Genomic DNA, 41,931 nt, shown 5'->3' on the forward strand with positions numbered 1-41,931 from the left:
GGGCCGGCGTCACCACGACAGCCGAGGTGGTGGGCGTCACTTCGACTGCGCCTTGTCCTGCCGATGTGGCGCGTGCGGTGACCGAACGAGGCCTTACGCGGCTTGTCGAAGTCTATGGATCTTCGGAAACGGCGGGCTTGGCTGTTCGCGAAGATCCCGACTCGGCGTTTCGACTGTTCTCCTATTGGAGACGCGGCTCGGACGATTTCACACTCGACCGCAGGCTTCCCGACGGAGCTGTGGAGACAGTGGCAGCCCCCGATCACCTCGTCTGGTGCAATGAGCGCAACTTTCGGGTCGAGGGGCGGCGGGACCACGCCGTGCAGATCGGTGGCGTCAATGTCCTGCCGGAGCAGGTCCGTCAGCGGCTATGCGAGCATCCGATGGTGAAAGATGCCGTGGTGCGCCTGATGCGTCCTGACGAAGGCGTGCGCCTGAAGGCCTTCATCGTTCCGACCGCACCGAGCCTCGATATCGTCGAGCTCCGGTGCGAGCTAGCGGCCTGGTGTGACGCGAGACTCAGCGTCCCCGAGCGCCCAAAAGCTTTCAACTTTGGTTCGGAAGTTCCAAGGGGCGCCATGGAAAAGCCCGTGGACTGGTCAATCTTCGAAGAGGCGGCATCCAACCCCGCAAGCCCCAGTTTGGACCTCTGAACCTGTGATTACGGGCTACGGTGACGCGGATTACGGTGGATTACGGTGACATGATATCAATTGCATGATTGTAGTTCGGCGCTATCCTCGCGCCACGACGTTCAACCGAGGACGGTACTGATGGCGCGTCGCGCACGCATGATCTTTCCGGGCGTCGCTCACCACGTGACGCAGCGGGGCAACCGCCGCGAGCCGATCTTTTTCGAGGACGGCGATCAGCAGATCTATCTCGACCTGCTGGCTGCGCAGCTCAAGCGCTACGGCGTGGCCTGCTGGGGCTATTGCCTGATGCCCAATCACGTCCACCTGATCCTGACGCCCTCCGACGAGATCGGCCTCGCCCGCGCTGTGGGCGAGGCTCACCGCCGCTACACCGCCTTTGTCGGGGCGCGCGGGCGCTGGACCGGGCATCTGTTCCAGGGGCGGTTCGGCTCCGTGGCGATGGACGAGGCCCATCTGATCGCGGCGTTGCGATATGTCCCCCTCAACCCGGTCAAGGCGGGCCTGGTGGCGCGCGCGCAGGACTGGCCGTGGTCCAGCGCCGCGGCCCACCTCGCCGGGCGCGATACGGCTTACGTCGAGGTGGCGCCGGCCCTCTCGCGGGTCGCCGATTTCGCCGGGCTGATCGCGCCGGCCGATGACATCGATCCCCAATGGACCAGCATCCTGCGGGCCGAACTCATCGGCCGCCCGGTCGGGGCCAAGGCCTGGATCGAGCAGCTGGAACGCCAGTCCGGGCGCGTCCTGTCGCCGCAAAAGCGCGGGCCCAAGCCGAAGGGTGACAAGGCGGGCGCGACGACCTCGCCGTTTGGAGCAGCGGATTAGGCAATTGATATCATGTCACCGAATATCGGGGCGGGGGCGGGGGCGTGGCGATGTTGGCGACGCGCGCGGTCCAAGCCGGGGTTAGTCGGTCGCCGACAGCAGCTCGGTCCGGATGCCCAACTCCCCGGCGGCGGCGGCCAGGCGGTGGTCAAGGGTCACCAGCAGCAAGTCGCCGCGCCGGCAGATGGCGGCGTGCAGGGCGTCCGGCGCGCGGAGTATGAGGTCGAAGCGGCGGACGAAGATATTGGCCAGCCGGATGTCGGAGGCCTGCAGGTCGAGGTCGATGGTGGCCGAGGCGCGCCAGGCGTCGAAGTCGGCGAGGCGGGCCGTGGCGTCAGCCGCTTCCAGCAGGCCGGTGCGAACGAGGCGCGACAAGGCCGAAGCCACCTCGGCGGCGGCGAACTCGCTCACCACCAGGGGCTGGTCGGCCTCGGCGATGAAGCGATCCACAAGCGGGCTTCCCGGCTCCTCGATCAGGATCGGCAGGATCGCGCTGGCGTCTAGATAGGCGCTCACCCTTCGTCGTACAGCTGGCTGAGCAGCTCCACCGAGGTCAGGCCGACGCCGCTGCGCTTCAGCCGGCGCGCCTTCAGCCACGCATAGCTGGTCGTGGAGGCCTTCTGGTCCTCCCGCGCAACTGGACGCAGTTCGGCGACGGCCTTGCCATGCCGGGAGATGATGACCTCCTCGCCCTCCAGGGCGCGGTCGATCAGGCGCGGCAGGCCGTTCTTGGCGTCGGCGACGCTGTAGGTGGTCAAGGGAGGACCTCCGCAATTATGGCTATAAGTGTAGCCATATCGGACCGAAGATCAATGGGGGTCGCGGCGGACGGGCGCGGCCCAAGGTTGCGTCGTTCAGCCCAACCCCAGCCGCACCGGATCGAGCGCCGTGCCCGCCGGGTAGTTGCCGCCCAGCCATTGGCTGCCGAACATCAGCAGGGCGGCAGGGAGGGCGAGCTCGCCGGGCTCGGCCGCCACGGCCCCGAGGTCGAGCTTGGCGGCTTCCAGGCGGTAGGTGCGGGTGGGGTGGTCGGCGACGGTGAGGACGGCGCCGGCGTCGGTGATCTCGAGGATGGGATCGACCATCCAGACCTTGAGCATGCCGCCGTGGGCCTCGAAATGGACGATGCCGGTGAAGGTCCCGCGTCCGGTCAGCTTGCCGGCCTCATCGACGGCCAGGGTGCTGTCGGGGCCGGCTGCGAAGACGAAGCCGCCGTCGGCGGCGGTCTGCGCGCCCTCGCTGGTCTGGGTCTTGCCGCCGGCGCCCTCGACATAGGCCCGGAAGCTTTGCTTCACGCCCCAGCTCAGTGTCGTCACGGCGGCCATGGCGGCTCTCCTCAGTTCGATGACGGGCGGCGGGCGGCGAAGGCCGCCTCGACGCAGGGCATGACCAGCCAGCCGATGCGCTCGCCCACGAAGTCCAGTTCCTTGGCGGTGCTGGAGGACACATGCAGAAACTGAGATTCGCAGATGAAGTGAACCATCAGCACCCGTGGGTCGATACGTTCGGCCACCCCGTGCAGGTTGAACTCGTCGTTGAAGTCGCTGGCCTCGCGCAGGCCGCGCACGACGTGGGTGGCGCCGATCTCGTGGGCGTAGCCGATCAGGCTGCGGTTGGCGTAGTCGCCCACCTCCAGCGCGCCGTCGAACAGGCTGTCGGCGTCGCCGGTGTTGGCGGCCTGCGGCCACAGCTCGGTGACCGAATCCAGGATCAGCCGCCGGCTCTCCTCGACCCCGAAGGTGCGGCCCTTCCTGACATTGGTGCCGATGGCGACGTGAACGGCGTCGAAGGTCTTCAGCGCCTTGCCGATGATGTCCAGATGGCCCCGGGTGACGGGATCGAAGGACCCCGCATAGAGCGCCTTGGTGGCGCCGGACTTACGCATGTGGGGACCTCGAACGCGTGCCTGAGAGGCGGAGAGTTCCGCGATGCGGGTCGATTGCGCAAGCCCCGGCGCGCCGGGCGACTTTCACGTTATGATCAGGCCATGATTCAGCGCCTCCTCACCGCGGCCCTGGCGGCCGCCCTCGTCGCCCTTCCGGCCCAGGCCCAGACGGTGATCATTGTCCGCCACGGTGAGAAGGCCGGTCCGACCGGCGACGTCGATCTGTCGGCCGCGGGCCAGGCGCGGGGCGAGGCCCTGGCCCGGGCGCTCGCCGGCGCCAAGGTCACCCTGGTGCTGGCGACCCCGCTCAAGCGCACCCAGCAGACGGCGGCGGCCACGGCCAAGGCCGCCGGCGTGTCGGTTGCGGCGGTCGGCTTCGAGGGCGGCGACGCGGCCCATGCCCAGCGCGTGGCGGACGCGGCGCGCAAGGCCGGGGCCGAAAACACGGTGCTGATCGTCGGTCATAGCAACACGGTGGCCGATATCGCCCGGGCGCTCGGGGATAGCGCGCCGGTGGCGCCCACCGACTGCGAGTACGACAAGATGACGGTGCTGCGGCTCGAGGGCGCCGGCGCCAAGGCCATCCACGCCCGCTACGGCGCGCCGACCGAAGCCTGCTGAGTGTCGAGCCCCCTGTCCCAACTGCCGCCCGGCGCCTTCGCCAAGGAGGACGACGGGGATGACGCGGCCTTCTACGCCGACGCGCGGCTGAAGACCCATATCGACGACGCGGCCATCGCCGCCCTGACGGGGTTCTACCGGCAGGTGCTGCCGCCGGGCGGGGCGCTGCTGGACCTGATGAGCAGCTGGGTCAGCCACCTGCCGCCCGAGGTCGCCTATGGCGAGGTGATCGGCCACGGCATGAACGCCGACGAACTGGCGGCCAACCCGCGGCTGACGCGGGGGTTCGTGCAGGACCTGAACCGCAGGCCGGAGCTGGACCTGGCTGACGCCAGCCTCGACGCCGCGATGATCTGTGTCGGGGTGCAGTACCTGCAGCAGCCGGTGGCGGTGCTGGCGGAGGTGGCCCGGACCCTGCGCCCCGGCGCGCCGCTGGTGGTAAGCTATTCCAACCGCTGCTTCCCCACCAAGGCGGTGGCGGTGTGGCGGGGCGTCGGTCCCCAGGGGCACGCCCGGCTGATCGAGCTCTATCTGGAAGAAGCGGGGTTCACCGGCGTGGAGGTCCACCGGCTGAAGGACGGCCTCGACAGTGATCCCCTGACCGTCGTCCTGGGGCGGACGGCGATCTAGAGCATGTCAGGCGCAAGTGGGCGCCGGTTCGCCGCCCGGACATGCTCTAGATTCAAGAAGATAGACCCTCTTTTATCCGATCAGGTTGATTCAGCCTGATCCGGAAAGGGTCTAGGCGTCTTCCATCCGCCATTTCTGATTGTCGCCGCCGTTCCAGGGAAAGCCGATGACCGGGGTGTTCTCGTCGGTGCGCCCGTGGTCCACGTCGACCACCTTGTCATGCTCGTTATTGTTGAGAGCGAACCACGGCGCGGGGTCCAGCAGGTCGCCGGTGAAGATCAGAAAGTCCTCGTCCACTTCGCGCTGATAGGTGTCGGGATGCAGCAGGCCGAGGCCGGAGCCCCCCATCCAGATCAGGGCGTGATTGGTGCCCTCGTGGATGAGATGGAAGGCGCCGGGGCCGCGGTCGCGTCGGCGCCAGATCGTCCCGGGGCCCTGGTCGATGCTGCGCAGGACGGGCTTGTAGGTGCCGAAATACTCGTCGGTGACGCTCAGGTACTTGCTGGTGGTGACATAGGGGACGATGCGGCAGCGGTAGTCGGCCATCTGGGCCTCCTGACGTGAGTTGGATCGGACGGGTCAGACGTTTTCCATGCGCCAGACCTGGTTATCCTCAGGCTGGGCGCTGGAGTACCAGGTCCAGGCGATGACATTGGTGCCCGAGGTCGTGCCGCTGTGATCGACGTCGGCCACGTGGCTGTGGTCGTGGTTGTTCAGCGCAAACCAAGGCCAGCGGCCGGCGCCCAGCAGATCGGCCGTGCAGTACTGCTCCCGATCGTCGGGATTGAAGGGGCAGAGGCCCAGCGGATCGCCCTTGCCGCTCCAGAACAGCCCGTAGTTGTCGGTCTCATGCAGCAGGCTGAAGGCGCCGGGGCCGCGGTCGCGACGAATCCAGACCAGGCCGGACTCGTTGAGATTGCGGATCACCGTCTTGGCCCCGTCGCGGCCCAGGGCGAGGTTGGGGTTCAGATAGGAGATGAAACGGACGCGCTGATCGGGTGGCATCGGGGCGGGTCTCCGCGGCACGGTTAAGGTTAGCTCTACCTTTACACTCGCTGTGGTAGCGCCGCACCTGTCGATTTTTGAACGCCCTGAAGATTTTCGCAGGCCGCCGCAGGCCCCGCGCGCCAGCGGTCCCGGACCGTGATCAGGGGGCGGGCGCGGGCCTGGTGAGATCGAAGGCCACGCGGAACAGGCGGCCCGGGCGGGCCAGCTCGTAGGTGAAGACCTCGGGCGTCAGGCCCAGGGACCAGACATTGGTGTTGGAGACCGCGCGGCCAGTGCGGGTGAACAGCGCGATGGAATAGGCGTCGGCGGGGAAGCTCTGGAGATCGGCGGCGCCAGGGCCGGTGGTGTCGCCGCCATATTGCGAGACCTCGTCCTCCGTCCCGTCGGGATGGCGGTGGTCGTGCTTCAGGCGCAGGCGCTCGCCCGGCAGGCGGGTGACGACCCAGGTCCGCGAGCGGTCCTCGCCGACCCGGAAGGGAATGCGGATCTCCTCAGCGGTGCAGGTGGCCACGGTCATGGTCAGCCGGGCCTGGCGCATGGCGGCGTCGGCGACCGGGTCGCCCTCCACCACTGTCCCGGTGAAGGTCTGGCCGCAGAGCTTGGTCAGGCTCGCGAAGAAGGCGTCGGCGGGGGCCTGGGCCTGTGCCGCAACGGGCGCAGCCGCCAGGGCGAGGAGCAGGGCGATGAGCGTGCGGGCGCGCATGTCGAACCTTTCGGGGACGGGGCCTTCAGCCTAGTCCCCGCGCCGGGCGAAGTCCGCCTAGATCACGATGATTTTGGATCGAACCGATCCAAAATCATGAACGTGATCGATGCCTTATGTTTAGAGCGGGATTGACGCGAAAAACCGGTTCCCACTTTTTCGCATCCCGCTCTAGAACTCCTCCCAGCCCTCGGTCTGCGGCTTGCGGGCGGCGCCGCCGCCGCGGCTGACGGTCTTCATGGCCGTGGTCGTCTGGGCGCGCGGGCGTTCGGCCTCGGGGGCGACGCCGGTCTGGAAGCGGCTGATGGAGCCGGCCAGCACATCGGCCTCGTTGCGCAGGGCGTGGCTGGCGGCGGTGCTCTCCTCCACCATGGCGGCGTTCTGCTGGGTGAGCTGGTCCATCTGGTTCACCGCCGTGCTGACCTCGGCCAGGCCCGTGGCCTGCTCCTGGGCGCCGGCGGCCATTTCGGTGACCAGGCTGTCGATGTCGGCCACCTTCTCGATGATCCGCTGCAGGCTCTCGCCGGTCTGGCCCACCAGCTTCACGCCGGTCTCGACCTGGCGTGAGGAGGCGCCGATCAGGGCCTTGATCTCCTTGGCGGCGTCGGCGGAGCGTTGGGCCAGGGCGCGGACCTCGGAGGCCACGACGGCGAAACCCTTGCCGGAGTCGCCGGCCCGCGCGGCCTCGACACCGGCGTTCAGGGCCAGGAGGTTGGTCTGGAAGGCGATCTCGTCGATCACCCCGATGATGGCGCTGATCTCGCGGGCCGAGCCCTCGATGGCGCTCATGGCCTCGACGGCATGGCGCACCACCTCGCCGCTGGTCTGGGCGTCGCCGCGCGCGGCCTGGACCACCTGGGCGCAGGTGATGGCGCCGCTGGCCGAGCGTTGGACGGTGGAGGTGATCTGCTCCAGGGCCGCGGCGGTTTCCTCCAGGCTGGCGGCCTGCTGCTCGGTGCGGCGCGACAGGTGGTCCGTGGCCGCGGTGATCTCGCCCGAGCCGTTGCGGATGCCGCGCACATTGCCCACCACGATGGTCATCGCGTCCTGGAGCTGGGCCATGGCGGCGTTGAAATCGCTCTTCAGCTTGGCGTAGTCCTCGGGGAAGGCCTCGGTGATGCGGTGGGTGAGGTCGCCGCGGCTGAGATAGTCGAGGCCGCCGGCCAGGGACGCCACGACGGTGGCCTGTTCGGCGGCGGCGCGGGCCTTGGCGGCCTCGGTGCGGGCCCGCTCCTCCTCGGCGGCGAGGCGCTGCTCGGCGCTCATGCCCTCGAGGCGCAGCTTCTCGATGCCGGCGTCCTTGAAGATGGCCACGGCCTCGGACATCAGGCCCACCTCGTCGAGGCGGCCCTGGGCAGGGATTTCCACGGTGAAGTCGCCACCGGCCAGCTTGCGCATGGCCCGGGTCATGGCGGTGACGGGACCGGCGATGGCGCGGGTGAGCCACAGCCCGACGGCCACGGCGATCAGCAGGCCCAGGGCCAGGCCGAGGGCCAGGCTGGCATAGGCGTTGCGGGTGGTGGCGGTCTGGGAGGCGGCCAGGCCTTCGAGGTGTTTGGTCTCGCTGTCGAAGATGGCCTCGATGCCATCCTCGGCAGGCGCGATCAGGCCGTCGGCCGCGCCGTCGGGGGAGATCATCTCCACCGCTTGCTGGCGGGTGGCGGGATCGGCGGCCAGGACCTGACCGGCCTCGGCGATCTCGGTATGCCAGCGGTCGGCGGCGGCGCCGATGGCGGTGAGGGTTTCAAGTTCCTTGGGGCTGTCGGAGAGCAGGGGCGCGGCGGCGGCCAGGCGGGCCTTGAAGTTGGCCCGGTGCTTGGCGATGCGCTCGACGTAGTAGGGGTTCGTCGAGAGCAGGAAGCCGCGATAGCTGTTCTCCTGCCGGGCCAGGAAGAACTTGGCCTCATTGAGGATCTGGATGGTCTGGCGGCTCTCGTCGGTCTCGCGACGGGCGGTCTCCAGGGACTGGAAGGAGAGGAAGGTGGCGGCCCCCATCCCGGCCATCGTCAGGGTGACAGCGGCGAAGCCCACGGTGAGCTTGCGGGAAATCTTCAGGTTGTTGAACGACATATCCGAATCCGCCTTGGCGCCAGCGTCAAGCCTGTCGCGCCGCCGGCCACCTCGCGTTTACCTTGAGCGCCTTGACCGAATGGTTACCTGCGGTTGACCCAGGGTCGGCTGCGACAGCGCGCCACAGCCGCTAAGGGGGAATCTTTCTCGGCCGCCCGCGCGCGCAGGCCGCGACAACCCCCTGTGGCCCGCGTGCGCCGTAAGCGGTGATTAACCCTGATCTCCCATCGTCCGCGCGACTCCGGAGACGACAATGACCCGCCTGGCCTTGGTGATGATCGCGCGGGACGAGGCCCACCAGATCACCCGGGCGCTGGACAGCGCCGCGCCCTTCGTCGACCTGATCATCGTGTTGGACACCGGGTCTGTGGACGGCACGCGGGAGCTCGCCCGGGCGCGCGGCGCGCAGGTTCATGAGTTCGCCTGGCGCCACGACTTCGCCGCCGCCCGCAACGCCTCGCTCGACCTGTCGCCGGCCGACTGGAACCTGGTGCTGGACGCCGACGAGTGGATCGAGAGCGGGGGGGAGGCGCTGGCCACCCTGGAGTCCGACGCCATGGGCTGGGTGCGCCGCGACAACCAGCTGGAGGGCGAGGCCATCGCCCAGACCTGGATCCCTCGGGTTCTCCCACGCGGGGTCCGTTATGAAGGCCGTGTCCACGAGCAGCCGGTGGGGCTGGCGCGCGGCGTGCGCCTGCCGGTCCTGCTGGGGCACGATGGGTTCACGGCGCAGAGCCTGGCGCGCAAGGGCGACCGCAACGAGGTCCTGCTGATGGCCGACCTGCAGGACCATCCGCAGGACCCCTATCTCTGGTTCCAGCTGGCCAAGGAGCATCAAGCGCGGGGCCACCCACCGCAGGCGGCCCTGTGCTTCACCGAGGCCCTGAGGCTGGCGCCGGCCGACGCCCCCTGGCGTCACAGCCTGGTGGTGCGGGGGCTGACGGCGCTGAAGGATGCGGGGCGGCTGGAAGAGGCCCAGGCCTTGGCGCAGGCCGAGCGCGGCGCATGGGACGGGTCGCCCGACTTCCATTTCGCGGTGGGGGATCTCTACCTCGACAGCGCCATGGCCGACCCGGCCCGCGCGGTCGACGACCTACTGCCCATCGCCGAGGCCGCCTGGAAGCGCTGCCTGGAGATCGGCGAGCAGCCTCACCTGGACGGGGCGGTGCGCGGGCGCGGCAGCTTCATGGCCGCCCACAACCTGGCGACCCTCTACGAGACCTTTGGCCCGCCCGAGGCGGCGGCGCGCTACCGGGCCTTGGCCGCGAGGCGCTAAAGGACGGCCTTGAGGTCAGTGCGCGCGAAGTCGTCGCCGATGAACAGCAGCGGGCAGTCGCCGGCTTTCGCCAAGGCGTAGGCGAAACAGTCGCCCAGGTTCAGTCCGGCCGGGTGAACCCCCTTGCCCCAGGCGGCGTAGGCGTCCGACACCTGCCGCGCCATGGATTCGGTCACCGGCGCCACGGTGAGGGCGAGACCGGTCACGAGTTTGTCCACCTGGTCGGCCACGCCTCGGCGGCCAGCAACGATCAGGGCCTCCGCGAGGGTGCCGGCGGAGATGCGGACGTCACCCTCGGCCTCCAGGGCCGCGATGCAGGCATCGCTCTCCGGTTCGCCCAGCACGATGACCATGAGGGCCGAGGTATCGACGACGATCATCCGGGGACGCCGTCGTTATCATAGAGGAAGTCCTGGCTGCGGGCGGCGGTGGGGCCCGGCAGGGCCTTGGCCGCGCCATCCCTGCGCACGGCCTCAAGGATCGCGCGGCGAGCCTTGCGGTCAGGCTCGGCGCGGATGGGGGTGAGGCGCGCGGCAGCCTGGCCGTGACGGGTGAGGATCACTTCCTCTCCGGCCTCTGCTCGGCGGACGAGCTCGGTGAGCTGGGCCTTGGCGTCGCTGACGGAGATGCGCATTCGACACCTGACCATTTGATGGTCCATTATAATGGACCATCAAATGGTCCAAAGTCAATGGCCCAAGAAAAAGGCGGCGCCCGCAGGCGCCGCCAAGTTCGTCAGGGCTGGTGAGAGGGGAGGCTCCAGCCCTGGAGCTCAGGTGACCCTTACGGGGTCGGAACTATGGCCGCTTCGGGCTGGGCCGATTCCGGGGTCACTTCGGCCGGAGCCGGATTGACCGGTTCGGCGGCGGCGGTCACCGGCGGGACCACGATGGCGGCCGGAGCCGAGGCCGAGGTCTGGGCCGAGCCGGAATAGGGCTGCGGCGTCGCCGGGATCGTGGCGCTGGCGTCCGTGCCCATTCCTTCCGCACTGAGGGCGGCGGGGGCGGGGCGGGCCCGAGCGACGCGGGTGGGCGTCGCGGCGACCCTGGCGGTGGCCCGGGGTGTCTCAACCGGCGTGGTGACGGCCGGCGCTTCCGGAGCCATGGTGGCCGGGGCGTTCAGGGCTGCGGTCTCGGTAGGGGCCGGGGCCAGCATCGGGGCCGGAGCCTTGGTCTTGGCGGAGCTCGGCGGAGCCGCCTCGTCCCGAGGGGCGCCCAGGAACATCACCCCGACGCCCAGCGCCAGAGCGACGGCGGGAACCGCGGCGTAGACCAGAGGGTTGATCCCACCCTTGGCCTTGCGGCTCTTGGGTTGGGCATAGATCGGGGTCTCCGTGAAGACCGGAGACTGTTGGCCGAGTTGAGTATCGCTGCGCTCGAAGTCGGCGGCGGTGAAAGTCGGCTTGGCGAAGGGGCTATATTCAGCAGTCATTTTCAGACCTCCCGGTGTTGTTCGAGAGGTTAAACGAGAGGCCGGCTCGCACGTTCCGTGATTTGACAAGATAGGCGCGGCTCGCCTGTGTCAAAATCGCAGCAGTTCCCCATGGAGTATGGGGTTGGGGTGATTCATTTTTTCTTCGGAAACTTCAAAACAAATCAGTTTGGCCGACACTATCATTTCCAGATCTCGCCGGAATCTCTCCTATTCGGGTCGCAAACGCGCCATATTTGACGGCTCAGCCAAGATTTTCCGCCAGTTCTCCGATCGAGAGGATGATGCGGTCAGGCTTGATGAGACTGTCCTTGGGCAGGCCTGCGCCCAGGTGGTCATGCCAGATGGCGTGGATGCCCAGGCGCTGGGGGGCGGCCACCTCCCATTCCAGATTGTCGCCGACCATCCAGGTTTCGTGGGGCTCGACGCCGAGCGCGGCCATGGCGTGCAGATAGGCCTGTTCCTCAGGCTTGCCAAAGCCGGCCTCGCCCTCGATCTGGATATGCTCGAAGCGGTGGGTAAGGTCGAACTTCTCGATCTTGGCCCGCTGGACGTCCCCGGCGCCGTTGGTGACCAGGGCCAGCTTCACGCCGCGCCGCTTCAGCTCGTCCACCGCCTCAAGGGCGCCGGGGAAGAAACGGGCCTGTTCCTCGCGATAGGCGTGAAAGCGGGTGGCGAAGGCCGTGGCGATCTCCGGCGTCAGGCCGGCGGCGCGCGGACGCAGGGCCTCGAAGACATCGCCGACCAGTTTCCGCCGCGCCGCGCCTAGCTGGAAGCGCCAGGTCTTGTGGCGTTCGGGATCGGACCAGAAGTCCCGGAAGTGCGCCTCCAGGACCTCGGCGGCCTCGGCCGGTGCGATCGGGGTGAGGGCGGCGGCGAATTCCTCGGCCACTTCGGCCAGCAGCAGCGGACGCTTGCCGAAGGAGAGGAGGGTCTCGTCGAGGTCGAAGAGAATGGCGCGGGGCAGGGCTGTCATGCGCCAAGCCTATCAGACTGCGGGCGTGAGTCGCCGCGGTCCCCAGAGCGGGGATAAGACCCCCTGACCTGCACCCCGACTGAGTCCTTTCCGCCACGGTGAGGCCTGCCTGACGCGGGTGTGACAACCGGCTTCCAAAGCCCCGCTTGACCCGCGGCTCGCGGCCCCGCCAAGGTGGCGCGGACGTCGGAGGGTACGCATGAGTTTTAAGGCCCGGCTCGAACGTGAGTGGCGGTTCGTACGCGGGCTCAACCGCACCCTGAAGCGGGTGAAGACCATTGCGCCCACCTCGCCCAACCTCGTCTGCGACGATCTGCAGGCCGCCGTTGATCAATGGCGCGACCGGCCGGCCCTGACCTTCGAGGGCAAGACCATCAGCTATGGCGAGATGGACGCCATCGCCAACCGCTACGCCCACTGGGCCAAGACCAACAACCTGCGGCGCGGCCAGACGGTGGCGCTGTTCATGCCCAACCGGCTGGAATACTTCCCCATCTGGTACGGGCTGACCAAGGTCGGGGTGATCACCGCCTTGATCAACAACCAGCTCTCGGGCCAGGCGCTCGCCCATTGCCTGAACATCTCCAACGCCGGCCACATCCTCGTCGACGCCGAGACCTCGCCCGCCTTCGAGGAGGCGAAGGGCCTGCTGGACAAGCCCATGCAACAGTGGGTGCTGGGCCACGCGGTGGGCGACCAGCGCGACCTCTCCCAGGCCCTGAAGAGCTGCAGCTCCCTGCCGCCGGACCGTTCGGTGCGCGAGGGGATGACGGCCAGCGACACCGCGCTCTACATCTATACCTCCGGCACGACCGGCCTGCCCAAGGCGGCCAGGATCACCCACGTGCGCGCCCAGCTGTTCATGCGCGGTTTCGCGGGCTCGACGGGGGCGACCGAGAAGGACCGGGTCTATAATCCCCTGCCGCTGTACCACTCCACCGGAGGCCTCTGCGGGCTGGGCGCGGCCCTGCTGAACGGCGGCTCGGTGGTGTTGAAGAAGAAGTTCTCCGCCAGCCACTTCTGGTCCGACGTGGTGGCGCAGGAGGCCACGATGTTCGTCTATATCGGCGAACTTTGCCGCTACCTCGTGAACCAGGCGCCGGGCGACGACGACACGCGCCACAAGCTGCGGCTGGCCTTCGGCAACGGGCTGCGTCCGGACGTCTGGGCGGAGATGAAGTCGCGGTTCAAGATTCCGGAGATCCTGGAGTTCTACGGCTCCACCGAAGGCAATGTTTCGATGTTCAACTTCGATGGCCGTACGGGCGCCATCGGCCGCGCGCCCAGGTGGCTGCGCAACAAGTTCAACATCCGCCTGGTCCAGTACGACGTGGAGGCCGAGGCGCCGATCCGCGGGACCGGCGGCTTCTGCATCGAGGCCGGCGCCGGCCAGGTGGGCGAGTGCATCGGCAAGATCGGCCTGGGCGACGCCCGCAGCGAATATATCGGCTATGTCGACAAGGCCGCCTCGGACCGCAAGATTCTGCGCGACGTGTTCGAGAAGGGCGACGCCTGGTTCCGCACCGGCGATCTGATGAAGACCGATGGCGACGGCTACTTCTATTTCGTCGACCGCATCGGCGACACCTTCCGCTGGAAGGGCGAGAACGTCTCCACCGGCGAGGTCGCCGAACGGCTACAGGCCATCCCGGGGGTCGTCGAGGCCAATGTCTATGGCGTGGAGGTGCCCGGCGCCGACGGCCGCGCGGGCATGGCGGGCCTGGTGGTGGACGGCGAATTCGACATCAAGGCCTTCGGGACCCGGGTGGCGGCGGACCTGCCGACATTCGCCCAGCCGGTGTTCGTGCGCATCCTGCCCGCCATCGAGACCACGGGAACCTTCAAGTACCGCAAACTGGACCTGGTGGCGGAGGGCTTCGATCCCGGCAAGGTGAAGGGGGCGATGTTCTACAAGGATGGGGCCAAGGGGTATGTGAAGCTGACCAAGGCCGGCTTCGCCAAACTGGAGGCGGGCGGGGTAAAGCTGTGACCCAATTCCTCCCCCAGCGCGCAGCGCGATGTGGGGGAGGTGGGCCGTCGCGAAGCGGCGGGTCGGAGGGGGATCGACGTCGTCGACCGCCGTCGCCCTAAGAACAAGAGTCAAAGTCCCCCTCAGCCAGCTTCGCTGACAGCTCCCCAGAGGTGGAGCATCTGAAAGGGCCAGCCAAAACCCAACCGGCTAAGGTCGCCTTAAACCCTCCCAGGCATTCTCTCTTCATGGCCAAGCTCATTCTCGTCACCGGCGGCGCCGGGTTCATCGGCTCGCAGCTCTGCGCGCGCCTCGTGGCCGAGGGTCACGAGGTGATCTCGCTGGACAACTATTTCGCTGGCACGAAGGACGCTCATGTCGCCGGCGTCGACTATCGCGAGGGCCACACCAAGGACATCGCGACCCACGTGCCTGAAACCCCGGACATGGTCTTCCACCTGGGGGAGTATTCCCGGGTGGAGAAGAGCCTGCTGGAGCCGGCGGTGGTCTGGGATCTGAACAAGGCGGGGACCTTCGGGGTGCTGGAGTTCTGCCGCACCAAGGGCTGCAAGCTGCTCTATGCCGGATCCTCCACCAAGTTCGGTGACGGCGGGCTGGGGCGCGACCAGAGCCCCTATGCATGGACCAAGGCCACCAATACCGAGATGGTCCGCAACTACGGCGACTGGTACGGGCTGAAATACGCGATCACCTATTTCTACAATGTCTATGGGCCGGGCGAGCGGGCCGGAGCCTACGGCACCCTGATCGAGATCTTCCGCCAGCGCCGCCTGGCCGGCGAACATCTGCGGGTCAATGCGCCGGGCACCCAGAAGCGCAACTTCACCCATATCGACGACATCGTCGAAGGCCTGGTCTTGGTGGGCGAGAGCGGCGAGGGCGATGACTTCGGCCTGGGCGACAGCCGGGCCTATTCCATCCTCGAAGTGGCGCAGATGTTCGGCGGCGAGATCGTCATGGGGCCCGAGGTGGCCGGCAACCGGATGAGCGCCGACATCGACACCAGCAAGACCCGCCTGCTGGGCTGGGCGCCGAGCCGGGCCTTGATCGACTACATCGGCCAGACGCCAGGCGCGAAGACCAAGCCGCGGACCGCCTAATCCAGGGGAAGGACCACGCGGCAACGCAGGCCGTCTTCGAGATAATCCAGGGTGGCCTCACCGCGGAGCTCGCCCTTCAGGCTGCGCTCGATCAGGCGTGAGCCGAAGCCCTTGCGGGTCGGTGGGCCGACCTTGGGGCCCTTCTCCTCTGTCCAGCCGATGACCAGGCGGTGGTCTCCGTCGACGTCCTCAACGCTCCAGCGCACCTTCACGCAACCCTCTGGGCTGGAGAGCGCGCCGTACTTGGCGGCGTTGGTGGCCAGTTCGTGGAACAGCAGACCCAGCGCCAGGGCGCGTGCCGGCGAGAGGCCGAGGTCGGGGCCGTCCAGCTTGTAGCGCTCGACGCCGTGCGGCCGGAACTCCGCCTGCAGGATGTCGCGCAGGTCCGCGCCGCGCCAGCTGGAGGCGGTCAGCAGGTCGTGGGTGGAGGACAGCGCCATCAGCCGGGACTCAAAGGCATGGCGGAACTCGGTGGGGTCGGGGCTGGTACGCAGGGTCTGGGCGGCGATCGACTGCACGGTGGCCAGGGTGTTCTTCACCCGGTGGTTCAGCTCATCCAGCAGCAGTTTCTGTTGTTCTTCGGCGCGGACCCGGTCGGTGACGTCGCTACCCTCCACGAACACGCCAGCCGTCTCGCCGTCGGGGCCGAGGATCGGCTGGTAGATGAAGTCGACGAACCGCTCCTCCGGCGGCCCCTGCGGCGTGCGTTGCAGAACCACGCTGGCGGCGCGGCCGATGAACGGCTCGCGGGTCGCCATCACGCTCTCCAGCAGGCTGACGAAGCCCTGGCTGCGCACCTCCGGCAGAGCCTGATCGACCGGGCGGCCGATGACCGGTCGGTGGCCGATCAGCTGCTGATAAGCGTCGTTCGCCAAGGTGAAGGTGAGGTCTGAGCCGGTCAGCACGGCCATGAAGCCCGGCGCCTGGCGGAAGATGTCGCGAAGTTCGCTCGTCTCCTGCAACAGGGAGAGGTTCGCCCGTTGAACCTCCTGCACCCGTTGCAGCAGGCTGGTCTCGATGGGAGCCGGAGCCTCACCACTGGCCATCTGCTTCAGGGTCTGGAGTTCGGTGACGTCGACGGTGTTCTGAACAACGAAGGCGACGCCGCCATCGTCGCCGAACAGCGGCGTATGGACGGCTGACCAGTAGCGCATCTCCATTCCGCCGCCCTGGCTGGCGGGACGCTCGATGGCATAGCCGATCAGGGCCATGGTGTCGGGTTGGCCGGTGTCGATCACCCGCTGAAACGAGGCGCGCAGCAGGCGGCCGCTCTCGCCGTTATCAGGAAAGGCCTCGAAGATGTGTCGGCCGATCAGATCCTGCCGGGCGCGCGCCACGGTGGCGGCATAGGCCTGGTTGATCTCGACGTATCGAAGCTCGCGATCCAGCACCATGTACGGGCTCGGGAGGGTGTCGAAGAGGGCCTCGAAATCGATCTTCTGCAACGCGTCGTCCCGCACACCTTGAACCCCGCGGGCTCGATCCAGAGATCTCGTCTTAACTCAAGACGCTACATGGGCGCATCTCCCACGAGGTCGAGTCTGACGAAACGTCGCGGCGGCGCTGCGCCGGAACGCGGACTCGCCTATATCTGCCTCATGCCGACGGACACCACCCTGGCGCCCCTGAAGGGCGCGGAGCTCATCAAGGATCAGGTGAAGCGCCTGCCGGACGCGCCAGGCGTCTACCGCATGATGGGCGAGGACGGCGAGGTGCTCTATGTGGGCAAGGCGCGCTCGCTGAAGAAGCGGGTGATCCAGTACGCGCAGGGGCGTTTCCATACCCAGCGCATCGCCCTGATGGTGGACCTGACCCGGTCCATGGAGTTCGTCACGGTCCGCACGGAGACCGACGCCCTGTTCCTCGAAATCAACCTGATCAAGCAACTGAAGCCGCGCTTCAACGTGTTGCTGCGGGACGACAAGAGCTTCCCCGAGATCGTCATCCGGCGCGAGCATCCGGCCGCCCAGCTACGCAAGCATCGCGGCGCGCACACCATCAAGGGTGACTATTTCGGGCCCTTCGCCAGCGCCTGGGCGGTGAACCGCACGCTGAACACCCTGCAGAAGGCCTTCCTGCTGCGGTCGTGCTCGGACAGCGTCTATGAGAGCCGCACCCGGCCCTGCATGCTGCACCAGATCAAGCGCTGCGCCGCGCCCTGCACGGGGCTGGTGAGCCTGGAGGACTATTCGGCCTTGGTGGAGCAGGCCGAGGACTTCCTGCGCGGCAAGAGCCGGGCGGTGATCTCCAAGATGTCGGGCGAGATGCAGGCGGCCTCCGACGACATGGAGTTCGAACGCGCCGCCCGCCTGCGCGACCGCATCCGCGCGCTGGCCTCGGTGGCCCAGGAACAGCAGATCAATCCCGAAACCCTGGACGAGGCTGACGTCTTCGCCCTGTTCGCCGAGGGCGGGCAGGCCTGTGTGCAGGTGTTCTTCTTCCGGGCCGGCCAGAACTGGGGCAACCGCGCCTACTTCCCCCGGGTCGACAAGTCCGACGAGGATACAGACGTCATGAGCGCCTTCCTTGGCCAGTTCTATGACGACAAGCCGATCCCCCGCCTGATCCTGGCCAATGTGGAGCCCGCTGAGCGTGAGCTGCTGAACGAGGCCTTCACGCTGAAGGCCGGCCGCAAGGTGGAGATCAGCCGGCCGCAGAAGGGCGAGAAGAAGGGGCTGGTGGATCACGCCCTGACCAACGCCCGCGAGGCGCTTGGCCGCAAAATGAGTGAGAGCTCGGCCCAGGGTAAGCTGCTGGCCGGGGTGGCCGAGGCCTTCGGACTGGACGGGCCGCCCGAGCGGATCGAGGTCTATGACAACAGCCACATCATGGGGACCAACGCGGTCGGCGGCATGATCGTGGCCGGGCCCGAGGGCTTCCAGAAGAACCAGTACCGCAAGTTCAACATCAAGGGCACGGACCTCACCCCCGGCGACGACTTCGGGATGATGAAGGAGGTGCTGCGCCGCCGCTTTGGCCGGATGGTCAAGGAAGAGGAGAGCGGCGAGGCCTCCAGCCCGCGGCCCGACCTGGTGCTGATCGACGGCGGCGCCGGCCAGATTTCGGCGGTGATGGAGGTGATGGCCGATCTGGGCGTGGACGACATCCCGGTGGTCGGCGTGGCCAAGGGGCCCGACCGAGACGCCGGGCTGGAGCGGTTCCACGTGGCCGGCAAGCCGCAGTTCATGCTCGAGCCCAAGTCGCCCGTTCTCTATTACCTGCAGCGCCTGCGCGACGAGGCTCACCGGTTCGCCATCGGCACCCACCGCATCAAGCGCTCCATCGACATGAAGAAGAACCCGCTGGACGAGATCGAGGGGGTGGGGCCGGGCCGCAAGCGGGCCCTGCTGCATGCCTTTGGTTCGGCCCGCGGGGTTTCCAGAGCCTCGGTGGATGACATCATGAAGGTCGACGGCGTCAGCGAACCCCTCGCCCAGCGGATTTTCGACTTCTTCCGCAAGAGCTAGCGACGGAAGCTGGAGTGGAGCGTTAGACTGCCATGATGAAGTCCCTGCCCAACATCCTGTCCACCGGCCGCCTGATCCTGACGGTCCTCATGTTCGTGGCCCTGGCTGCGGCGGCGGGCGGCGTGCCCTATGTCAGCGAGACCCTGACGCCCGACACTCAGTTTGCTTTGCAGCGGTTCGCCTTCTGGGCCTTCGTGATCGCCGCGGTGACCGACTATTTCGACGGCTGGCTGGCGCGCAAGCTGGACGCGGTGACGGTCTGGGGCGCGATCCTCGATCCGATCGGCGACAAGGTGCTGGTGGCCGGCGCGATCCTGGGCCTGATGGCGCTCGGCCCCCAGCCGGCGGTGGTGCTGCCGGTGGGGCTGATCCTGTTCCGCGAGTTCACGGTCAGCGCCCTGCGCGAGGTCGGCGCCGGCAAGGGCATCAAGCTGCCGGTGACGATGCTGGCCAAGTGGAAGACGACGCTGCAGCTGGTGGCCCTGGGCGCCGAGCTTCTGGTGGCCTCCTGGGGCGCCTTCCAGCTGCCGGCCGACCCGTCCATCCGCGAGCCGGTGACCCTGTTCGCCCACACCACCCTGTGGATCGCGGCGATCGTGACCCTGATCACCGGCTGGCAGTACTGGGATCAGACCCGGAAGGCCCTGGCCTAAGTCCACGTCATCCCGGCCGCAGCGCAGCGGAGAGCCGGGACGACGGTTGTCAGGACATCGGGTTCGCGGGCGGGCTCGGCTCGGGCAGGGGGATGAATTCCTGGTCGTCGGCGTCCGGAAGTTTCATGCGGCCGGCGCGCCAGTCGGCCTTGGCCTGCTCGATGCGCTCCTGGGACGAGGAGACGAAGTTCCACTCGATGAAGCGCGGGCCCACCGGCTCGCCGCCCAGCAGCATGACGATGGCCGGCGTGATCGCCGTGAACAGCACCGGCTCGCCGGGCTTGAAGACGATCATCTGGCCTTCGCGATAGGTCTGGCCCAGCACCTCGACCTCGCCGCGGGCCACATAGGCCGCGCGCTCGGGATACTCGGCGGGCAGCTGCGCCTTGGCGCCGGCGGCGAGGGCCCAGTGCACATAGAACATCGGCGAGTGGGTCTTGACCTTGGCCTCCGCCCCGAAGGCCTTGCCGACGATCAGCCGGGCCCACATGCCGTTTTCCTCGTGGGTCGGCAGGTCGGCGACGTCGTGGTGGTAGAAGGCCGGATCGATCTCTTCCTGGCCGTCGGGCAGGGCGACCCAGGTCTGGATGCCGTCCATGCGGCCGCCGTGGGCGCGCAGGTCCTCGAAGCGCTCGGAGTGGGTGATGCCGCGGCCGGCGGTCATCCAGTTCACCTCTCCGGGGTTCACCACCTGGGTGGCGCCGACGGAGTCGCGGTGGGTCATCTGACCTTCGAACAGGTAGCTGACGGTGGACAGGCCGATATGCGGATGGGGGCGGACGTCGACGCTGCGCGGGAAGCCGGCGGTGAAATCGGCCGGGCCCATGTGGTCGAAGAAGATGAAGGGGCCGACCATCCGGTGGGCATGGAACGGCAGGACGCGGCCGACCTCGAACCCGCCCAGGTCCTTGCGGCGTTGTTCAATGACCAGGTCGATCATGGGAGGTCTCTTAGCTGTGGGCGCTCACATACGGACTCACCAGGCCGAGCGGCGCGGCGGTCGTGTTCTTCACCGAGCGGATGACGATCCGGCTCTCGATGTTGGAGACCAGGCCCAGCGACAGGATCTTGTCGCGCAGGAAGTCGTCGAAGGCGTGCATGTCGCGGGTGACCACCCGCAGCTCGTAGTCGGCCGAGCCGGTGACGGTGGCGCATTGCACCACCTCGGCCAGCTTGGTGATGGCGGTCTCGAAGTCGTTGAGATTGTCCTTGGTGGGCAGGCTGAGCTTGACGGTGCAGTAGACCTCGAAGCCCAGGCCCAGCAACTCGCGGTCCAGGATGGTGACCCGGCGCTGGATGATCCCGGAGTCTTCCAGCCGCTTTATACGGCGCCAGCAGGGGCTGGAGGACAATCCGACCCGCTCGGCGATCTCGGCGACGGACAGGCCGGCGTCATGCTGGATCAGATCCAGAATCTTAGCATCGACGGCGTCGAGGGCCTCAGACAAGTTTTCCTCCCACACTTGGTGCAATTGCGCCTCATTCGTGCCCCGGAACCGCTGTCAGGGGGCACGCCTTTAGCAAGCAATTGCGGCGCACTTATATGATCTTCTAACCTCGTTAGGGAACCCAAAAGGAAAGAAATTGCGATGCGGCACCAGGATGTGACGCTAGACGACAAATTTCTGCTCAGCCAGGGCCGGGTTTTCATCACCGGCGTGCAGGCCCTGCTGCGGGTCCTGATGGATCAGCGCCGCCTGGACCAGGCGGCGGGCCTGAACACAGCGGGGTTCCTTTCCGGCTATCGCGGGTCACCGCTGGGCGGCCTGGATCAGCAGGCGACGCGGGCGAAGAAACATCTCGAGGCCTGTGAGGTGGTCTTCAAGGAAGGCCTCAACGAGGACCTGGCAGCCACCGCCGTCTGGGGCAGCCAGCAGGCCAACCTGTTCCCCGGCGCCCGGTTCGATGGGGTCTACGGCATGTGGTACGGCAAGGCCCCCGGGGTCGACCGCACCGGCGACGCCTTCAAGCACGCCAACTTCGCCGGGACCTTCCCCAAGGGCGGCGTCCTGGCCGTGGCCGGGGACGACCATACCTGCAAGTCCTCGACCCTGCCGTCGCAGTCGGAGTTCGCCTTCCAGGACTTCGAGATGCCGGTGCTGTCGCCGGCCGATGTGCAGGAGGTGCTGGACTACGGCCTGCTCGGCTACGCCATGTCGCGCTATTCCGGCCTGTGGGTCGGGCTGATCGCGCTGGCCGACACCATGGATAGCGGGGTCACCATTGACGTCGACCTCGCCCGCCACAAGTTCGTCCTGCCGACCAATTTCACGATACCGGCCGGCGGCCTGGGCATCCGGCTGAAGGACCAGCCGCTGGACAAGGAGCGCCGGCTCCGCACCCACAAGCTCCCCGCCGCGCTGGCCTTTGCGCGGGCCAACAAGATCGACCGGGTGGTCCTGCCGGCCGCCCGGCCGCGCCTGGGCATCGTCTGTTCGGGCCAGGCCTACAAGGACGTGATCGAGGCCTTCGCGGCCATGCGCATCTCCTTCGAGGAGGCCGCCAGCCTGGGCGTTTCCATCTACAAGGTCGGCATGCCCTGGCCGCTCGAGCCCCAGGGCCTCCGGGCCTTCGCCGCCGGTCTCGAGACCCTGATGGTGATCGAGCACAAGCGCCCGCTGATCGAGACCCAGGCCCGCGCCGCCCTCTACGACCTGCCGGCCCACGCCCGGCCCCGGATCATCGGCAAGACCGACGAGGTGGGCCATCCCCTGCTGTCGCAGCTGGGCTCGCTGTCGGTGGCCGAGGTGGCGCTGGCCATCGCCGACCGCCTGCCGCCCGGCCCGCACATGGACCGGGTGCATGACTATCTGAGCCGGGTGTCGGCCGCCTCGATGGCTGCGGTGACGCTGGCCGCCGAACAGCAGCGCAAGCCGTTCTTCTGCTCGGGCTGCCCGCACAACACCTCGACGCGACTTCCCGAGGGGTCGCGAGCCCTGGCCGGCATCGGCTGCCACTACATGGCCAGCTTCTCCGACCCCCAGACCGACCTGAACAGCCACATGGGCGGCGAGGGCCTGACCTGGGTCGGGTCGGCGCCCTTCACCACCGAGGACCATGTCTTCGCCAACCTGGGGGACGGGACCTACAATCACTCCGGCTCGCTGGCCGTGCGCGCCTCGATCGCCGCGAAGTCCCACATTACCTACAAGCTGCTGTTCAACGACGCGGTGGCCATGACCGGCGGCCAACAGGCCGAGAGCGGCTTTACCCCCGCCCAGATCACCCGCCAGCTGGCCTCGGAAGGTATCGCCAAGACGGTGATCGTCGCCGATGACCCCACGCGCTACGACCACGTCACCGACCTGGCGCCCGGCGTCGAGGTCAGGCCGCGTTCGGAGCTGATCGCGGTGCAGAAGATGCTGCGCGACACGCCCGGTACGACGGTCCTGCTCTATGATCAGGTCTGCGCCACCGAGAAGCGCCGGCGGCGCAAGCGCGGGGCCATGGAGACCGCCACCCGGCGGGTGTTCATCAATCCCCTGGTCTGCGAGGGCTGCGGCGACTGTTCCAAGGTCTCCAACTGCGTCTCCGTCGAGCCGCTGAACACCGAGTTCGGCCGCAAGCGGAAGATCAACCAGTCCAGCTGCAACACCGACTATTCCTGCCTCGACGGCTTCTGTCCCTCCTTCGTCACCATCGAAGGCGGCGAGAACGCCCAGGCCAAGGCCCTGCCGGCGCTGACGGCCGACTCCACGCCCCTGCCGGCCTTCGAGCCGCTGGAGGGGGTGAAGAACATCGTCTTCACCGGCATCGGGGGAACCGGTGTCACCACCGTCGCCTCGATCCTGGCCATGGCCGCCCATGTGGACGGCCGCGCCGCCTCGGTGGTGGACATGACCGGCCTGGCCCAGAAGGGCGGGGCGGTATTCTCCCACGTCCGCATCGGCCAGGAGGAAGACACGGTCGTCGGCGGCCGCGTGCCCGCCGCCTCGGCCCATGTGCTGATCGCCTGCGACATCCTCTCGGCGGCGGGGCCAGACGCTCTGTCGCTCTACGCCAAGGACCGCACCGTGGCCTGCGGCAACGAGGACTTCGCGCCGACCGCCGACTTCGTCACCGACCGCGATGTGCGGTTCGACGCGGGGAACATGGCCAAGCGGATCTCGGCGGCGACCAAGAGCTACGACGAGTGCCCGGCCCACCACCTGGCCGAGACCCACTTCGGCGACGCCATCTACGCCAACATGATCATGGTGGGCTTCGCCTGGCAGCAGGGGCTGATCCCGATCTCCAGCCGCGCGGTCTATCGCGCCATCCGCCTGAACGGCGTCCAGGCCGAGGCCAATCTGCAGGCCTTCGAACTGGGCCGCCGCGTCGCCCACGATCCGGCCGAGCGCGGCAAGGCCGAGGCCGATACGCCGACGCCGGAGACCATGCCGCTGGCCGAGTTGATCGCTCACCGCGCCAAGGAGCTGACCGCCTATCAGAACGCGGCCTATGCCAAGCGCTATCTCGACGGGGTGAACCAGGTGGCCAAGGCCGAGGCGATCTTCGGCTCCGAGGTCCTGACCCGCTCGGTGGCGGTGAACCTCTACAAGCTGATGGCCTACAAGGACGAGTACGAGGTGGCCCGGCTCTATTCCGACGGCCGTTTCGAGGCCGAGAAGAACGGGACCTTCAAGGGCGGCAAGGCCAAGGTCTGGCTCGCCCCGCCGATCATTGCGCCGAGAGACGCCAATGGCCGGCCGAAGAAGATCGCCTTCGGCGGTTGGATGCTGGACCTGGGCTTCCCGGTGCTGGCCCGGCTGAAGGGCCTGCGCGGCACGGGCCTCGACCTGTTCGGCTACAGCGAGGAGCGCAGGATGGAGCGGGGCCTGATCGCGCAGTACGAGGCGGGGATCGACAAGATCCTCGCCGGGCTGTCGTCAGAGAAGATGCCGGTCGCCGTCCAGATCGCCCAGATCCCGCAGCAGATCCGCGGCTATGGCCACATCAAGGACGCCTCGGTCACCAAGGCCAGGGCGCAGGAGGCGGCGCTCTGGGCTCAGTGGGCAACCTAACGTCTGCGCTTGAGGCCCAGGCGCGCTGCGAGGACAAGGAAGAAGCCGAGGAAAGCTGCGCCAAACAGCGCGTCCTCCCGGTCCTTGGCGAGCATGTCGCCGGGATCAGACAGGCGACTGCGCTCAGGATGGCCGCGCGTTATCCAGATCGGGAGCGTCTGACCGACCCGGTAGGTGGGGCAGTCGTCGGGACTTAGGTCGGCGCCCGAATAGGTCCTGCCGTCATGGGTGTAAGCGTAAGCAAGTGTCGCGTGATCGTCGCAGGTGAGGGCGGTCACGACACCCTCGGAGACCTCTCCGACCTTGCCGAAATGAGAACGACGCTCAGCGTTGATTGAGAATATGCCGACGAAAATGAGCGCGCTTGTTACGGCGTAAATCAAGACCCAGCGCATCAACGTCAAGTTCGGACCCCGCCGCGGATAGTCAGCTACCGGAGCCGAAGGCTACGCCCACCCGCCTCGGTCACCAAGGCCAGGGCGCAGGAAACGGCGCTCTGGGCGCAGTGGGGGTAGCAGATTTTCCTTCTCCCCTTGCGGGAGAAGGTGTCGGGCGAAGGCCCGACGGATGAGGGGTCACGCTCCCCCCTCCGCACTTTCTGAAACGCCCTAATCCGAGAGGTCTTTCGACCCCTCATCCGACCCTGCTCCGCAGGGCCACCTTCTCCCGCAAGGGGAGAAGGATTTCGTCAGGGCCGCGCCGCCACGCGCTCTGCGATCAAGGCCCGCTCCAGGCTGGTCTCGCCCGAGGCCCGCGCCGCGGCGATCAGGGTCAGGTCGATGACGTCGCGCTGGGCGTGGCTGCCGCCGAAGCGGTGGGCGCGGCTGCGGACGGTGCGCAGGTCGTCGGCGGCGTCGGCGAAGCGGTTCTGGCCGAACGCGACCAGGGCGCGGGCGACCGGCAGGCCAACGTCGTTAGTCATCATGGCGTTATCGCCGGCCCCGGCGGCGGCGGCCTCCAGGCTCGCCATCAGATCCCGAGCCGCGGAGTCGCGGCCGGCGCCGACAAGGGCCATCATGGCGTGGGCATCGTCGAAGGCCGAGAGGCCGAGGCCCCCCTTGCCTTCGTAGGCGTCTGCCAATTTCACGAACCGGTCCTGCGTGGCCGCGCCCTCCAGCTTCAGCCGCCAGAGCAGGGCCGCGGCGTCCAGCAGGTCGAAGGCCATGTCCGAGCCATCGCCGGTGATCGGGCCGTCATAGATGGCCATGGCCTCCTCGGTCTCGCCCAGGCCCAGGTGGAAGAGCGCCAAGTGCCACCAGTTGTGGACGCCGAACAGGCTGTCCTTCTGCCAGGCGGGGTTCTCGGTGCGCATCCAGGTGATCCCGTCGGCGCGCCGGTCCTGCATCTCAAGCACATGGGCCACGGCGTGCTGGGCCCAGGCGTTGCGGGGCTCAAGCGCGATGGCCTCGCGGCCGGCGGCCTCGGCGCGGTCGTAGAGGCCGGTCTCCTCCAGGCCGAAGGCCAGCATGCCGAGAATGGCGTGGTAGTCCGGCGTCTGGGTTGACCAGGCGGGCAGGGCGCGGGTGATGCGGTCGCGCAGCATGCGGCTGTCGCCCAGCATGAAATCCATCAGCTGGCCGGACTGCAGCGCCACCCCGTCCAGGGGGTGGGCGATGGAGACGTCCTCCAGGATACGGCCGGCGGCGGTGAACTGGCCGGCGGCCATCTGCACTGCTGCGGCGACGTGGCCACGCTCGCGGTCGGTGGCAGTCAGGTCGCGGGCGGCGTCGACGGCGGCGGCGCCCATCGCCGCCACGTCGGGGGAGGTTCCCACCAGCAGCATGTCGGCCTTCAGCACGTGGGCCATGACGAAGCCGGGGCTGTCGGCGATGGCCCGTTCCAGAAGCGGCAAGGGCGCGCCGTAGAGGCTGTGATAGAGGCTGACCGCCTGCCTGTAGTCGGCGGCGGCCTGGGGGCTGGCGCCGGTAAGGGTCAGGCCGACGGCGTCTGTCTCAGGCATGCGATAGGTCCTCTCCCCGGCGCGCAAAGCCTATAGCGCTATTTCGGCCTGACCAGGGGATAGAGCGCGGCTGACCCCAACAGCAGGACGCCGGCGATCAGCGGCGCCTTCCAGTCGCCCGAGGTCATGCGCACCACCAGCAGGGCCAGGCAGACGATGGCGCCGGCGATCGGCACGAACAGCGGCACCTCGAACCCCCCGCGCGCCTCGTTCTTGCGCAGCCGCAGGACCACGAGGGCGGCGTTCACCACCACGAAGATGGTCAGCAGCAGCAGGACGGTGGCCGCCGCCAGTTCGGCGCTGTCGCCGGACAGGGTGAGCGCCATCAACACCACCAGGATCAGGGCGATGGAGATGTGCGGCGTGCGCCGCTGCGGGTGCACCCGGGCCAGGCGGGCGGGCAGTCGGCCGTCCCGGGCCATGCCGTAGAGCAGGCGCGAGGCGGTGACGTAGTTGATCAGGGCCGAGTTGGCGACCGCGACCACGGTGATCACCACAAAGGCCCAGCCTGGGAACCAGGGCGCCGCCTTGGCCATGACGTCGGCGAGGGGCGCCTTGGCGTCGGCCAACTGTTGCCAGGGGACAGCCGAGACCGCCGTGATGGCCACGCCGACATAGAGGAGGCAGGCCAGGACCATGCCGATGACCAGACCCAGGGGCAGGGTGCGCCGCGGGTTCTTCACCTCCTCGGCGACATTCAGCGTGTCCTCGAAGCCGGCGAAGGAGAAGAAGGTAAGCACCGCGCCCTGGACCAGCAACAGAGGGGGCACCATCAGCAGCCCGCCGCCGTCCGGATTGGCCGGGGTCTGGAACAGGTCGACCGAGCCCCAGTACTTTGCGCCCACGAGGATAATCAGGGCCAGGCCGCCGGCCTCGACGATGCTGCAGGCGACGTTGGCCCACATGCTCTCGCGGATGCCGCGATAGACGATGCCGGCCATCAGAACGAGATAGGCCAGGGTCAGGACCGTGACCGGGACCTCCGACAGGAAGGGAACGCGCTGCAGATTGGCGCCGATCACCCAGGAACCGGCGGCAATGGAGCCGAGCCCCGAACAGGCGACCGCCAGGCCCAGCACATGGGTCAGCAGACCGTTTCCGAAGGCCCGATGGGTGATGAAGGCTGCGCCCGCCGCGCGGGGATAGCGCGAGCCCAGAGCCGCATAGGACAGGCCGGTCAGCAGGGCCGCAACCGCCGCCACCAGGAACCCCAGCCACACCGCCGAGCCCAGTTCGCCGGCGGCCTTGCCTACCAGGCCATAGATGCCCGCCCCAAGCATGGAGCCGGAGGCGTAGAACACCATCTGGCCAAGGCCGATGGTCCGCCGCAGTTCGGGCTCGCCGGCGGGGGCGCGGGGATCGGCGGCGGTGTCGGTCAGGGTCGTGGTCTCCACTCAGGACGCGACCTTGCGGCGGCGGCGCGGCAGGGGCAAGGCGAGCCCGGGTGTCGGCGGTCCGGTCACGCGGTTTGCCTCGCCAAGGTCAGGCGGCGCGCCCTGCGGAACTCGTCATATCAATCGGGCCCGGCTTGGCGTGACCCGCCTCATCGTCTACCCACCAAGCCATGGCGGATTTCGATTTTGATGCGGTGGTGGTGGGCGCGGGCGCCGTGGGCCTGGCCTGTGGCTATGCCCTGACCCAGCGCGGCCTGGTGGTCGCCGTGCTGGAGGCCGGGCCGATCATCGGCGAGGGTGTGTCGGCGCGAAATTCCGAGGTGATCCACGGCGGGCTCTACTACGCGACGGGATCGCTTAAGGCGCGGCTGTGCGTCCAGGGGCGCCGCGCCCTCTACGCCTTCTGCGACAGCCACAAGGTCGCCTATGACCGCTGCGGCAAGCTGGTGGTGGCGACGACGGTGGAAGAGGTCGGCCGGCTGGACGCCATCCTGGAACAGGCCCAGGCCAACGACGTCGAGGGCATGGCCCACATGACCAAGGCCCAGGTCCTGGCCCTGGAGCCCGAGCTGAGATGCGAGGGCGCGCTGGTGTCGCCGCAGAGCGGGGTCTTCGACAGCCACGGCTACATGCTGGCCCTGCAGGGCGAGATCGAGGCCGGCGGCGGGGCGGTGGTGACCTCCACCCCCTTCGAGGGCGCGAGCCCTATCGCCGGCGGCGGTTGGTCGGTGCGGGCCGGCGGGGCGGAGCCGACCACGCTCACCTGTCGCATCCTGGTGACCGCGCCCGGGCTGTCGGCCCAGGCGGTCGCCGCCGAGATCGAGGGCTTCCCGAAGGCGGAGATCCCCGAGGGCCACTACGGCAAGGGGGTCTATTTCCGGCTGTCGGGCAAGGCGCCCTTCGCCCGGCTGATCTATCCGCCGCCGATCCCCGGCGCGCTGGGCACCCACTACCGCCGCGACCTCGGCGGCCAGGCGGTGTTCGGGCCGGACCTGCAGTTCGTCGACACCCTGGACTACAGCGTCGATCCAGCCCGCGCCGCGGAGTTCTACGCCTATATCCGCAAGTTCTGGCCGGGCCTGCCGGACGGGGCGCTCGCCCCTGACTATGCCGGCATCCGCCCCAAGCTGCATGGGCCGGGCGAACCGCAGCCGGACTTCCGCATCGACGGGCCGGAGAAGCACGGGATGGCCAACCTGGTCACCCTGTTCGGCATCGAGAGTCCGGGCCTGACCAGCTCCCTGGCGATCGGGCAAGAGGTGGTCTCGCGGCTCAACCTCTAACGCTGGGCGCGGGGCTCCCCATATGGGCCCCATGACCTTGCTTTCCGTTCTCGACCTCTCGCCGATCCTCCAGGGCAGCGACGTTGGCCAGTCGCTGCGCAACACCCTCGATCTCGCCCGCCACGCCGAGCGCCTGGGCTACAACCGCTACTGGCTGGCCGAGCACCACAATATGCGGGGCGTCGCCAGCGCGGCGACCTCGGTGGTGATCGCCCACGTGGCGGCGGGGACCCGCACCATCCGGGTGGGGGCCGGCGGCGTCATGCTGCCCAATCACGCGCCCCTGGTGATCGCCGAGCAGTACGGGACGCTGGCGGCTCTGCATCCGGGCCGTATCGACCTGGGCGTCGGCCGCGCGCCGGGGACCGACCAGCTCACCGCGCGCGCCCTGCGCCGGACCCTGACCGGCGACGCCGACCAGTTCCCGCAGGATGTGATGGAGCTGCTGCATTACTTCGAGCCCGCCCAGCCCAACCAGGCGATCCGCGCCGTGCCCGGCGAGGGGACGCGGGTTCCGGTCTGGATCCTGGGGTCGAGCCTGTTCGGGGCGCAGTTGGCGGCGCATCTGGGCCTGCCCTTCGCCTTCGCCAGCCACTTCGCGCCCGCCCAGATGATGCCGGCGATCGCCATCTACCGGCAGCAGTTCCAGCCCTCGGCCTATAGCGACGCGCCGCACGTGATGCTGGGCCTGAACATCGTCGCCGCCCCCACCGACGCGGAGGCGGGGTTCCTGTTCACCTCCCTGCAGCAGGCCTTCGTCAACCTGCGCACCGGCCAGCCCGGCCCTCTGCCGCCGCCGGTGGAGGGCTATGGCGAGCGGCTCGATCCGATGGCGCAGGCGGGTCTGAGTTCGGCCCTGTCCCAGGCGATCATCGGTTCGCCCGACACGGTGCGGGAGGGCCTGGCCGAGTTCGTGGCCCGCACCGGCGCCGACGAGCTGATGGTCACCTCGCAGATCTTCGACCACCAGGCGCGCCTTCGCTCGTTCCAGATCGCCATCGAGGCGCGCGATGAGCTGGCGAAGGTGGCGGCGTAGTTCGCCGTCATCCCGGGCGACCGCAGGGAGACCCGGGACCCAGGGGGGTGATTGCAGCCCCTGGCTCCCGGCTCTCCGCTTCGCTGCGGCCGGGATGACGTCGCGGTGTGTGAGCTACCCCTTCGGGACCAGCTTCAGGATGCGGCCTTCCGCGCTGTCGATGGCGAGGTAGAGGGCGCCGTCGGGACCGACCACCACGTCGCGGATGCGTTCATTGAGTTCGGTGGCGATGCGCTCCTCGCCCACCACCTTCTCGCCGTCGAGGGTGAGCCTCGTCACCGACTTGCCGGCCAGGCCGCCGACGAACAGGCTGCCCTTCCACTTGGGGAACAGGCCGGCGTTGTAGAAGGCCATGCCCGAGGGGGCGATCACCGGGTCCCAGTAGTAGATCGGCTGCTCCAGGCCGTCCTTGGCGGAGATGCCGGCGCCGATGGGGCCGCCCTGGTACTCGATGCCATAGGTGATGGTGGGCCAGCCGTAGTTCTTGCCGGCGGCGGGGATGTTGACCTCGTCGCCGCCGCGGGCGCCGTGCTCGACGGTCCACAGCTTGCCGGTGGCTGGGTTCAGGGCCGCGCCCTGGACATTGCGAAGGCCGAGGGCCCAGATCTCGGGCCGCGCGCCGGCGGTGTTGACGAAGGGGTTGTCCTTTGGGACCGAGCCATCGGAATTCAGCCGCACCACCTTGCCCAGCAGACCGTCCAGCCGCTCGGCCTGCATCCGGCCCGCCAGGATGGAGCGCTCGCCCAGCGTGATGAACAGCTTGCCATCTGGCGCGAAGACCAGGCGGCCGCCGTAGTGCAGGGTGGATTCCAGGGACGGCGCCTGGTGGAAGATCACCTGGACCGCCTCGACCTTGGCCGTGCCGTCGGCGGCCACCACCAGCTTGCCGCGGGCGACGGCGGTGTTGGTCATCTTGCCCTCGGGGTTCTCGGCGTAGCTCCAGTAGATCAGGCCGTTCTTGGCATAGGCCGGGTCGATGGCCAGGCCCAGCAGGCCGCCCTGGCCCTTGGCGTAGACGGCGGGCAGGCCCGCGACCGGCTCGCTCAGCGCGCCGTCCGCGCCAACGATGCGCAGGCGGCCCGGCTTCTCGCTCACCAGCAGCTTGCCGTCGGGCAGGAAGGCGATGGCCCAGGGGTTGGCCAGGCCTTCGGCGACGGTCTTTACCTCGTATTCGACGCCGGCCTTCATCTCCGGGGCGCGGGTCTGATTCTCGAAGGCCGGTTTCAGGTTGGGGGCGTTGGGCGGACGAGTCTCGACCGAGGCGGCCTGGGAGGGGCCGCAGGCGGAGAGGAGGGCGGCGACGGCGGCGGTGAAGAGAAGGCGGCGCATGTGAAACTCCTTGAAATCCATAATTAAATTGTCCCGGCCACCTGGGCCAGGGCGTCGTTGGGGGCCGCGCCCTCGAGATGGATCAGCGACCAGACGGCGAAGAACAGCAGGGGCCAGCGCTCGGCGCCGCCCCCTTCGAAGGTGGCGCGCACCGCTTCGGGCGTCCGCACACGGCGCACCGCCCCGATCTTGCCGATCCGCTCGGCCAGGTCGGCGGCGCGGGGCGCGATCCATGCGTCCACGGGGACGGTGAAGCCCTGCTTGCGGGCCCAGGGATCGGCGGCGGGACAGACCCGCTCCAGCCACTTGCGCACCAGCCACTTGCCATAGCGCCCCCGCACCTTGAACCGGTCGGGCAGGGGGAAGGCGAAGTCGGCGACGGTGGGGTCCAGGAACGGCGTGCGGCCCTCCAGCCCGTGGGCCATCAGGCAGCGGTCCAGCTTCAGCAGCAGGTCGCCCGGCAGCCAGGTGGCGATGTCAGCCCACTGGGCCTGTTGCAGGCGGGTGAGGCCGGCGGGGGGCCTGGCCTGGGCGCGCCAGCGGGCGAGCGCCTGGGCGTCGTCGGGGCGGGGCTCGGCGGGACGGCCGCCAAGCCAGGCGGGGCGCAGGGCCTTGCGATAGCGGCCATAGCCGCCGAACAGCTCGTCGCCGCCCTCGCCGGTGAGCACCACGGTGAGGGTTCCCTTGGCGGCCTCGGCCAGCTTGTAGGTGGGAAGCGTCGCGTAGTCGGCGGTGGGGTCGTCCAGGGCCCAGGCGACCTGCGGCAGGATGCGCCAGAAGTCGGCCTCGTCGAAGCGGGTCTCGCGCCAGTCGAGGTTCAGCGCCCTGGCGACCCGCTCGGCCTGGCCCCGCTCGTCCTTGGCGCCGGGCGCGTCGAAGCCGCAGGTGAAGGCGGTGACCGGCCGGGCGTTCAGCCGCGACATCAGGGTGGCGATGGCGGCGCTGTCTATGCCGCCCGACAGGAACAGGCCGTAGGGCACGTCGGACCGTTGGTGAACCCTGACGCTGTCCTCCAGCACCGCGTCGAGCTGGTCGATCAGCGCCGCTTCGTCGCCTGCGGCGCGGGGCGGAGGCGTGGAGAGGAAGGAGCGCTTCGTGGGAGCTTGCAGCTTGCCGTCCATCACCTCGACGATCTCGCCGGGGGCCAGGCGCTTGAGGCCCTTGAAGATGGTCGCCTCGCCAAGCGTGTAGTTGAAGGCCAGCAGGTCGCGGGCCCGGTCCGCGTCCAGCTCGGCGTCCAGCAGGCCGGCGAAGGCGCGGGGTTCGGAGGCGAAATAGACCGCGCCGTCCTGCTCCAGCACATAGAGCGGCTTGATGCCGAAGGGGTCGCGGACCAGCCAGGTGCGGCCGTCGGCGCCGATCAGGCAGAAGGCGTACATGCCCCGCAGGCGCTGGAAGGCCGCCGGCCCTTCCCGGGCATAGAGGTGCAGCAGGGGCTCGAAGTCCGAGCCGGTGGCGAGCTGACCCTCCAGTCCGAACTCAGCGGTCAGTTCGACATAGTTGTAGATCTCGCCATTGCCGATCACCGTGCCGCCGGCCGCGTGCAGGGGCTGCCAGCCGCCCTCCAGGTCGATGATCGAGAGGCGCGCGTGGGCCACCGAGCCGCCGCGCACCTGCTCGGTGCGCACCCCGTTGGGGCCGCGGTGGGTGAGGGTCTCGATCATCGGACGCGCCGACGCCGTCCCGTGCAGCACCCCGGCGATGCCGCACATCAGGCGGCTCCGTAGTCGGCGAACAGGGCGCGCCACTGGGCGACGACGGCGGCCTCGGAGAACTCCGCCTCCACCCGATCCGAGCCATTCTGCACCAGGCGGATGCGCAGCATGGGGTCGGCCAGCAGGCGGGTGATGGCGGCGGCCAGGGCCTGCGCCTCGTCCACTGGGACCAGCAGGCCGTCCTCGCCGTCCCGGATCAGCGCTGCGGGCCCCTGAGAGGCGGCGGCCACCACCGGCAGGCCGTGGGCCCAGGCCTGGATCACCACATTGCCCAGGGGCTCGTAGCGCGAGGGGAAGACGCAGATGTCGGCGGCGCGATAGAGGGCCGAGGCGTCGGTGCGCCAGCCGAGGAACCGCACCCGGTCGGCCACGCCCAGGGCCGCGGCCATGGCCTTGAGCTTGGCCTCCTGCGGGCCGACGCCGGCGATCCACAGGAAGGCGTCGGGGATCTGGGTCAGAGCCTGGAGCGTGACGTCATGGGCCTTGGCGTCGTGCAGCCGGCCCATGGACAGCAGCAGGGGCGCGTCGGCCGGCGTGTTCAGCGGGCCCCGTTCCGCCGGCGCGGTCTCGGGCGGGGCGGCGGCGAAGTTGGGGATGTGGCGGACCTTGCCGGCCGGCCACCCCTGTCCGACGATCCACTCGGCGATGTCCTCGGTATTGGCCACCAGCTCGTCGAAGCCGCGATAGTATTTGAGATTGTAGTAGCCCCCCAGCCGGCCGATCCGCGCCGGGCCCGCCGGGGTATGCCGCGCGGCCCGGTTCATCCAGGCCAGGGACAGCCTCACGTCCTGCCTGCGGGCGAAGCCGGCGACCTTGGGCCGGGTCAGAATGTCGATCGGGCCGCCGAACCGGAACGTCTCGGTGGGTACGCCGGCGGCGGCCAGGGCGGCCTGCCGATTCGCATTGCGACGGATGGCGGCGGCCTGGCGAACGCCCGCGCGGGCAAGCCCCGCGACAAGGTCGACGAAGTACGTCTCTGCGCCGCCTTCGCCGGCCGTTCCAAGGAGGTGGAGCACGCTCATATAGGTCGCAAGTCTAGCCGGGCTTTGCGCCGCACCCAAGCCGCTTGAAGCGGCGAACGTCCCACCCTATAACCCGCGCCTCCGCGGGTGGCCCATGGCTGGGTAGCTCAGTTGGTTAGAGCGGTGGATTCATAACCCACAGGTCGGCGGTTCGAGCCCGCCTCCAGCTACCACCCGCGGACAATTCCCTCCAGACGCTTGCCCGAGACGGTCGCCGAACGGCGTTCTTTCGCGTGGCGAAGCTTGGCTTTGCGTGTAATCCTGGGTTGAGAGACGAGCGGTAACACCTCAGGAGCGCTCCATGACTGACCGCCGCGTACATATCGTCGCCTATGAAACCTCAGGCCACGCGACGGAGATGGTGGTGGGCGCCACCGATCTGAACCGGGACAACGCCCAGCAGCCGGTCCTGCGGCCCAAGAACCACCGCGCGGGCGCCATCTTCGTCATGGAGGACGTCCACGACGACGGCGCCTTCTATTTCCGTCACGAGGCCAGTGGACTGTACCTGGCTCACTGGGGTTTCCGGCAACTGGCCCTGACCAACAAGAGTACGAAGGCTGCGGACAACTACGCGCTTCAGTGCAAGATGGACGGCCTGGATCCTTCGCCCTGGGTGGCGATCAACAATCACAAGAAGGATCGGGTCATCGACATCGACCACGGGGTCATGACCGATGGCCGGTCGCTTTGCTCGTTCCCCTGGAACGACGGCAAGAACCAGTGGTGGCGCCTCCAGGACGCCTGAGGCGCGGGCGCGTCAGGACGCGCCGCCGGAGCTGGCCACACGCGCGAGTTCCGCTTCAAGGCGATCGATGTCACCGGCCTCCGTCGGCTGTTGCGCGGCGATCTGGTCGTCCAGCACCCCCGCCAGCTGGCTCAACTCGCTGAAGCCCAGGCCGCCAGCCAGACCGGAGAGGCGATGGATGCGTGACTTCACCTCGTCTTCGGCCAGGCCGTTCGGCCGACCCCGGGCCTGCTTCAGGACCGACAGATCCTCGGCGCAGCGTTCGCGGAAGCGTTGGCGCAGGGGCTCCAGCCGATCATGCGCCAAAGCTCCGCCTCCACGCCGTGCGCGCCTCAAACTGGGAGTGGTGTCGTTCCGGGCTGCGGCCGATGGCCGCGCGAGCGCTCCGCTCCGCTCTCGCTTCGATTGAATTCTGATTTTGCCGCATGAGTGAATTCATCATCCCCTGGGGCTCCCTTGCCCCTCTGCCTAATCGCCTGAAATAAAAGGCGTTCGAATTTCTCGCCTTGGGTATCGGCGATGAGGAACCGATACGCCAGCGTCACCTTATGGGCCTCGAGGATCTTGGCGATGCGGTATTCCACCGCAAGGCCTGCGGGCCGTTGAAGGGGCTTGGAGCCGCGCAGAGCGACGCCATGGTCTCGGATAAACTGACGCTCCGGGTGGACGGCGTCCAGGCCATGCTGCACCCTCCACGATCAGTGTCGACTCGGCGAATTGCTGCTACGGGAAGATTTTCGGCGGGCCTTGCCTGACCTTTGCGAGATTTGATCGGAAACGCCACCTTGCGTCTCCGGATAGTGAGCCCCCGGATAGAAGTAGAATGCGACCCGCCAGACCTCCGATACTCGCCATCGACGACGATCCTTTCGTCCTGGAAATGATCCAGCTTCACCTCTGGGATTACGATGTCAGAACAGCTCGCAGCGGCGATGAGGCGCTGGCCATTCTGTCCTACGCCCGTCCGGTGCTGATCCTGCTTGATGTGAACATGCCCGGCATGGACGGGATCGAAACGCTGATCCAAATCCGCAAGCGTTCTCAGCTCGCCGGCGCGCTCGTGCTGATGCTGACCGCCAAGGCCGATCGCGCGACGATCTCAAAGGCGCTTGCCGAGGGTTCTGACGGGTACATGCTGAAGCCGTTCACCAGCGGGAACCTGACGGTTCGCGTTCGCCAGATGTTGCGCAAGACGGAGCGGAACATCATCGAACTCTAAGACCGCGACGATCGGCTCGGAGTATCCTCCGCAGCCCGCGCGACTACCCGCCGTGGAGGAAGCGCCTCACCTCGGAGGCCAGGGTGGTCGGATCGAACGGTTTGGTGATGAAACCCACGATGTCCATGGCCCGATATGCCGACGCCTCCTGCGCCTGGGTGCGGGCGGTGATGAAGATCACCGGCATGGACTTCAAGGCCTGGCGCAGGCGCAGGGCCTCAAGCACGGAGGGCCCATCCATGCCGGGCATCATCACATCAAGCAGGATCACGTCAGGCCGGCACGCGCCGCTATCGAGCAGTTCCAGCGCGGCGAATCCAGAATCTGCGACCTGGACAACGATATCCTCATCAAGCTGGAGCGATAGTTCCGCCAACTCTCTCAGATCGGGTTCGTCGTCCACATAAAGCACCGTCAACGTCTCGGACATGAGCTATCCTGTTTCGCCGTCACCATCTGGCCCGAGCGTTTTCGCTGGGTCCGAGGCCATTGCTTGTTAGGTCACCGCCATGCGACGCACCATCTGTTTGGTCGACGATGATGACATCTTCCGTGAATTTCTCGCCCTCGAGCTGCGGGCCTTGGGCCAACCCGTCGATGAGGCGCCTGACGCCCGGACGGCTGAAGCCCTGATGGCCAAGTCGACCTATGCGGCGGCCATCGTCGACATCATCATGCCGGACGTGGACGGGCTTGAGATGATCGGGCGGATTCGCCGCCGCTGGCCCTCCACTCGGATCATCGCGATCTCGGGCGGCGGTCGCATAAGCGCCGACGAATGCCTGGAAATGGCCGGCCACCTGGGCGCGGATGCGCATATGAAGAAACCGCTGAGGGGCCGTGACATCTTGACGCTGATCGACGCCGAACCGACTTAGCTTCAGGCATAGTCAACCTTACCCGGAAATATTTGCGATCCTTGGCGAGAGGGCCTCGCGAATGTTTTCCGACGAAGACAGCTTGCACAAGCTATACGGGGACGCCGACCGACAGGGGCGCGCCAACACTTCCAGGCCCGGAACCGGCCTTCTGTGGATGCTGGCCGGCGTGCTCGGCTACGCCTTCCTGCTCTGGCTGAGCCTCACCTTCCTTCGCGAAGGAAACGGCGTGGCGGCGGTGACGCCGGCCAGCGCCGTAGCCTTGGCTATGATCATGCGTCGACCGCCGGCCACATGGTGGGCGCCCCTGGGCGCCTGCTTCGCCGCCACGCTCATGGTGGTCGCCGTGGCCGGGGGGCGCCCGCAGCTGGGCGTCGAGATCGCCGCGGCGAATATGATCGAGGTCGCCCTGGTCGCCGCTGTCCTGTGCCGCTGGCGCGGCGCCCGCTTCGATTTCGGTCAGTCTGCTGACCTGGCCGTGTTCGCCTGCGTGTGCATGCTCGTGCCCTGGCTGACGTCGATCGTCTATCTTCTGCCCGGCGGGGCCACCCTGCAGCCTGCCTCCCTCATCTTGCGGGCGGTGGCGCACGGTCTGGGCTTCCTGGTCTTCACCCCCGCCCTCATGCTCCTGCGCTTGAAGGATGCGGAGCTGTTCAACCCCGCCCGCCGCCGCGCCGCCCTGTTGTCGGGCCTCATGCTGGCCGTCGCCCTGGGGCTGGTGTTCGGACAGTCGCGCTATCCTCTGCTCTTCCTCGCCCTGCCGCCGATCGTGCTGATGGCCTTCCTGTTCGAGCTGGAGGGCGCGGCGGTCGCCATCCTCGTCACCACCCTGGTCTCGATCGTCTCAGCTTACGAAGGGCGGGGGCCCCTGGCCCTGATCACAGGGTCGATGACCGAGCGGATCCTGGTGCTCCAGCTCTTCCTCGCCACCAGTTCCCTGTTGGTGCTGCCGGTGGGGTCGGCCCTGTCTCAGCGGCGCGCCGTGCTGCGCTCGGTGGGGGGGGCGCGGGACGAAGCCCTTGATGCCCACGCCTCGGCGCGGGAGATGCAGCAGCTCGCCACCATGGCCGAGAAATTGGCGGGCGTCGCTTACTGGCGGCGTAATCCGGTCACCGGCGAGGCCTGGTGGTCGCAGCAGATGTACGAACTCGTGGGCTTTCCGTCGGAGGCGGGGGTGCCGTCGATCGAGGCCACGCTGGCGAAGGTCCACCCCGCCGATCGGGATCGTCTGCGCGCGGCCATTGAGGGCCTGATGCGGGAGGGGGCGCCGGTCAAGGAGCAGGTGACCCTGGAGCGTCAGAACGGGGATCGCCGCGTCATCCGGGTCCAGGCGGAGGCCGAGCAGACACCCGGTGGTGGAGTAGGCTCGGTGTTCGGGGCCTTTCTGGACGTCACGGACGTCCACCGGACCGAGGCCGCCCTCAGCGAGAGCGAAGCGCGGTTCAGGTCCTGGGCCGAGAATTCCGACGACGTGGTGGTGCACACCGCCCTCGACGGGCGGCTGAGCTATGTCTCGCCCTCGGTGGAGCGGGTGGCCGGATGGCGGCCTGAGGAGATGATCGGCCGCAGCTTCGAAAGCCTCACCCACCCCGACGACTCGGAGCGGGTGAGGAAGGAAGTCGTCCGACGGCTCAAGGCGGCGGACGACGCACCGCAGCCGCCAATCGAGTATCGGGTCATCTGCAAGAACGGTGAGACGATCTGGGTCGAGGCCAAACCGAAATTTCTGATCGATCCCATGTCAGGGCTGCGCCTCGGCGTCACCGACGTGATCCGCAACATCACCGACCGCAAGCGTCAGGAGACCCTGTTCCGGCAGGCGGTGGAATCGGCGCCCAACGCCATGGTGATGATCGACGCGGCCGGCCGGATCGACATGGTGAACGCCCTGGCCGAGCGGACCTTCGGCTATGAGCGGGGCGAACTGCTGGGCCAGGCGATCGAGATTCTCGTCCCGGAACGCTTCCAGGTCCATCATCCGGGCCTGAGGGACAGCTTCTTCGCTGATCCCCGATCCCGGGCCATGGGCGCCGGCGGCGACCTGTTTGGCCTGCGCAAGGACGGGACCGAGTTCCCCATTGAGATCGGGCTCAACCCCATCGAGACCGACGAGGGCCCGAAGGTCATCTCGGCCATCGTCGACATCACCGACCGCAAGGAGGCCGAGGAGCGTGTGCGCAAGGCGCTGGCGGAGACCGAGGAGGCGCGCGCCGCCCTGGCCAGGAGCGAGGGCGACTACCGGATGCTGGCCGAACACTCCTCCGACATCGTCATTCGGACCGACCCATCGGGGGTGATCACCTATTGCTCCCCCGCCGTCCGGCAGCAGGGGTTCACGCCGGAGGAGATTGTCGGCACCACCGCCCTGAACCTCTCCCACCCCGACGACATCAGCGCGGCTCTGGCGCGCCGAGCGCAGAACCTCAGCGGCGCGCCGATCGACCCCACGGTGGACCGACACCAGAGGCTGCGCACCAAGAGCGGCGAATACCGGTGGTTCGAGGGCGCGCCCTCCGTCCTGCGGGATGAGGAGGGCAAGGTGATCGCCGTGATCAACAGCCTGCGCGACATCCACCAGCGTAAACAGATGGAGCAGGACCTGCTCGCCGCCAAGGTCGCGGCCGAAGCGGCGGCCGAGGACGCCGAAGGCGCCAGCCTGGCGATGGCCGAGAGTGAAGCGCGCTATCGTATGCTCGCCGAGCATTCGTCCGACATCATCATCCGCTACGGGCCCGACGGGACCATTCGCTATGCTTCCCCGGCGGTCACGGCCCTGGGCTACAGCCCGGAAGAGGTGCGGGGTCGCAAGACGCTGGAATTCATCCATGCCGACGATCGTCCCGAAGTGATGGAGCGTCAGCGGCGGCTCTTCGCCGGACAGTTGGAGCCGGAGGCGCTGAACCACAGGATCCGGTTCGTGCACAGGAGCGGCGAGTTCCGATGGTTTGACGCGGCGCGGTCCGTCGTTCGGGACGATGCGGGTCAGATCACTGAAGTCATCAGCGCGCTTCGCGATGTGGAGGAGCGCACGAAGATCGAGGTTGAACTGGTCGCGGCCAAGGAGAAGGCTGAGGCCGCGGCGCAGGCCAAGTCGGACTTCCTGGCCAATATGAGCCACGAACTCCGCACCCCCCTCACGGCCATCATCGGTTTCGCCGGCCTGCTGGGCGCGAAGGGCAAGCTGGGCGAGATGGAAGCCAAGTTCGTCGAGCGGATCGTCAAGGCCAGCCGCAATCTGCTGACCCTGATCAACGAAGTGCTCGACATCTCCAAGGTCGATGCCGGCCTGATCGTGCTGGAGCGGGTGCCGACCCCCTTGCGCGCCTTGGCCGAGGACGCGGTGCAACTGTTCGGGGAACAGGCCCGCGCCAAGGGGTTGGAGCTGCGGGCGGAGATCGGCGTGGAGGTGCCCGACCAGGTCTTCGCCGACCCGGTTCGCCTGGCTCAGATCCTCGCCAACCTGCTGGGCAATGCGGTCAAGTTCACCGCGGCGGGCGGCGTGACCTTGAGGATCATGCAGACGTCGTCGAAGCGCCTTCGTTTCGAAGTTTCGGATACGGGCGAGGGCATCGCGGTCGATCGGGTCGACAAGCTGTTCGTCCGATTTGTGCAGGCCGACAGCTCCACGACGCGAAACCATGGCGGCACCGGGCTGGGGCTGGCGATCTGCAAGGGCCTTGTCGACCTCATGGACGGACAGATCGGCATCCAAAGCTTCGCCGGCGAGGGCTCGACCTTCTGGTTTGAGATTCCGCTGACAGAAATCTCCGACGCATCGCCCAGGCCTGGCGACCAGGGCGAACGTCATCCGATCGCTCATCTCGAAGGCTCGGCGGTTATTCTCGGAGAGCGGTAGGCCGCGCAAGGCGGCCTGAGCCGCATCGGGCGCCGTGACGCTCGCCGCCGGCGTGCAGGCCATCGTGGATTGCGCGCGCTGTGCTAAGGCTGGGCGACCTTCCTAGGACGCCTGACCTTGCCCATGCGTTTCCGTGCGCTGACTTCTGTTCTTTTGCTCGCGGCCCTGGCGGCCTGCGGCCGCGGCCAGACTGTTGATCCGGGGCCGCCGGCCCAGCCGACGCGGTGGTCGGCCATCGTCACCGGGGCGGGAATGACCCTGGCCTATGCGCCGGAGAGCCCCAGCGTCCAGACCCCGCCGATCCGCCTGAGCTGCGCCCGCGATCCCGCCCTCTTCCAGGTGGCGGTGGAGAAGATCATCCCGATCTCCAGCGAGGACCGCCTGTCGGTGGGCTTCGACGGCGCGCCCTTCGCGCTCGCCGTGACCCCGGAATCCCTCGAGGCGCCCGAGGGCGTCGAGGCGGCCGGGCCGATCACCGAGGACCTGCTGGTGATGCTGCAGACCGCCCGGGTGATTCAGGGCTCCTATGGCGCGACGGGGTTCGGGCCCTATGACGCGCCGCCGCCCGCCATGCTGACGCGTTTTGCTCAGGGCTGCCGCGCGGCTGGGGTCAGCCGATAGAGGTCCTGCACCTGGCCGTTGTCCTCGTACTGACCATCGGGGACGAAGCCGAGCTTGGTGAGCACGCCCTTCGACCCGGCGTTCTGCGGGTGCGTCCAGGCCGCGAGGCCCGGCAGCCGTAGGGTTTCCAGGCCGTGCTCCACCAGCCGTCGTCCCGCCTCGGTGGCGATCCCGTCGCCCCAGGCCGCGCGCTTCAGGCGGTAGCCGAGTTGGATCTCATCGGTCCCTTCCAGCGGGACCAGCAGCCCCCAGCCCAGCATCTCCTCGGGCGCGGTCTTGCGGAAGATCGCCCAGTAGCCGAGGCCCTGGCCCCAGTTGGTGGCGAGCTGGCGGGTCAGGCGGACTCGCTGCTGTGCGGCGGGCCAGACCGGTCCGAGGTAGGCCATCACCTCTGGGTCGCTGTTGATGGCGACACAGGCCTCCAGATGCTCGGGGCCGCGCGGCCGCAGGATCAGGCGCGCGGTCTCCCAGACGCTCATCAGGCGGCGAAGATCCAGGCGCTGTCGAGGCTGGTTATGGAAACCCCCACCAGGATCATCTTGCCGCCGCCCGCCATGTCGATGACCGTGTCGGCGCCGA

At 68.2% G+C, this 41,931-nt stretch carries 42 protein-coding genes and 1 tRNA gene (1 of these 43 running past the window's edge); 18 read left to right on the forward strand and 25 right to left on the reverse strand.

All coding sequences use genetic code 11. The features are described from left to right. Both Q7J39_RS11960 and Q7J39_RS11965 read left to right on the forward strand, forming a co-directional pair. On the forward strand, positions 1 to 653 hold the 3' portion of the coding sequence (locus Q7J39_RS11960) for an AMP-binding protein (protein ID WP_304824866.1). Its footprint begins 604 nt before the window's first position; only the last 653 of its 1,257 coding nucleotides appear in the window; the start codon falls outside the window, past its left edge; the stop codon is at positions 651 to 653. A 120-nt stretch (positions 654 to 773) separates the two neighbouring features. Further along, positions 774 to 1,478, forward strand: coding sequence for a transposase (locus Q7J39_RS11965; RefSeq protein ID WP_304824871.1), 705 nt, complete (start codon positions 774 to 776; stop codon positions 1,476 to 1,478). 81 nt (positions 1,479 to 1,559) lie between these two features. On the opposite strand, the gene Q7J39_RS11970 is transcribed toward Q7J39_RS11965, so the two are convergent. The 4 genes from Q7J39_RS11970 to coaD form a co-directional block, all read right to left on the reverse strand. Beyond that, on the reverse strand, positions 1,560 to 1,994 hold the full coding sequence (locus Q7J39_RS11970; protein WP_304824874.1) for a type II toxin-antitoxin system VapC family toxin: 435 nt from the start codon (positions 1,992 to 1,994) through the stop codon (positions 1,560 to 1,562). Continuing rightward, entirely contained in the window at positions 1,991 to 2,236 is a 246-nt protein-coding gene (locus Q7J39_RS11975; RefSeq protein WP_304824877.1) for a type II toxin-antitoxin system Phd/YefM family antitoxin, read from the reverse strand. The genes Q7J39_RS11970 and Q7J39_RS11975 overlap by 4 nt, the downstream gene beginning before the upstream one ends. Positions 2,237 to 2,332: 96 nt before the next feature. Beyond that, on the reverse strand, positions 2,333 to 2,803 hold the full coding sequence (locus Q7J39_RS11980) for an HtaA domain-containing protein (RefSeq protein ID WP_304824880.1): 471 nt from the start codon (positions 2,801 to 2,803) through the stop codon (positions 2,333 to 2,335). Positions 2,804 to 2,814: 11 nt separating this feature from the next. Then, positions 2,815 to 3,363: a pantetheine-phosphate adenylyltransferase gene (coaD, locus tag Q7J39_RS11985; protein WP_304824884.1), complete on the reverse strand. Its 549-nt coding sequence runs from the start codon at positions 3,361 to 3,363 to the stop codon at positions 2,815 to 2,817. A gap of 102 nt (positions 3,364 to 3,465) precedes the next feature. On the opposite strand from coaD, the gene Q7J39_RS11990 reads away from it, so the two are divergent. Together Q7J39_RS11990 and Q7J39_RS11995 are read left to right on the forward strand one after the other, a co-directional pair. Continuing rightward, positions 3,466 to 3,984 carry a histidine phosphatase family protein gene (locus Q7J39_RS11990; protein WP_304824887.1) on the forward strand — a complete coding sequence of 173 codons (519 nt, stop codon included), beginning with the start codon at positions 3,466 to 3,468 and terminating at the stop codon, positions 3,982 to 3,984. After that, the gene (locus Q7J39_RS11995) at positions 3,985 to 4,614 is read left to right on the forward strand and encodes a class I SAM-dependent methyltransferase (RefSeq protein WP_304824890.1); all 630 of its coding nucleotides are present in this window, start codon (positions 3,985 to 3,987) and stop codon (positions 4,612 to 4,614) included. It abuts the gene before it with no gap. A 111-nt stretch (positions 4,615 to 4,725) separates the two neighbouring features. On the opposite strand, the gene Q7J39_RS12000 is transcribed toward Q7J39_RS11995, so the two are convergent. The 4 genes from Q7J39_RS12000 to Q7J39_RS12015 all read right to left on the reverse strand — a co-directional run bounded on the left by Q7J39_RS12000 (position 4,726) and on the right by Q7J39_RS12015 (position 8,395). Further along, complete coding sequence (locus Q7J39_RS12000) at positions 4,726 to 5,160, reverse strand: RICIN domain-containing protein (protein WP_304824893.1); 435 nt, start codon at positions 5,158 to 5,160, stop codon at positions 4,726 to 4,728. A gap of 33 nt (positions 5,161 to 5,193) precedes the next feature. Beyond that, a complete protein-coding gene (locus tag Q7J39_RS12005) occupies positions 5,194 to 5,619 on the reverse strand; it encodes an RICIN domain-containing protein (RefSeq protein WP_304824897.1) in 426 nt (141 codons plus the stop codon). A gap of 142 nt (positions 5,620 to 5,761) precedes the next feature. Next, positions 5,762 to 6,325 carry a hypothetical protein gene (locus tag Q7J39_RS12010; protein ID WP_304824900.1) on the reverse strand — a complete coding sequence of 188 codons (564 nt, stop codon included), beginning with the start codon at positions 6,323 to 6,325 and terminating at the stop codon, positions 5,762 to 5,764. A 171-nt stretch (positions 6,326 to 6,496) separates the two neighbouring features. Continuing rightward, complete coding sequence (locus Q7J39_RS12015) at positions 6,497 to 8,395, reverse strand: methyl-accepting chemotaxis protein (protein ID WP_304824904.1); 1,899 nt, start codon at positions 8,393 to 8,395, stop codon at positions 6,497 to 6,499. A gap of 253 nt (positions 8,396 to 8,648) precedes the next feature. Here Q7J39_RS12015 and Q7J39_RS12020 point away from each other — a divergent pair, with 253 nt between their 5' ends. Continuing rightward, a complete protein-coding gene (locus tag Q7J39_RS12020) occupies positions 8,649 to 9,671 on the forward strand; it encodes a glycosyltransferase family 2 protein (RefSeq protein WP_304824907.1) in 1,023 nt (340 codons plus the stop codon). On the opposite strand, the gene Q7J39_RS12025 is transcribed toward Q7J39_RS12020, so the two are convergent. From Q7J39_RS12025 to Q7J39_RS12040, 4 genes are all read right to left on the reverse strand, one after another. Further along, positions 9,668 to 10,051 carry a type II toxin-antitoxin system VapC family toxin gene (locus Q7J39_RS12025; protein ID WP_304824909.1) on the reverse strand — a complete coding sequence of 128 codons (384 nt, stop codon included), beginning with the start codon at positions 10,049 to 10,051 and terminating at the stop codon, positions 9,668 to 9,670. The two genes, Q7J39_RS12020 and Q7J39_RS12025, sit on opposite strands and share 4 nt — an antisense overlap. Further along, on the reverse strand, positions 10,048 to 10,305 hold the full coding sequence (locus Q7J39_RS12030; RefSeq protein ID WP_304824912.1) for a type II toxin-antitoxin system Phd/YefM family antitoxin: 258 nt from the start codon (positions 10,303 to 10,305) through the stop codon (positions 10,048 to 10,050). Before Q7J39_RS12030 ends, Q7J39_RS12025 begins: the two co-directional genes overlap by 4 nt. A 149-nt stretch (positions 10,306 to 10,454) precedes the next feature. After that, the gene (locus tag Q7J39_RS12035; RefSeq protein WP_304824915.1) at positions 10,455 to 11,102 is read right to left on the reverse strand and encodes a hypothetical protein; all 648 of its coding nucleotides are present in this window, start codon (positions 11,100 to 11,102) and stop codon (positions 10,455 to 10,457) included. 244 nt (positions 11,103 to 11,346) lie between these two features. Further along, positions 11,347 to 12,078, reverse strand: coding sequence for an HAD family hydrolase (locus Q7J39_RS12040; protein WP_304824918.1), 732 nt, complete (start codon positions 12,076 to 12,078; stop codon positions 11,347 to 11,349). Between the two features lie 199 nt (positions 12,079 to 12,277). Between Q7J39_RS12040 and Q7J39_RS12045 the strand changes: the two genes are divergently transcribed. After that, a complete protein-coding gene (locus tag Q7J39_RS12045) occupies positions 12,278 to 14,068 on the forward strand; it encodes a long-chain-acyl-CoA synthetase (protein WP_304824921.1) in 1,791 nt (596 codons plus the stop codon). 227 nt (positions 14,069 to 14,295) lie between these two features. Next, positions 14,296 to 15,168 (forward strand): NAD(P)-dependent oxidoreductase, encoded by an 873-nt coding sequence (locus Q7J39_RS12050; RefSeq protein ID WP_304824923.1) that lies wholly within the window; start codon positions 14,296 to 14,298, stop codon positions 15,166 to 15,168. Here the strand turns inward: Q7J39_RS12050 and Q7J39_RS12055 are convergent. Then, positions 15,165 to 16,613: a sensor histidine kinase gene (locus Q7J39_RS12055; protein ID WP_304824926.1), complete on the reverse strand. Its 1,449-nt coding sequence runs from the start codon at positions 16,611 to 16,613 to the stop codon at positions 15,165 to 15,167. The genes Q7J39_RS12050 and Q7J39_RS12055 overlap by 4 nt on opposite strands. Positions 16,614 to 16,766: 153 nt before the next feature. On the opposite strand from Q7J39_RS12055, the gene uvrC reads away from it, so the two are divergent. Next, the gene (gene uvrC, locus Q7J39_RS12060; protein ID WP_304824929.1) at positions 16,767 to 18,635 is read left to right on the forward strand and encodes an excinuclease ABC subunit UvrC; all 1,869 of its coding nucleotides are present in this window, start codon (positions 16,767 to 16,769) and stop codon (positions 18,633 to 18,635) included. A 35-nt stretch (positions 18,636 to 18,670) separates the two neighbouring features. Next, positions 18,671 to 19,288, forward strand: a complete 618-nt coding sequence (pgsA, locus tag Q7J39_RS12065; protein ID WP_304825041.1) for a CDP-diacylglycerol--glycerol-3-phosphate 3-phosphatidyltransferase — start codon at positions 18,671 to 18,673, stop codon at positions 19,286 to 19,288. Positions 19,289 to 19,337: 49 nt separating this feature from the next. Here pgsA and Q7J39_RS12070 read toward each other — a convergent pair whose 3' ends face one another. Together Q7J39_RS12070 and Q7J39_RS12075 are read right to left on the reverse strand one after the other, a co-directional pair. Next, positions 19,338 to 20,228 (reverse strand): pirin family protein, encoded by an 891-nt coding sequence (locus Q7J39_RS12070; RefSeq protein WP_304824935.1) that lies wholly within the window; start codon positions 20,226 to 20,228, stop codon positions 19,338 to 19,340. A gap of 10 nt (positions 20,229 to 20,238) precedes the next feature. After that, the gene (locus Q7J39_RS12075; protein ID WP_215341736.1) at positions 20,239 to 20,736 is read right to left on the reverse strand and encodes an Lrp/AsnC family transcriptional regulator; all 498 of its coding nucleotides are present in this window, start codon (positions 20,734 to 20,736) and stop codon (positions 20,239 to 20,241) included. Positions 20,737 to 20,877: 141 nt separating this feature from the next. On the opposite strand from Q7J39_RS12075, the gene Q7J39_RS12080 reads away from it, so the two are divergent. Next, positions 20,878 to 24,291, forward strand: a complete 3,414-nt coding sequence (locus tag Q7J39_RS12080) for an indolepyruvate ferredoxin oxidoreductase family protein (protein WP_304824940.1) — start codon at positions 20,878 to 20,880, stop codon at positions 24,289 to 24,291. On the opposite strand, the gene Q7J39_RS12085 is transcribed toward Q7J39_RS12080, so the two are convergent. The 3 genes from Q7J39_RS12085 to Q7J39_RS12095 all read right to left on the reverse strand — a co-directional run bounded on the left by Q7J39_RS12085 (position 24,288) and on the right by Q7J39_RS12095 (position 27,645). After that, on the reverse strand, positions 24,288 to 24,695 hold the full coding sequence (locus Q7J39_RS12085) for a hypothetical protein (RefSeq protein ID WP_304824943.1): 408 nt from the start codon (positions 24,693 to 24,695) through the stop codon (positions 24,288 to 24,290). The two genes, Q7J39_RS12080 and Q7J39_RS12085, sit on opposite strands and share 4 nt — an antisense overlap. Positions 24,696 to 24,979: 284 nt before the next feature. Beyond that, entirely contained in the window at positions 24,980 to 26,251 is a 1,272-nt protein-coding gene (locus Q7J39_RS12090; protein WP_304824946.1) for a tetratricopeptide repeat protein, read from the reverse strand. 38 nt (positions 26,252 to 26,289) lie between these two features. Beyond that, the gene (locus tag Q7J39_RS12095; RefSeq protein ID WP_304824949.1) at positions 26,290 to 27,645 is read right to left on the reverse strand and encodes an APC family permease; all 1,356 of its coding nucleotides are present in this window, start codon (positions 27,643 to 27,645) and stop codon (positions 26,290 to 26,292) included. A 170-nt stretch (positions 27,646 to 27,815) separates the two neighbouring features. On the opposite strand from Q7J39_RS12095, the gene Q7J39_RS12100 reads away from it, so the two are divergent. After that, positions 27,816 to 28,928 carry an NAD(P)/FAD-dependent oxidoreductase gene (locus Q7J39_RS12100; RefSeq protein WP_304824952.1) on the forward strand — a complete coding sequence of 371 codons (1,113 nt, stop codon included), beginning with the start codon at positions 27,816 to 27,818 and terminating at the stop codon, positions 28,926 to 28,928. 31 nt (positions 28,929 to 28,959) lie between these two features. Then, the gene (locus Q7J39_RS12105) at positions 28,960 to 29,964 is read left to right on the forward strand and encodes an LLM class flavin-dependent oxidoreductase (RefSeq protein ID WP_304824955.1); all 1,005 of its coding nucleotides are present in this window, start codon (positions 28,960 to 28,962) and stop codon (positions 29,962 to 29,964) included. Between the two features lie 114 nt (positions 29,965 to 30,078). On the opposite strand, the gene Q7J39_RS12110 is transcribed toward Q7J39_RS12105, so the two are convergent. Genes Q7J39_RS12110 through Q7J39_RS12120 form a run of 3 tightly spaced genes read right to left on the reverse strand, consistent with a single transcriptional unit; the run spans position 30,079 to position 34,030 of the window. Then, the gene (locus tag Q7J39_RS12110) at positions 30,079 to 31,293 is read right to left on the reverse strand and encodes a PQQ-dependent sugar dehydrogenase (RefSeq protein ID WP_304824958.1); all 1,215 of its coding nucleotides are present in this window, start codon (positions 31,291 to 31,293) and stop codon (positions 30,079 to 30,081) included. 23 nt (positions 31,294 to 31,316) lie between these two features. Next, positions 31,317 to 33,005 carry an asparagine synthase (glutamine-hydrolyzing) gene (asnB, locus tag Q7J39_RS12115; protein WP_304824961.1) on the reverse strand — a complete coding sequence of 563 codons (1,689 nt, stop codon included), beginning with the start codon at positions 33,003 to 33,005 and terminating at the stop codon, positions 31,317 to 31,319. Beyond that, positions 33,005 to 34,030: a glycosyltransferase gene (locus Q7J39_RS12120; protein ID WP_304824964.1), complete on the reverse strand. Its 1,026-nt coding sequence runs from the start codon at positions 34,028 to 34,030 to the stop codon at positions 33,005 to 33,007. Before Q7J39_RS12120 ends, asnB begins: the two co-directional genes overlap by 1 nt. Positions 34,031 to 34,126: 96 nt before the next feature. On the opposite strand from Q7J39_RS12120, the gene Q7J39_RS12125 reads away from it, so the two are divergent. Together Q7J39_RS12125 and Q7J39_RS12130 are read left to right on the forward strand one after the other, a co-directional pair. Then, positions 34,127 to 34,203, forward strand: a tRNA-Met gene (locus tag Q7J39_RS12125). Between the two features lie 128 nt (positions 34,204 to 34,331). Next, complete coding sequence (locus Q7J39_RS12130; RefSeq protein ID WP_304824970.1) at positions 34,332 to 34,778, forward strand: hypothetical protein; 447 nt, start codon at positions 34,332 to 34,334, stop codon at positions 34,776 to 34,778. A 12-nt stretch (positions 34,779 to 34,790) separates the two neighbouring features. On the opposite strand, the gene Q7J39_RS12135 is transcribed toward Q7J39_RS12130, so the two are convergent. Both Q7J39_RS12135 and Q7J39_RS12140 read right to left on the reverse strand, forming a co-directional pair. Next, positions 34,791 to 35,084, reverse strand: a complete 294-nt coding sequence (locus Q7J39_RS12135; protein WP_304824973.1) for an Hpt domain-containing protein — start codon at positions 35,082 to 35,084, stop codon at positions 34,791 to 34,793. 26 nt (positions 35,085 to 35,110) lie between these two features. Continuing rightward, complete coding sequence (locus Q7J39_RS12140; protein ID WP_304824976.1) at positions 35,111 to 35,467, reverse strand: hypothetical protein; 357 nt, start codon at positions 35,465 to 35,467, stop codon at positions 35,111 to 35,113. Between the two features lie 134 nt (positions 35,468 to 35,601). On the opposite strand from Q7J39_RS12140, the gene Q7J39_RS12145 reads away from it, so the two are divergent. Beyond that, entirely contained in the window at positions 35,602 to 35,997 is a 396-nt protein-coding gene (locus tag Q7J39_RS12145) for a response regulator (RefSeq protein WP_304824979.1), read from the forward strand. A gap of 43 nt (positions 35,998 to 36,040) precedes the next feature. On the opposite strand, the gene Q7J39_RS12150 is transcribed toward Q7J39_RS12145, so the two are convergent. After that, positions 36,041 to 36,427, reverse strand: coding sequence for a response regulator (locus Q7J39_RS12150; protein WP_304824981.1), 387 nt, complete (start codon positions 36,425 to 36,427; stop codon positions 36,041 to 36,043). 79 nt (positions 36,428 to 36,506) lie between these two features. Between Q7J39_RS12150 and Q7J39_RS12155 the strand changes: the two genes are divergently transcribed. From Q7J39_RS12155 to Q7J39_RS12165, 3 genes are all read left to right on the forward strand, one after another. Then, entirely contained in the window at positions 36,507 to 36,875 is a 369-nt protein-coding gene (locus tag Q7J39_RS12155; RefSeq protein WP_304824984.1) for a response regulator, read from the forward strand. A 61-nt stretch (positions 36,876 to 36,936) separates the two neighbouring features. Continuing rightward, positions 36,937 to 40,731, forward strand: a complete 3,795-nt coding sequence (locus Q7J39_RS12160; protein ID WP_304824987.1) for a PAS domain S-box protein — start codon at positions 36,937 to 36,939, stop codon at positions 40,729 to 40,731. 123 nt (positions 40,732 to 40,854) lie between these two features. Continuing rightward, on the forward strand, positions 40,855 to 41,352 hold the full coding sequence (locus tag Q7J39_RS12165; RefSeq protein ID WP_304824990.1) for a hypothetical protein: 498 nt from the start codon (positions 40,855 to 40,857) through the stop codon (positions 41,350 to 41,352). On the opposite strand, the gene Q7J39_RS12170 is transcribed toward Q7J39_RS12165, so the two are convergent. Further along, entirely contained in the window at positions 41,319 to 41,831 is a 513-nt protein-coding gene (locus Q7J39_RS12170) for a GNAT family N-acetyltransferase (protein WP_304824993.1), read from the reverse strand. The two genes, Q7J39_RS12165 and Q7J39_RS12170, sit on opposite strands and share 34 nt — an antisense overlap. Positions 41,832 to 41,931 lie beyond the last annotated feature (100 nt).

This window comes from Phenylobacterium sp. (genome assembly GCF_030651185.1).
Lineage (GTDB): Bacteria > Pseudomonadota > Alphaproteobacteria > Caulobacterales > Caulobacteraceae > Phenylobacterium.

What these genes read in the sequence shown, in the direction of transcription:
- Q7J39_RS11980 (WP_304824880.1), bottom strand. Translation starts at nt 2,803, where the DNA reads ATGGCCGCCGTGACGACACTGAGCTGGGGCGTGAAGCAAAGCTTCCGG.
- Q7J39_RS12145 (WP_304824979.1), top strand. Translation starts at nt 35,602, where the DNA reads ATGCGACCCGCCAGACCTCCGATACTCGCCATCGACGACGATCCTTTC.
- Q7J39_RS12020 (WP_304824907.1), top strand. Translation starts at nt 8,649, where the DNA reads ATGACCCGCCTGGCCTTGGTGATGATCGCGCGGGACGAGGCCCACCAG.
- Q7J39_RS12090 (WP_304824946.1), bottom strand. Translation starts at nt 26,251, where the DNA reads ATGCCTGAGACAGACGCCGTCGGCCTGACCCTTACCGGCGCCAGCCCC.
- Q7J39_RS12000 (WP_304824893.1), bottom strand. Translation starts at nt 5,160, where the DNA reads ATGGCCGACTACCGCTGCCGCATCGTCCCCTATGTCACCACCAGCAAG.
- Q7J39_RS12170 (WP_304824993.1), bottom strand. Translation starts at nt 41,831, where the DNA reads ATGAGCGTCTGGGAGACCGCGCGCCTGATCCTGCGGCCGCGCGGCCCC.
- Q7J39_RS12070 (WP_304824935.1), bottom strand. Translation starts at nt 20,228, where the DNA reads ATGATCGACCTGGTCATTGAACAACGCCGCAAGGACCTGGGCGGGTTC.
- Q7J39_RS12105 (WP_304824955.1), top strand. Translation starts at nt 28,960, where the DNA reads ATGACCTTGCTTTCCGTTCTCGACCTCTCGCCGATCCTCCAGGGCAGC.
- Q7J39_RS12160 (WP_304824987.1), top strand. Translation starts at nt 36,937, where the DNA reads ATGTTTTCCGACGAAGACAGCTTGCACAAGCTATACGGGGACGCCGAC.
- Q7J39_RS12080 (WP_304824940.1), top strand. Translation starts at nt 20,878, where the DNA reads ATGCGGCACCAGGATGTGACGCTAGACGACAAATTTCTGCTCAGCCAG.
- Q7J39_RS11990 (WP_304824887.1), top strand. Translation starts at nt 3,466, where the DNA reads ATGATTCAGCGCCTCCTCACCGCGGCCCTGGCGGCCGCCCTCGTCGCC.
- Q7J39_RS12155 (WP_304824984.1), top strand. Translation starts at nt 36,507, where the DNA reads ATGCGACGCACCATCTGTTTGGTCGACGATGATGACATCTTCCGTGAA.
- Q7J39_RS12010 (WP_304824900.1), bottom strand. Translation starts at nt 6,325, where the DNA reads ATGCGCGCCCGCACGCTCATCGCCCTGCTCCTCGCCCTGGCGGCTGCG.
- Q7J39_RS12035 (WP_304824915.1), bottom strand. Translation starts at nt 11,102, where the DNA reads ATGACTGCTGAATATAGCCCCTTCGCCAAGCCGACTTTCACCGCCGCC.
- Q7J39_RS12050 (WP_304824923.1), top strand. Translation starts at nt 14,296, where the DNA reads ATGGCCAAGCTCATTCTCGTCACCGGCGGCGCCGGGTTCATCGGCTCG.
- Q7J39_RS11965 (WP_304824871.1), top strand. Translation starts at nt 774, where the DNA reads ATGGCGCGTCGCGCACGCATGATCTTTCCGGGCGTCGCTCACCACGTG.
- pgsA (WP_304825041.1), top strand. Translation starts at nt 18,671, where the DNA reads ATGAAGTCCCTGCCCAACATCCTGTCCACCGGCCGCCTGATCCTGACG.
- Q7J39_RS12015 (WP_304824904.1), bottom strand. Translation starts at nt 8,395, where the DNA reads ATGTCGTTCAACAACCTGAAGATTTCCCGCAAGCTCACCGTGGGCTTC.
- Q7J39_RS12130 (WP_304824970.1), top strand. Translation starts at nt 34,332, where the DNA reads ATGACTGACCGCCGCGTACATATCGTCGCCTATGAAACCTCAGGCCAC.
- asnB (WP_304824961.1), bottom strand. Translation starts at nt 33,005, where the DNA reads ATGTGCGGCATCGCCGGGGTGCTGCACGGGACGGCGTCGGCGCGTCCG.
- Q7J39_RS12005 (WP_304824897.1), bottom strand. Translation starts at nt 5,619, where the DNA reads ATGCCACCCGATCAGCGCGTCCGTTTCATCTCCTATCTGAACCCCAAC.
- Q7J39_RS12120 (WP_304824964.1), bottom strand. Translation starts at nt 34,030, where the DNA reads ATGAGCGTGCTCCACCTCCTTGGAACGGCCGGCGAAGGCGGCGCAGAG.
- Q7J39_RS12110 (WP_304824958.1), bottom strand. Translation starts at nt 31,293, where the DNA reads ATGCGCCGCCTTCTCTTCACCGCCGCCGTCGCCGCCCTCCTCTCCGCC.
- Q7J39_RS12040 (WP_304824918.1), bottom strand. Translation starts at nt 12,078, where the DNA reads ATGACAGCCCTGCCCCGCGCCATTCTCTTCGACCTCGACGAGACCCTC.
- Q7J39_RS12025 (WP_304824909.1), bottom strand. Translation starts at nt 10,051, where the DNA reads ATGATCGTCGTCGATACCTCGGCCCTCATGGTCATCGTGCTGGGCGAA.
- Q7J39_RS12165 (WP_304824990.1), top strand. Translation starts at nt 40,855, where the DNA reads ATGCGTTTCCGTGCGCTGACTTCTGTTCTTTTGCTCGCGGCCCTGGCG.
- Q7J39_RS12045 (WP_304824921.1), top strand. Translation starts at nt 12,278, where the DNA reads ATGAGTTTTAAGGCCCGGCTCGAACGTGAGTGGCGGTTCGTACGCGGG.
- Q7J39_RS12150 (WP_304824981.1), bottom strand. Translation starts at nt 36,427, where the DNA reads ATGTCCGAGACGTTGACGGTGCTTTATGTGGACGACGAACCCGATCTG.
- uvrC (WP_304824929.1), top strand. Translation starts at nt 16,767, where the DNA reads ATGCCGACGGACACCACCCTGGCGCCCCTGAAGGGCGCGGAGCTCATC.
- Q7J39_RS12100 (WP_304824952.1), top strand. Translation starts at nt 27,816, where the DNA reads ATGGCGGATTTCGATTTTGATGCGGTGGTGGTGGGCGCGGGCGCCGTG.
- coaD (WP_304824884.1), bottom strand. Translation starts at nt 3,363, where the DNA reads ATGCGTAAGTCCGGCGCCACCAAGGCGCTCTATGCGGGGTCCTTCGAT.
- Q7J39_RS12030 (WP_304824912.1), bottom strand. Translation starts at nt 10,305, where the DNA reads ATGCGCATCTCCGTCAGCGACGCCAAGGCCCAGCTCACCGAGCTCGTC.